This is a genomic window from Lysinibacillus sp. DFXJR4 (assembly GCF_057196045.1).
In genome coordinates this window covers 1-57671 of the sequence record NZ_JBXUNW010000014.1, presented here as the reverse complement: position 1 = coordinate 57671, position 57671 = coordinate 1, and the positions used below count along the sequence as shown (strand labels likewise).

49 protein-coding genes, 1 rRNA gene, 2 pseudogenes and 3 riboswitches (1 of these 55 running past the window's edge) are annotated in these 57671 nt (G+C 37.7%); of the genes and pseudogenes, 5 read left to right on the top strand and 47 right to left on the bottom strand.

All coding sequences use genetic code 11. From position 1 onward, the window contains the following. Positions 1 to 327 carry the 5' end (the start) of a PrkA family serine protein kinase gene (locus tag AC2CGN_RS20120; RefSeq protein ID WP_429984018.1) on the bottom strand. It extends 1569 nt beyond the left edge of the window, so the window shows 327 of its 1896 coding nt (coding positions 1–327); its start codon is at positions 325 to 327; its stop codon lies beyond the left edge, outside the window. A 241-nt stretch (positions 328 to 568) separates the two neighbouring features. On the opposite strand from AC2CGN_RS20120, the gene AC2CGN_RS20115 reads away from it, so the two are divergent. The 3 genes from AC2CGN_RS20115 (at position 569) to AC2CGN_RS20105 (ending at position 3730) form a co-directional block, all read left to right on the top strand. Then, positions 569 to 1570, top strand: a complete 1002-nt coding sequence (locus AC2CGN_RS20115; RefSeq protein ID WP_484515845.1) for a M23 family metallopeptidase — start codon at positions 569 to 571, stop codon at positions 1568 to 1570. Between the two features lie 270 nt (positions 1571 to 1840). After that, the gene (locus AC2CGN_RS20110) at positions 1841 to 3535 is read left to right on the top strand and encodes a methyl-accepting chemotaxis protein (RefSeq protein ID WP_484515843.1); all 1695 of its coding nucleotides are present in this window, start codon (positions 1841 to 1843) and stop codon (positions 3533 to 3535) included. Between the two features lie 36 nt (positions 3536 to 3571). Beyond that, on the top strand, positions 3572 to 3730 hold the full coding sequence (locus AC2CGN_RS20105) for a hypothetical protein (protein ID WP_484515841.1): 159 nt from the start codon (positions 3572 to 3574) through the stop codon (positions 3728 to 3730). Between the two features lie 341 nt (positions 3731 to 4071). Here the strand turns inward: AC2CGN_RS20105 and AC2CGN_RS20100 are convergent, their stop codons facing one another. From AC2CGN_RS20100 to AC2CGN_RS20075, 6 genes are all read right to left on the bottom strand, one after another. After that, positions 4072 to 4758, bottom strand: a complete 687-nt coding sequence (locus AC2CGN_RS20100; RefSeq protein WP_429983106.1) for a hypothetical protein — start codon at positions 4756 to 4758, stop codon at positions 4072 to 4074. 199 nt (positions 4759 to 4957) lie between these two features. Beyond that, positions 4958 to 6445 carry a sodium:solute symporter family protein gene (locus AC2CGN_RS20095; protein WP_286924768.1) on the bottom strand — a complete coding sequence of 496 codons (1488 nt, stop codon included), beginning with the start codon at positions 6443 to 6445 and terminating at the stop codon, positions 4958 to 4960. A 25-nt stretch (positions 6446 to 6470) separates the two neighbouring features. Beyond that, positions 6471 to 7223: an SDR family NAD(P)-dependent oxidoreductase gene (locus tag AC2CGN_RS20090; protein WP_283869673.1), complete on the bottom strand. Its 753-nt coding sequence runs from the start codon at positions 7221 to 7223 to the stop codon at positions 6471 to 6473. After that, positions 7213 to 8964 (bottom strand): methyl-accepting chemotaxis protein, encoded by a 1752-nt coding sequence (locus AC2CGN_RS20085; protein ID WP_286924766.1) that lies wholly within the window; start codon positions 8962 to 8964, stop codon positions 7213 to 7215. Before AC2CGN_RS20085 ends, AC2CGN_RS20090 begins: the two co-directional genes overlap by 11 nt. 104 nt (positions 8965 to 9068) lie before the next feature. Further along, positions 9069 to 9154, bottom strand: a riboswitch (cyclic di-GMP riboswitch). Between the two features lie 213 nt (positions 9155 to 9367). Next, positions 9368 to 9562: a hypothetical protein gene (locus tag AC2CGN_RS20080; RefSeq protein WP_286924765.1), complete on the bottom strand. Its 195-nt coding sequence runs from the start codon at positions 9560 to 9562 to the stop codon at positions 9368 to 9370. A gap of 215 nt (positions 9563 to 9777) precedes the next feature. Continuing rightward, positions 9778 to 10272 (bottom strand): YehS family protein, encoded by a 495-nt coding sequence (locus tag AC2CGN_RS20075; protein WP_429983111.1) that lies wholly within the window; start codon positions 10270 to 10272, stop codon positions 9778 to 9780. A gap of 186 nt (positions 10273 to 10458) precedes the next feature. On the opposite strand from AC2CGN_RS20075, the gene AC2CGN_RS20070 reads away from it, so the two are divergent. Beyond that, positions 10459 to 10656, top strand: a complete 198-nt coding sequence (locus tag AC2CGN_RS20070; RefSeq protein WP_054772111.1) for an alpha/beta-type small acid-soluble spore protein — start codon at positions 10459 to 10461, stop codon at positions 10654 to 10656. 168 nt (positions 10657 to 10824) lie between these two features. Here AC2CGN_RS20070 and AC2CGN_RS20065 read toward each other — a convergent pair whose 3' ends face one another. From AC2CGN_RS20065 to AC2CGN_RS19945, 25 genes and pseudogenes are all read right to left on the bottom strand, one after another. Then, positions 10825 to 12183: a S1C family serine protease gene (locus tag AC2CGN_RS20065; RefSeq protein ID WP_484515837.1), complete on the bottom strand. Its 1359-nt coding sequence runs from the start codon at positions 12181 to 12183 to the stop codon at positions 10825 to 10827. 223 nt (positions 12184 to 12406) lie between these two features. Continuing rightward, positions 12407 to 13504: a methyl-accepting chemotaxis protein gene (locus AC2CGN_RS20060; RefSeq protein ID WP_429983113.1), complete on the bottom strand. Its 1098-nt coding sequence runs from the start codon at positions 13502 to 13504 to the stop codon at positions 12407 to 12409. A gap of 41 nt (positions 13505 to 13545) precedes the next feature. Then, positions 13546 to 14259 carry a hypothetical protein gene (locus AC2CGN_RS20055; protein WP_429983114.1) on the bottom strand — a complete coding sequence of 238 codons (714 nt, stop codon included), beginning with the start codon at positions 14257 to 14259 and terminating at the stop codon, positions 13546 to 13548. 43 nt (positions 14260 to 14302) lie between these two features. After that, the gene (locus AC2CGN_RS20050; RefSeq protein WP_286924761.1) at positions 14303 to 14677 is read right to left on the bottom strand and encodes a hypothetical protein; all 375 of its coding nucleotides are present in this window, start codon (positions 14675 to 14677) and stop codon (positions 14303 to 14305) included. A gap of 165 nt (positions 14678 to 14842) precedes the next feature. Further along, positions 14843 to 14929: riboswitch (cyclic di-GMP riboswitch) on the bottom strand. A 139-nt stretch (positions 14930 to 15068) separates the two neighbouring features. Further along, on the bottom strand, positions 15069 to 16031 hold the full coding sequence (locus AC2CGN_RS20045) for a tRNA dihydrouridine synthase (protein WP_429983115.1): 963 nt from the start codon (positions 16029 to 16031) through the stop codon (positions 15069 to 15071). 312 nt (positions 16032 to 16343) lie between these two features. Continuing rightward, positions 16344 to 18296, bottom strand: a complete 1953-nt coding sequence (gene ltaS / locus AC2CGN_RS20040; protein ID WP_484515834.1) for a lipoteichoic acid synthase — start codon at positions 18294 to 18296, stop codon at positions 16344 to 16346. Positions 18297 to 18671: 375 nt separating this feature from the next. Continuing rightward, the gene (locus AC2CGN_RS20035; protein WP_429983117.1) at positions 18672 to 18968 is read right to left on the bottom strand and encodes a hypothetical protein; all 297 of its coding nucleotides are present in this window, start codon (positions 18966 to 18968) and stop codon (positions 18672 to 18674) included. A gap of 117 nt (positions 18969 to 19085) precedes the next feature. Further along, positions 19086 to 20450, bottom strand: a complete 1365-nt coding sequence (gene rlmD, locus AC2CGN_RS20030; protein ID WP_484515832.1) for a 23S rRNA (uracil(1939)-C(5))-methyltransferase RlmD — start codon at positions 20448 to 20450, stop codon at positions 19086 to 19088. A gap of 418 nt (positions 20451 to 20868) precedes the next feature. Next, positions 20869 to 20991, bottom strand: coding sequence for a cytochrome bd oxidase small subunit CydS family protein (cydS, locus tag AC2CGN_RS20025; RefSeq protein ID WP_286924756.1), 123 nt, complete (start codon positions 20989 to 20991; stop codon positions 20869 to 20871). Positions 20992 to 21003: 12 nt separating this feature from the next. Beyond that, complete coding sequence (locus AC2CGN_RS20020) at positions 21004 to 22029, bottom strand: cytochrome d ubiquinol oxidase subunit II (protein ID WP_484515829.1); 1026 nt, start codon at positions 22027 to 22029, stop codon at positions 21004 to 21006. Next, complete coding sequence (locus AC2CGN_RS20015; RefSeq protein WP_369593846.1) at positions 22026 to 23372, bottom strand: cytochrome ubiquinol oxidase subunit I; 1347 nt, start codon at positions 23370 to 23372, stop codon at positions 22026 to 22028. The genes AC2CGN_RS20020 and AC2CGN_RS20015 overlap by 4 nt, the downstream gene beginning before the upstream one ends. Before the next feature lie 607 nt (positions 23373 to 23979). Then, complete coding sequence (locus AC2CGN_RS20010) at positions 23980 to 24903, bottom strand: diacylglycerol kinase (protein ID WP_283869688.1); 924 nt, start codon at positions 24901 to 24903, stop codon at positions 23980 to 23982. Positions 24904 to 24997: 94 nt separating this feature from the next. Further along, entirely contained in the window at positions 24998 to 25558 is a 561-nt protein-coding gene (locus AC2CGN_RS20005) for a thioredoxin family protein (protein WP_484515827.1), read from the bottom strand. Positions 25559 to 25987: 429 nt separating this feature from the next. Beyond that, positions 25988 to 27415 carry an Asp-tRNA(Asn)/Glu-tRNA(Gln) amidotransferase subunit GatB gene (gene gatB / locus AC2CGN_RS20000; RefSeq protein WP_286924751.1) on the bottom strand — a complete coding sequence of 476 codons (1428 nt, stop codon included), beginning with the start codon at positions 27413 to 27415 and terminating at the stop codon, positions 25988 to 25990. Position 27416: 1 nt separating this feature from the next. Next, the gene (gene gatA, locus AC2CGN_RS19995) at positions 27417 to 28880 is read right to left on the bottom strand and encodes an Asp-tRNA(Asn)/Glu-tRNA(Gln) amidotransferase subunit GatA (RefSeq protein WP_484515825.1); all 1464 of its coding nucleotides are present in this window, start codon (positions 28878 to 28880) and stop codon (positions 27417 to 27419) included. A 24-nt stretch (positions 28881 to 28904) separates the two neighbouring features. Further along, entirely contained in the window at positions 28905 to 29192 is a 288-nt protein-coding gene (gatC, locus tag AC2CGN_RS19990) for an Asp-tRNA(Asn)/Glu-tRNA(Gln) amidotransferase subunit GatC (protein WP_054772107.1), read from the bottom strand. 262 nt (positions 29193 to 29454) lie between these two features. Next, on the bottom strand, positions 29455 to 30588 hold the full coding sequence (locus AC2CGN_RS19985; RefSeq protein ID WP_286924749.1) for a CamS family sex pheromone protein: 1134 nt from the start codon (positions 30586 to 30588) through the stop codon (positions 29455 to 29457). A 137-nt stretch (positions 30589 to 30725) separates the two neighbouring features. Beyond that, positions 30726 to 32729: an NAD-dependent DNA ligase LigA gene (gene ligA / locus AC2CGN_RS19980; protein ID WP_429989515.1), complete on the bottom strand. Its 2004-nt coding sequence runs from the start codon at positions 32727 to 32729 to the stop codon at positions 30726 to 30728. A gap of 14 nt (positions 32730 to 32743) precedes the next feature. Next, positions 32744 to 34306 (bottom strand): annotated as a pseudogene (locus AC2CGN_RS19975) (3'-5' exonuclease); the annotation flags it as partial. A gap of 100 nt (positions 34307 to 34406) precedes the next feature. Further along, positions 34407 to 36323, bottom strand: a complete 1917-nt coding sequence (gene ltrA, locus AC2CGN_RS19970) for a group II intron reverse transcriptase/maturase (protein WP_484515822.1) — start codon at positions 36321 to 36323, stop codon at positions 34407 to 34409. Positions 36324 to 36989: 666 nt separating this feature from the next. Beyond that, positions 36990 to 37682 (bottom strand): annotated as a pseudogene (locus tag AC2CGN_RS19965) (UvrD-helicase domain-containing protein); the annotation flags it as partial. Between the two features lie 32 nt (positions 37683 to 37714). Beyond that, the gene (gene pcrB, locus AC2CGN_RS19960; RefSeq protein ID WP_286925687.1) at positions 37715 to 38404 is read right to left on the bottom strand and encodes a heptaprenylglyceryl phosphate synthase; all 690 of its coding nucleotides are present in this window, start codon (positions 38402 to 38404) and stop codon (positions 37715 to 37717) included. 110 nt (positions 38405 to 38514) lie between these two features. Beyond that, on the bottom strand, positions 38515 to 38835 hold the full coding sequence (locus tag AC2CGN_RS19955) for a YerC/YecD family TrpR-related protein (protein ID WP_004225717.1): 321 nt from the start codon (positions 38833 to 38835) through the stop codon (positions 38515 to 38517). Positions 38836 to 38850: 15 nt separating this feature from the next. Continuing rightward, positions 38851 to 39903 carry a DUF3048 domain-containing protein gene (locus AC2CGN_RS19950; protein ID WP_286925704.1) on the bottom strand — a complete coding sequence of 351 codons (1053 nt, stop codon included), beginning with the start codon at positions 39901 to 39903 and terminating at the stop codon, positions 38851 to 38853. A gap of 80 nt (positions 39904 to 39983) precedes the next feature. Further along, positions 39984 to 41705 (bottom strand): adenine deaminase C-terminal domain-containing protein, encoded by a 1722-nt coding sequence (locus AC2CGN_RS19945; RefSeq protein ID WP_484515820.1) that lies wholly within the window; start codon positions 41703 to 41705, stop codon positions 39984 to 39986. A 201-nt stretch (positions 41706 to 41906) separates the two neighbouring features. On the opposite strand from AC2CGN_RS19945, the gene AC2CGN_RS19940 reads away from it, so the two are divergent. Further along, positions 41907 to 42365, top strand: a complete 459-nt coding sequence (locus AC2CGN_RS19940; RefSeq protein ID WP_429983127.1) for a hypothetical protein — start codon at positions 41907 to 41909, stop codon at positions 42363 to 42365. Positions 42366 to 42457: 92 nt separating this feature from the next. Here the strand turns inward: AC2CGN_RS19940 and purD are convergent, their stop codons facing one another. The 15 genes from purD to rrf form a co-directional block, all read right to left on the bottom strand. Further along, positions 42458 to 43714, bottom strand: coding sequence for a phosphoribosylamine--glycine ligase (purD, locus tag AC2CGN_RS19935; RefSeq protein WP_429983128.1), 1257 nt, complete (start codon positions 43712 to 43714; stop codon positions 42458 to 42460). A gap of 75 nt (positions 43715 to 43789) precedes the next feature. Further along, positions 43790 to 45316, bottom strand: coding sequence for a bifunctional phosphoribosylaminoimidazolecarboxamide formyltransferase/IMP cyclohydrolase (purH, locus tag AC2CGN_RS19930; protein WP_484515818.1), 1527 nt, complete (start codon positions 45314 to 45316; stop codon positions 43790 to 43792). Between the two features lie 423 nt (positions 45317 to 45739). Further along, complete coding sequence (gene purN / locus AC2CGN_RS19925) at positions 45740 to 46309, bottom strand: phosphoribosylglycinamide formyltransferase (protein WP_484515816.1); 570 nt, start codon at positions 46307 to 46309, stop codon at positions 45740 to 45742. Continuing rightward, the gene (purM, locus tag AC2CGN_RS19920; RefSeq protein ID WP_286925694.1) at positions 46309 to 47364 is read right to left on the bottom strand and encodes a phosphoribosylformylglycinamidine cyclo-ligase; all 1056 of its coding nucleotides are present in this window, start codon (positions 47362 to 47364) and stop codon (positions 46309 to 46311) included. Before purM ends, purN begins: the two co-directional genes overlap by 1 nt. Positions 47365 to 47386: 22 nt before the next feature. Further along, entirely contained in the window at positions 47387 to 48811 is a 1425-nt protein-coding gene (gene purF / locus AC2CGN_RS19915) for an amidophosphoribosyltransferase (protein WP_286925695.1), read from the bottom strand. Then, positions 48787 to 51021 carry a phosphoribosylformylglycinamidine synthase subunit PurL gene (purL, locus tag AC2CGN_RS19910; protein ID WP_429983130.1) on the bottom strand — a complete coding sequence of 745 codons (2235 nt, stop codon included), beginning with the start codon at positions 51019 to 51021 and terminating at the stop codon, positions 48787 to 48789. The genes purF and purL overlap by 25 nt, the downstream gene beginning before the upstream one ends. Next, a complete protein-coding gene (gene purQ, locus AC2CGN_RS19905; protein WP_484515814.1) occupies positions 51008 to 51691 on the bottom strand; it encodes a phosphoribosylformylglycinamidine synthase subunit PurQ in 684 nt (227 codons plus the stop codon). Before purQ ends, purL begins: the two co-directional genes overlap by 14 nt. A gap of 2 nt (positions 51692 to 51693) precedes the next feature. Further along, a complete protein-coding gene (gene purS / locus AC2CGN_RS19900) occupies positions 51694 to 51942 on the bottom strand; it encodes a phosphoribosylformylglycinamidine synthase subunit PurS (protein ID WP_286925698.1) in 249 nt (82 codons plus the stop codon). A gap of 2 nt (positions 51943 to 51944) precedes the next feature. Further along, positions 51945 to 52655 (bottom strand): phosphoribosylaminoimidazolesuccinocarboxamide synthase, encoded by a 711-nt coding sequence (gene purC / locus AC2CGN_RS19895; RefSeq protein WP_484515812.1) that lies wholly within the window; start codon positions 52653 to 52655, stop codon positions 51945 to 51947. Positions 52656 to 52783: 128 nt separating this feature from the next. Beyond that, the gene (gene purB / locus AC2CGN_RS19890; protein WP_484515810.1) at positions 52784 to 54079 is read right to left on the bottom strand and encodes an adenylosuccinate lyase; all 1296 of its coding nucleotides are present in this window, start codon (positions 54077 to 54079) and stop codon (positions 52784 to 52786) included. A gap of 13 nt (positions 54080 to 54092) precedes the next feature. After that, positions 54093 to 55217: a 5-(carboxyamino)imidazole ribonucleotide synthase gene (purK, locus tag AC2CGN_RS19885; protein ID WP_484515808.1), complete on the bottom strand. Its 1125-nt coding sequence runs from the start codon at positions 55215 to 55217 to the stop codon at positions 54093 to 54095. Then, positions 55214 to 55702, bottom strand: coding sequence for a 5-(carboxyamino)imidazole ribonucleotide mutase (gene purE / locus AC2CGN_RS19880; protein ID WP_286925702.1), 489 nt, complete (start codon positions 55700 to 55702; stop codon positions 55214 to 55216). The genes purK and purE overlap by 4 nt, the downstream gene beginning before the upstream one ends. A gap of 467 nt (positions 55703 to 56169) precedes the next feature. Beyond that, positions 56170 to 56268: riboswitch (purine riboswitch) on the bottom strand. Between the two features lie 94 nt (positions 56269 to 56362). Next, on the bottom strand, positions 56363 to 56557 hold the full coding sequence (locus AC2CGN_RS19875; protein ID WP_283869709.1) for an NETI motif-containing protein: 195 nt from the start codon (positions 56555 to 56557) through the stop codon (positions 56363 to 56365). 162 nt (positions 56558 to 56719) lie between these two features. After that, positions 56720 to 56989 (bottom strand): hypothetical protein, encoded by a 270-nt coding sequence (locus AC2CGN_RS19870; RefSeq protein WP_429983133.1) that lies wholly within the window; start codon positions 56987 to 56989, stop codon positions 56720 to 56722. Positions 56990 to 57292: 303 nt separating this feature from the next. Further along, positions 57293 to 57408 (bottom strand): 5S ribosomal RNA (rrf, locus tag AC2CGN_RS19865). Positions 57409 to 57671: the final 263 nt, after the last annotated feature.

Sequence of the window (57671 nt, the reverse complement as noted above, 5' to 3'; positions counted from 1 at the left end):
TGATTTCCCTCCACTTACGGGTCCCATTAATAACAAAATGCGCTTCCTCACATCTAATCTTCGTGCTGCTGGGTGGAAATATTCCTCCACCAGTCTTTCAATTGCTGTTTCAAGCCCAAAAATTTCTTGCCCAAAAAATTTGTACATTTTTTGCCCATCGCGTTCCTCTACACCAGCACTTTTTATCATATTGTAGACGCGTGAATGGGCTGTTTGTGCAACTTCAGGTCTTTCCTTAATGATGCTTAAATAATCTGCAAATGTCCCTTCCCACTTCAGCCGATTTTCTTCTTCGCGATAGCTTTTCACTTTATCTAAAATGTTGATAGCCTTCCCTCCATTCAGGGCTTGATTTATAACATAGTATGAAGTAAATGACATTATGATACCCAATACTTTTTCTTTGCCAAAGTTTCTTCTTATTGTTCTATTTACCCATGAAAATATTGGCTGCACGATATTAGTTTATTTTAGTAACGGACTACAGCAATCCACTTCTTTTCCCACAAAAAGTACTGAATGAAGAAAAAAAATTCGGTTATTCTAACGTTAGAAAGGAGGTCCATTATTGAATCGCCATTTTATTTTTCTTTTATCATGGATATTATTATGGAGTTATACTAGCCCCACCATTGCTTTGGCAAATGATAAACCCTCAGAAGAAGAAATTTTACAGCAACGCATGACCTATTTTGTACAATTTGATGAATTGCTCATTCCATGGCATTTTTTAGCAGCCATTGACCAATATGAGCGCAATCTGCAATCCGTTCGTAAGGATATACCAAAAAGAGATGGTATTATCGCCATTCAATTTTCCGATGAATATTGGTCAGGCCCTTTAAATCCTATAAAAGAAGATACCTCTCCAGAAACGATAAGCTATTTTGGAGGAATGGGTCTCGATGGTAATGGTGACGGTGTTGCCAATCCAACAGACGATGCTGATGTCATATTTTCCATGGCTAGTTTTTTAAGCAAATTTGGAACAACTGATGAGGATTTTAAATTAGCTTTATGGGATTATTATGGAAGTGAGGAAGCTGTTAATCAAATCTTCACCATTTCCACTATGTATAGACATTTTAAAACAACCGAACTTGATGCTCATACCTTCCCAATCCCTACAAATTACGATTACAGTTATCGAGGTACATGGGGAGCTAACAGAGGCTGGGGTGGACGACGCATCCATGAAGGAACAGATATTTTCGCTAGTTATGGAACTCCTGTAGTTTCTACTTCATATGGTGTAGTGGAAATAAAAGGCTGGAACCAATTTGGTGGCTGGCGAATAGGCATCCGCGATAATCATAATTCATATCACTATTATGCCCATCTTGGTAGCTATCATAAGGATATTGAAGTAGGTGACATTGTCGAGCCTGGCACTGTTCTTGGTTATGTAGGAAGCTCTGGCTATGGCAAGGAAGGTACATCGGGTAAATTCCCTCCCCATCTGCATTATGGTATCTATAAATTCAATGGTCGCACAGAATGGGCATTCGATCCATATCCTTCATTATTACAATGGGAACGACTAGCCAAAAAGGCAAAGGCAAAACAATAATTGAGTAGCACTTGATGTTTTTACAGCAAGTGCTTTTTTTATTTAGGTAGAAATACTTAACGAGCAGTGAATTTTTTCAGGAATATTTTAGGAGCATATACATTTCACTACTCACGAAATTTTCCTCTATTTATTATTGTACTAAAAAACTATTTTAAATTTTCCCACTAAAAGGACTTATTTATACACTGATTTAGTTATAAAATAATATTTGTACTATAACAATTTGCATGTGATGCGGATTATTAAACACGAAAAAGGATGGGAAAGATGAAAGGGATATTTCAGTTTAAAACACTTAAAGCAAGGATTTTAGGTGCATTTCTTCTATTGTTAGTTTTTGTTTTTTGCTTCATAACCTATACTTATCTTTCTAATACTCAGATGGAGAAGCAGGCAAAGGGTCTAGTGAACGAAGATTTAATTGTTATGACAGCAAGTAAAAATTTAGCCATGTCTATGAGTGTTCGATTATCATCGGCTTTAAGCTATGTTGTATCAGGCGATGAAAAATACATAGAGACGTTCAATCAATACCGGCAAATTGCAGAGGAAAGCAATAGTATTGTAGAAAAATTTGAAAATACACCGGAGCGTGAAAAACTAGTAGTAATGGCACGGGAATGGAGTAATCGTGTAAATACTCAAGTATTTGATGTCTATAAAAGAGGTGATAAAGAATTAGCATTACAAAATTTAACAGCCATTAATGATCTTGTAACGGAAGTTCGCATCGGTTATGAGGAATTAGCCAATAATCGTTCAGAATCTATTACCAACGTAGGGAATGAAGTTGTCTCTACAAGTTCCAGTAATAAAACTATTGGCACAATAGCTAGTATTGTCTTGACGGTTGCTGGCATTGTTATTGCCATTATAACTGCAAGTAAGATTTCAAAGCCCATTACGATTGTTTCAGAGCGTATGGGAGAATTAGCAAATGGTAATCTCCGCCATAAGCCGCTATTTATAGATCAACAGGATGAAATAGGTCAATTAATGCTGGCCGCAAATGAAATGAATCAAAAATTAAAGCAAACAATTAGCTCGATTCATACTGTTTCAGAAACTGTAGCAGCAAGTAGCGAGGAGCTTGCTCAATCTGCCAATGAGGTTCAAACGGGAACAGAGCAAATAACCGTAACAATGCAGGAGCTTGCCTCTGGTACTGAAACACAGGCATCTACTGCAAGTGATTTAGCGGAAACAATGACATCATTCCAACACCGTATTCATGATACGACAAAAGAGGGCATTGAATTGAACAAGCATTCAGGCCATGTTCAAAGCTTAACTTCGACAGGTAAAAATTTAATGATTCAATCTACACATCAAATGAACGCGATAAATGAAATTGTTTTAAATTCAGTAAGAAAAGTCGAAAGTTTAAACGAGCAATCGGCGGAAATTTCCAAGCTAGTTTCGGTTATTGATGATATCTCAAATCAAACAAACCTGCTTGCTTTAAATGCTGCCATTGAAGCAGCTCGCGCAGGAGAACATGGAAAGGGCTTCGCAGTAGTAGCCGACGAGGTGCGTAAGCTGGCTGAACAAGTCCAATTCTCCGTGACAGATATTTCAACAATCGTTAATCGCATCCAAGGAGAGACTGGCAATGTAACAGCAGCACTCCAATCAGGCTATGAGGAAGTAAAAAAAGGTTCAACCCAATTAAATCAGACAAATGAAACCTTTGAACAGATATCAGGTGCAGTTGAGGATATGATTCTCAATATTAACGCCATATCGGAAAATTTAAATAAGCTAGCTCAAAACTCTGAATCCGTCAATACCTCTGTCGATGAAATGGCCTCGATTTCCCAAGAATCTGCGGCAGGTGTGGAGCAAACAACAGCAACCATAGAGGAAACCGCAAGTACTATGGATGAAATTTCAAGAAGCGCAAGCCAGCTCGCCGGTTTGTCCGAAGAGCTAAACAGTCAGTTGCAACAATTTAAAATCTAAAAATCCAGCGCTTCTCGATAACTGTTTTGGGACTGCTTGGTTGTTTCTTGCCCTGACCGAGCAGTTTGGGGGACACCTGAGCAAGTTCTTGCCATACCCGAGCAGTTTGGGGAATCACCTGAGCAAGTTCTTGCACTGCCCGAGCAGTTTTGGGAACCACCTGAGCAAGTTCTTGCGCTGCCCGAGCAGTTTTGAGAGCTACCTGAGCAAGTTCTTCCCATACCCGAGCAGTTCCTGAGGACACCTGAGCAAGTTCTTATCATACCCGAGCAGTTTTGGGAACCACCTGAGCAAGTTTTTCCCCTACCCGAGCAGTTTTGAGGGCCACCTGAGCAAGTTCTTACCATACCCGAGCAGTTTGGGCAATCACCTGAGCAAGTTCTTGCCATACCCGAGCAGTTTTGGGGGACACCTGAGCAAGTTCTTGCCCTACCCGAGCAATTCCTTTGCCCCTCAATTAACTTGTTGCTAAATCAAATTTTTATGAAAAAAAGCTATTCCGATTTATGTTAATGAATCGAGATAGCTTCTAAATTTTATTGCCAATGGCGAATGGGTACTCTTTCAAGTTCATAACGCTTGATAATCACACTTATCTTCTGATACCATTTTTCACATAGCTCTAAGGACTCTAGGTACTCGTCCTCCTCCCTAGAAATGGGCTCCTCTTCATCTAAAAAAACAAATTCTAAAATAGGGTCTGATAAATTATCAGCTACAATTTTCAAAGCTAATTGAGAGACAGTATTATACGCAGGATCATCTTCATCAATCTCCTCTACTTCAACATCCTGCTCATCCTCTAATAAAGAACCACTGATTAAATGATTACTTGTTCTTGCAATAAATATTTCATCCTCCACTATTGCTACTTCATATATTTTATCAAAGTGGATGACCTTTTTTATCAATTCCTCCTCTAAATCTTCCCTACTTGCAAAATAAAGTGTATTCGTTGGTTCGTCTAACAATAAAGCACTTAAGCTATCCTCTGAAAGGATACACTGTGTATGGGGAATTGCCAGCAGCTCTCGCTCACTTGCCTCTCTCATATCTTCTAACCATTTTAAATAACTATTACGCTCTTTCAAGTAGTGTATACTTCCGACAATTATTAGAACTATGCCTATAAGAAAATACAGCCTATTAAATAGAATTGATTCAACTGCATTTGCTAGTAATAAATAGATAATTCCTAGAAAAAAGACAAAAAAGGTTTTCACCTATATCCCACCCTCAAGAAGAAAATGATAGAACAATTACAACCATATATAGTAGAAATTCTATTCTACTCATCACCTTTTCATTCTTAAATATCAAGGGTATTTTAAGATAGAAGTAATAAAAATAGCGAACCTAAAAAGATGATGGCTGCGCAATACAGACATCATCTTCTTATAAAGTTGCCTAAAATTTTTTAAATTACTTCATTAACTCTTCCTTGCTTCCGACATCATCTAGGCTCTTATCTTGTTCTATCCTGTGCATTTCAAGTACATGCTGTGTAGGAGGAATAAGTAAGCTCACTACAACAATGGTGATGCCTGTAATCACAACACCTGAGAAAACAGGAGCCTGCCATAACTCATTCAATAAGCCTAAGAAACCTTCAGATTGGATATTGAGGCTCGGGACATGTGTCAATGATGTAACGATATAGTATACCAGCCCTACTGAAATACTTGCCCAAACTGCTGGCGTACTTACTCGCTTCCAGAATGGTCCTAAAACTATTGGCCAGAAAATTGTTACGAATATAATGTCCCACGCTAAATACGCTAAATCAATTACTTTTTGGAAGCTCAATGCGAGCACTAAGCCTAGTAAAGCACTTGCAAGAATAATAGCACGGGAAAATCTTAATAGCTTTTTAGGATCGGGGTTACGGTTAATAAAATCTAAATAAATATTTTTTGTTACAATTCCAGAAGTGGCAACATAGCATGCAGCTACCGTTGACATCCCCATAGCAGCCATTGCCGTTAGGAAAATTGCTGCTAATAATGGAGGGAAATACCCTTGTGCAAATGTAAGCATTAATGTTTCTGGATTTGAACTATCAGGATAAATGGTCTTGAATGCCTCTCCTAACATTCCTGGAATCCAACTAATTGCAATAATAATGGACCCTGCAATAATCATACTACGCTGTGCTACTTTCGGGCTTTTGGCAGCAGCTACCCTTTGCCCTAAATCCACTGCTGGAATGTCGCCAAGTGCTAGCACAAGATAAAGGGTCCAAAACTCTGCCCCAGCCTTTTCGAATAATGTACTGATATTCCACCATTCAGGATTGAATGTAACATCTGGATAATAGAACAAAATGAAAATCGTTATTCCTAAGATCCCTGCTACTGCAAGAGCACCCTGTACAATTTCCGTATAGGCAACTGCCCATAGCCCACCAATCACTGAATAAAGAGCCGTTAGGGATACAAATAGTAATGCAGCAGGCACAAAATCAATTTGTAAAAGCTGCTGAATAATATATGTTCCACCCACAGTTAGTGCAGCCGCATTAAAGACCCCAAAGGCTATTGCCATCACGACTCCTGTATATGCACCTAGCTTCTTACTTCCATATCGTAGTCCATAGTAATCAGCTAATGTCCAACCCTTCAATCTTCGTAGTGGCTTTGTCCAGATAAGTGCCCCAAGAATCATACAGGTGCCTAAGCCGCCCATTGTTGCTGAGCCTTCAAAACCTCCACTTGTATAGCCTGAACCAACAGCAGCAAAAAAGAAGGGTGCTGCTAATAAGGCGGCAACTAAGCTTCCTGTTACAACAGATAGCGGCATGCTCCATCCAGCAACAATTAAATCCTCGGCAGTATTTACACGCTTATAGCCTTTATAGCCAATATAATAAATAAAAATTAAGTATAAGCTAAAGATGATTATATTTAACATAAGTATGGCTCCTTAGTTTTTCGCTTTATCCGTTCATAACAACCCCACCATTAGGCGTTAAAAGCTGTCCTGTATAGAAATTAGCATTTTCTGAGGCTAAAAATAATACACTCTTTGCAATTTCCTCCGGTTGTGCTAATCGTTTTAAAGGATATTTAGCAGACTCCTCCTCTACGTAGTTGTCACCAAATTCCTTAAGAATATCAGTAAATGTGCCACTAGGAGCTACTGCATTGACTAAAATAGAAGGAGCTAATTCTCTTGCTAAAGCTTTTGTAAAGGCGTTAATTCCACCTTTTGCAGCCGAATAATGCGTAAACTCTTCACAGCCTAAACTACCAATATCAGAAGAGATATTAATAATTTTTCCACTGTTTTGTTCCTTCATTCTTTTTGCTGCTTCACGACAATTATAGAAGCAGCCATATAAATGTACCTTAATCATTTTATCCCATTGCTCGTCAGTCAAATCTGTAATGCTTGAAGCCTGAGCAAATCCGGCGTTATTGACAAGAATATCAATTGCGCCTAAATGTGTATCCATATATTGATACATGTCTTGCACTTGCTGGGAATTCGATACATCCGCATTGAATTTAATTGCCTGAACACCAAACTTTTCTGCTTGTGCACGAACCTCTTCTGCTTCCTTGTCATCCCCAATATAGTTTATTAAGAGATTAGCACCGTGTTCCGCAAAGCCTAATGCGATAGCTTTGCCGATGCCTTTACTTGAACCAGTTACAAGAACATTTTTTCCTTTAAAATTAATTTCCATAATGATCATTCTCCAATTTGAATTTCGAAACGAGTGCCTGTAATTCTTCTGCTGTTTTTCCTAATGAAGAAGATGCCTCTTTTACTTCCTGCATTGCTGTCAATTGATCTTGTGTTGCTGTTGAAACATTTGATGAGAATTCCGAAGACTGCTCTGCTGATTGTTTAATGTTATTTACAGATGCAGCGACTTCCTCAGATGAAGCAGATATTTGCTGAGATGCAGCCGAAATTTCACGAATTTGGCTTGCAACCTCCTCAGACGAAGTGAGAATTTCCTTAAAGATTTCTCCTACCTCATTGGTAAATTCCATCCCAGCCTTTACATCCTCTTTACCCTTCTCCATAACCGTAATAGAAGCGTTTGAATCAGCTTGAATTGTACTAATCAAATTGTAAATTTCAGTAGCAGATTGTGATGATTGCTCAGCTAAACTTCTTACCTCATCAGCCACCACCGCAAAGCCTTTTCCGTGCTCTCCAGCTCTTGCTGCCTCAATAGCGGCATTCAATGCTAATAAATTTGTTTGATCGGCGATAGCTGTAATAAGGCTAACAATATCGCTAATTTTTTTCGTATTAGAATGTAATCCATTGATGGTTGTTCCAATTTGTTCCACAGAGCCATTAATTAGCTCCATCTGTGTAATTACTTGCTGAACAACTTGATTCCCACGTTCGGAAGCTTGGGATGCAGCAATAGATGATTCAGCTGCTGTATTAGCAGAGTCTGCAATTTGCTGAATGCCTGTCGCTGTTTCTTCCATTGCAGCCGCTGTTTCTTCTGTCATCACCATAGAAGCCTCAGCATTTTGTGTAATTTGTCTCATATCCTGAGCAATATTTGTAGAACTGTTATATGTCTCCCCTGCATGCACAGTAAGCTGATTAGCTGCAGAAGATACATTGTTTGATGTATTTCTTATGTTTAAAATGATATGTTGCAAATTGGACACCATCTTATGTATAGATTCAGATAAATTTCCAATTTCATCCTTCGTAATTTCTAAATCAACATTCATCAATTCACCATTTGCCACCTGATTGGCTACATTTACTACCTTCTTTAATGGCTTTAGTAAACGATCAATAATTATGTAAACTAAAATTAATAAAATGACAATACCAATAACAGCAATCACAATCTGTTTAGTAACACTTTTTTTAATAATGGTGTTAATGTAATCCGCAGAATAATCAATACCCAATAATGCTATTAGCTGCCCGTTATCATCCTTAATAGGACTAAAAACCGTTCTCCATGAACCATACGGATCCTGGAAAATATCAGTTACCTCTGTACTGTTATTTTTAATAGCCAATTTAGCTGTTTCTACATGCTCATCTGCTAAATCCTTAAAAATTTCACCTGCTTCATACACATCATTTAAATTGGTCGTATAACCTATAGGATTGACGCCACCCTCATCCTTGACATCCCATATGTAGCTCCAGCTCATAATTCCTTGTTCCTCTTGGATCTTATCGAGCTGCTTTTGAACTTTTGTAAATTTAGCGTTGGTTTCCCCTTTTTCGGTCAATAAAGCTTTAATTTCATCACTATCAAGATTCATGGCTGTTAATAACCCAACACTTTTTAACTCTTGCTCTAAATCTACAGTCATTCGATTGTTTAATTCTCTAATACTTTGTGTAGTAATCACTGTTATTAGAAGTAAAACAATAATGCTAACTGTTAGTAAAAGTTTGTTTTTTAATGAAGCATTTTTTAAGAACTTCATTACTACTTCCCCCTTATCGAATTTTTTATAAAAAATAACCTATTTCAAAAAAGAAATAGGCAACAAAGAATATAACTAGCATTATATGTACTTAACTAGCAATCTTTTGCAACCCAGCCATCATAGCATTTATTGCCTTAGACCTGTAGCTTTGCGTCCCTACTTTTCAGTAGATTTGCCTATCTTTTTCCTCCTCAAATTAACACAATGGGTAAAAGTAGTCAACGGAACCATTTTAAATTACGCATTTCTTAATACTTTTTTACCATCAATTAACAAACAATAGAATGATTAGAATGACATACGAACACATAAAAAGAGCAGCTACAAGTATTTAAAATTGTAGCTACTCCTATATTTTTATATTCACTTACCCCTAAGTGTTTATTCCTATTAAAGTAAACTATACGTTGTGTGTCATAAGTAAGACTGTTGGTATAAAAGATAAAACAAACATACATAAATACCATACTGATGTACGACGTAATGAAAAACGAACCTGTTTTTTCTCTGCATAAAAGATGTCTAAAATAATTGCAACAATGAGTGGCGTACTAACACATGCAATAGCAACTAATAAGATGTCAAAATAAACCATAAAAGCACCCCTCTGTTCGTAAACATTTATTTTCCCCGTTTGTGACAACTTTGTGTCATCTAAAGTGTACACAATTCCGTCACATTTTGTCAACTAAATTTTAAAAAGAAAATCGTGATTTTCATAGTATATTCGCAACATTTTAGAGCTATTTACGTAAGATTATCTATTAAAAGAGCAACTACAAAATAATAGCTGCTCTTTTAAATATCCATTTATTCTCTATATTTATTTGTCAATCCTCTTAAAAAATTTCTCACGAATCGATCGCCACATTCCTTATAGTTGCGATGACTTGGATTTCTTAAAATGGCACCTAATTCACCTTTCGAAACATTAACACCGCCATCATATAAAATATCCAACATATCCTCACTTGTTAATGCTAAAGCAATTTTTACTTTCTTTAATAGCATATTATTAGGACTTTCTTTTCCTGAAATCAGTTGTGTTCCCTCAGCTTGTCCAGGCTTAGATGGCTGTGGTCCTCGCTTAAATGTGATGAGCCCATTTAAGAAAGCCTCAAGCATTTTATTATTACATTTGATGTATTCTTCTGGTGCTTCTTCCTCATCATTAACTTTAATAAGCATGTTCAAAACTTCATCTTTTGTAAAATCCATGCCGCCTAGCTTAAAAATTTTAACCATATCTGTATTTTTGATATCTAATGCATATCTTAAACGAATTAAAATATCATTATTCGTCATTTAAAAACCTCCATTTACTTAGAAAAAACATTAATTAAGTTTCACTTTATTATAGCAGAGACATTCACATTTTTAGCTACCTTTCCACAAAGTTACTTTACAATAGTAATTAGAATATGCATTTTTCTAAGTTAAATGTATGAATCGCTCACTCTCGACCATTCTAATCACAAGGAGGTGAGCAAAATGGCTATTCGTAGTTCCAATAAACTTCAAGTACCTGGTGTACAAGAAGCTGTTGATCAATTAAAGTATGAAATTGCACAAGAATTTAATGTACAGTTAGGGCCTGAAGCCTCTTCTCGCGCAAACGGCTCAGTCGGAGGCGAAATAACAAAACGCCTCGTGGAAATGGCTGAAAAACGTTCAAAAGGTTTATTATAATCACATAAAAAAGAACGAATCCCTTTTGATTGGAATTCGTTCTTTCGTATTTTATTATCAATTAATTTTTTCTTCGCCTTAAGTTTTCTTGAATAAGTTCATTATAGTTTACTCTTCTTGAGGGTAACATCTATTATTGGATTTTATGAAATAGCAATGGATTAATCGTTAACTCGGTAATTCAATAAAATTTTGAGCAAATTGATAGATTAAATGAGCAGGTACAGCTAAGTTAAGATTCTGACCATCATTAAAGCCTGCTGTAATCAACCCTACTAGTCTTCCTTGCATATCCAGTAAAGCACCACCTGAACTTCCGTTTGAAATGGCCGCCGTAAATTGAATCATAGACATACCTCGAATATCCCGAAACCCAGAAACAATACCATCAGAAACGGAATTAAATAATCCTAGAGGACTGCCAATAGCAACGATCTTCTGTCCTCGAACTAATGGACCTTCAACTTTAACAGGTAAAGGCTTGCTTACTCTATCTACCTTCAGAATGGCTAAATCATGCACATCATGATATTTTACAAACTGATGTGTTATATATTCGTTCTTATCGTTCTCATATAGTACAGAATAATATTCCCCACCACTCACAACATGCAGGTTTGTTAAAATATACCCATCTTGATGAAGAACGACACCAGAACCAAAGCACAACACCTCATGATCCTCTCCAAACGTTTTAATCATTACAACAGATGTGGCTAAAGAAGCTAATTGCTCATAGCTACACTCTTCCACCGTTTTATTCTGAACCGGAAGTGTTATTGTTTGTTGAGATGGTATACTCTTTTTAGGTTGAGGCTTTGGTATTACCACTTCCTTTTCATAGAAGCCGCAACACTTATATAAAGTAGATGATGCTGCTATGATTGGAAGCAAATTTGGAATGTCTTCTTTAGGATTCATGTAACAGATATCACAACCAAGTGTCGATAAGAAATATAAGAATAATAGTTCATGCTGTGTAATGCTACCAACAAAAACAATTTTCTGCACTGTTTGGTTATCTTCAGAAAAAATTTGAGGCAAATAGTAATCCATCCAGTATAAAAATTTTACTGCAAAATTTTTTAATAAAGTTTCATTGGCGTTTGGCTGATTTTCTTTATACATTTGGATGATTTCTTTAAAGCTAATTTTTTTTGTCCATTCAAGATGATCCTTCTGTAATTTACCACATAAAGGTGTCTCGTAAAGTAACGCAGGGTTATTAACCACGACTTGCCAATTCCCCCAAAGCTCTGAAAATCTATCTACATCTTTTTTATTGGTGATGACCTCAAGCTTATGTAATCGTAAATAAAGCACACTTTCCTTTTTAGCATAAAAATACTCATCCATTTTTAAAATATCTTCCCTATAAAGATCGACAGATTCAGGTATACCAATATATCGAAGAAAGACAACTTCCTTTGTAAGGGAGCTATTGTATTGAATGTTTTCCATAAACTCCTGAAGAGGATTGCCTGGTTTTTTATATTTAATTTTTAAAGGTCTGGTTGTCACAATCATATCCTTCCATCTCCTACAGTACGTATATTTATTTAGCACTTATATACAATTCGTTTATATTCCTCTAAATCCTTTATTCAATTACATGAAAAAGAACGAATTCCTCCCAGAATTCGTTCTTGCTTAACTTCCCTTTGCCCTGTTTTCTTGTGGAAGTGACATATCTCCATTTATTGATTAAAACATTCAAGGATAACTTCCTCTTTCGTATTTTTGCGGCACCTTAAACAGCTCTAGCTTCTTCCGTTTCAACACCACGATTTAAAGAAAAAAGGATTTTTTCTGCATCCTTTTTTAATTTTACAAGTTGCTCTGCTTCTTGAACTAGTTTTTCCATTGTATTTAACTCTTCATCGCTAATTCCAACTAACTCTTCAAACATTTCAACAGACTCTCGCGAAATAAAAGAAATATCCTTCATAGCTGCCACAATTTGAAGTGAGCTTGAAGATAATTCTTCTGTACTTGCTGATGAATTCGCATTATTTTCAGCAATAATTTTTGTTGTATCTACAATTTTTTCGAACATTTCTCCTATTTCAAGAATTTTTGTATTTGTTTGTTCAAATTCTTCTGTTCCTTGCTTCATCGAGATTACGACTTTGTTCGTCTCATCTTGAATATTTTTGACAATATTTGAAACTTCATCAGCTGACTGACGCGATTGTTCTGCTAATTTACGAACTTCATCAGCAACTACAGCAAAACCTTTACCATGTTCACCTGCACGTGCTGCTTCGATAGCTGCATTCAATGCTAATAGATTGATTTGCTCGGAAATTCCTGTAATTACTTTTACAATGTTTCCAATCTCGTATGATTTTTCTCCAAGTGTATTGATTGCATCAAATGTCGTATTAATCGTTTGATTAAATTGCTCCATTTTCACCAGTGAATCTTTTAACTTAACGTTACCCTCTTGCGTTAATTCTAACGTCGTATTCGATTGTTCTGAAATTTGGTTTGATCTTATAGACAGTTCTTCAATAGCTACTGTAATGTCTTCGATAGAAGTAGAGCTCTCTTCGGTAGCGACTAGTTGCTTTTTTAATCCTTTACCGACTTCGTCAATAGCGGCCCTTACAGTATCAGCCTTTTCAGTTGCGTATTCCCCATGTTCAAAAAGATTTTCACCTTTTTCATTGATCTTTTTTGCGAATTTAAAAAATTGTTCACCTATTTGACCTGTTGATAATTCGTTTAGTCCATTTTGTCCCTCATTATTTAACTGGGCATGACGTTTAAGTGAAAAATAGAGGTAAGCAAAATACAAAGATGTACATATTAAAACTACAATAATCCCTAGCATAATGGCTTCCATGAAAATATCTCCTATTCTACTAACGTATTAGTGATAAAATTTTATAGTTCTTTTACAATGATGTAAATTCCATCTGCTACAGTTGATGGAATACTGCTTAGATGTTCGTTGCTTTCATATTTATGAACAATAAAGTTTCCTTCTATGTCTACATATTTTGTCAGGTCATGATACTTCTCCATTAAACGCAATGACTTTGGATTTGTCGCTTCAGCTAATACTAATCTTAAGCCTTCTTCTTTTGCTCTTTTTACTAATATATCGCCTAAGCCTTGTACAATATCATGACGATTATGTTCAGCAATTACACCTAATAAAAATAAATGTAGTACCTCTCCATCTTCCATATCTTTTCCATAACGTTTTTTATAATCTTTTAAGAAACGTTCATCAATATCCTCTAAAACATGCATGACTATGTTCATATTAGAGAACGTGCCTTCAAAAATATCCTCTTCCATAATTTCAAGGACATTCGTATCCCCAACTAGTGCGCCTACGACTTTTTGCTCTTTATCTAGTGCAATAGCACAATATCCTTGATGAACATTTGCTTCAATATATTCCTTTGTAAATTGATAGAAATCTTCGTATGGGAGTTGTAAGGCGTACCCGATAATCGGCTCTTGCACCCATTTACCGGCAACTTCTACTCCAATAAATGTTTTTGCTAAACATTCTGCTGCCTGTTCAATTAAATCTGTTTGGTCCTTTGTAAGGATTTCATATGTATATAATTCTTGAACTGTTTGCATCCTAAATTCCTCTTTTCAAAATATGACTATAGCTAATAAAAGACTAACGACTTGGTAATTGTGAAACATTGTCAACCACTGTCCCTGGGAAGTTAACTCTCTCTAAAGCATTTCGTACTTGGACATATCCTATTTTAGAGGCTGGGCTAACAATAAATAATTCTTTGAAACCTAGTGATGCGTAAAACATTAGTGTTTCTCCTAGCTCTGTTGAAACCTTTGAAGGAAGCGGTGATTGATAAGTTGCATCAAAAACTAATGTATATGTATTTTTCTGAACTCTAGCCACTGTCTCCTCCAAATCCTTAACATATTGCTCTACAAGAGCGGCTTTAATAAACCCTATTATTTGAACGTGTACTTCTTTTTTTGCCTCATAAATTGCCATTTTATATTTTTCATTATCAACGACTATCATCTCAAATCTCCTTTTTATTCTTTATTTGATATTGTTAGTATTATTTTATAAATATAAACATTTCATTACATCTATCACTACGATTGATTGTCGTCTGTTCTTTTATTTTTTCAACAAAAAAACTATCCTTGAACAGAATTAGGATAGCCAAAAAACACTTATTATTTTGGCAACCCGACTATCATTATCCAAGGGGATTTTAGACTCGTAGCTTTGCGTCCTTACCTTTCGATAAGTTTGCCTTTTTCTATTTTATAAAAATAATACTAACATCACATTGATATATTACAATTACATTATAAATGACTTGTCAATTTTTGTCGACATTTAGTAATTTACTCCTAATAACATCAGGAATTAGAAGTATTTTAAATTTATGTTATAGTATTCATCAATATTTTTTTTCAAAGCTATCAAGCAATGCACGCACTTCATCTGTTGATTTCGTATTCATCAATTGGTTTCTTAATTCGCCAGCCCCACGGAATCCTTTGACATAGATTTTGAAAAAGCGATGAAGCCCTGTGATGGAACGTGGCAGTACTTCCGCATATTGATCTTGAAGATCGAGCTGCAATCTCAAAAGATCTAGGTATTCTTTACTGCTATGCTCTTTCGGCTCTTTTTCAAAAGCAAAGGGATTTTTAAAAATACCTCGTCCAATCATAACGCCATCAATCCCATATGCTTTCGCCAGCTCCAGCCCTGTTTGACGATCAGGAATATCTCCATTGATGGTAAGTAGCGTATTTGGTGCAATACGGTCACGTAATTTTTTGATTTCAGGAATAAGCTCCCAATGCGCATCTACTTGGCTCATTTCCTTTCTTGTTCGTAAATGAATAGAAAGATTGGCAATATCCTGTTTTAAAATATGCGTTAGCCACTCTTCCCACTCATCTACATCCTTATAGCCAAGTCGTGTTTTCACACTAACAGGCAACCCGCCCGTTTTTGCTGCTTGAATAAGTTCTGCTGCAATGTCTGGACGTAAAATCAGGCCACTGCCTTTCCCTCTTGTAGCCACATTCGGTACAGGGCAGCCCATATTAATATCAATGCCTTTAAATCCAAGCTCTGCCATGCCAATACTCATTTGACGGAAATATTCGGGATTATCTCCCCAAATATGAGCCACCATCGGCTGTTCATCTTCTGTAAAAATCAAACGGCCCCGCACACTTTTCATGCCTTCTGGATGACAATAACTATCCGAGTTTGTAAACTCCGTGAAAAATACATCTGGACGACCAGCCGCACTTACTACGTGACGAAAAACAACATCTGTCACATCTTCCATTGGTGCAAGTACGAAAAATGGTCGTGGTAAATCACGCCAAAAATTATCTATCATTTCAAATCCAAATCCTCTCACTATAATACATCTCGATTAAAAAATAAAAAGTATCTTTTACACTTATATCATGCTTAATAACTTATTATCAAACACAAGTACTTTTGGACATTTATTATTTGTAAAAAATATTATGAAAATCGCAAAAAAGCAGATGGTATAGATTTTTCTATATCCACTGCTTTTCTATTACGCCAACTCCAACCCGACACTGTTTCACAAAGTATCCAATGCCTTTTAATTCTTATCCAAAGATAACATATAAAAAGGCAATTCAAGATAACACACATTTTCTTGAACTGCCCATAACTATTAATTCGATTCTACATTCTCATCTTTGGAGTAATTATACTGAGAAGGATCAACTGGTGTATAACCCTTCGGTGTATAGAATCTCAATAAATCACCATTCACAACTTTATCAGACAAATGCAACTTATGATCTACTTCATTTTTGATCGTTTTCGCAGACTCTAATTGACTATCATCTAGTAATGATCCTGTTTTATTATCATAAAACTTTTCATTAATTGAATCAATCGTTGGACTGACAAAATCACCATTTCTAAATGGCACAATTTCATCATGCTCTTCTGATAATAAATCTGAACCAAATTGAACAAATCTTTGCGTATCAATTCCTAGTAAATGTAATACCGTCGGAAGAAGGTCTGTTTGGCCTCCATAAGTATGGTCAGTTCCTCCTTGCATTCCTGGAACATGTATAAATAATGGTACGCGTTGTAAATTAGCACTTTCAAATGGTGTAATTTCTTTGCCAATCACTTGTTCCATCGCTGTATTATGATTATCAGAAATACCATAATGGTCACCATAAAGAACAATCATCGTATTATCATATAAGCCTAATTCTTTTAATTGATTGAAAACCTGTTCGATTGCTTCATCAGCATAACGAGCAGTTTGGAAATAGTTATCAACACTAGGATCTCCAGTATTAGCTTTATCAATCGTTACTAAATTTTGATCCATTTTATATGGATAATGATTCCCTACCGTAATTAATTTTGTATAAAAAGGTTGTGGTAAGGAACTTAAAAGACTTTGAGATTGTTCAAAGAAAGGTTTATCTAATACACCATACTCAGCCATATCACCTGAAGAATCTGTATTATAATAATTAGCATCAAAGAATTTGTCGTATCCAAATGATTTATAAATCACATTTCGGTTCCAGAAGCTTCCGTTATTACCGTGGAATACAGCAGATGTATAACCATAATCTTTTAAAATACTAGGAGCTGCCTGGTACGTATTTTGTGCTTTTGTAATATAAGCAGAACCTTGAGGTAATCCAAATAAAGAATTTTCCAGCATAAATTCTGCATCGGACGTTTTACCTTGACCTGTTTGATGGAAGAAATTATCAAAATACATTGTATTCTTATCTTTAGTTAATGAATTTAAAAATGGCGTAACTTCTTCACCGTTTAATTTATAATTGATAAGGAAATTTTGGAATGATTCTAAATGTAAATAGATAACGTTCATTCCTTTTGCTGCACCAAAATATTTTGCATTAGGTTTGGCATAGTTTGATTTTGTATAGTTAATTACTTCTGTAATATCACTACTATCCGCCAAAGCTCTTTGTGAAGATGCTTTCATCGTTTCGACTGAATCATAAATCGTATAGTTATACATTCCTAGATATTTCACAATATAGTTTCTATCAAAACCTCGAGATAATAATTGCGGACGATCAGCTTCAGCTAGTCCTAAATTTAGGACGGATATAGCCAATGCAAATGCAATGATTGCCGTTGCTTTTTTATATCCTAAACGATTAGACTCTTTTTGTATTTTTCTTGAAAATCGTAGATAAAACATGACAAATACATCCACAAAGAACAAAATATCATAAGGTTTTAATAGTGAGAGAACACTACCACCTAAATCTCCAAAGTTCTGAGTTTGGGAAAGTGTAGGTAATGTAATGAAATCACTAAAAAATCGATAATAAACAATATTGGCATATAAAAGTATAGACATCAAAGTGTAAATTATAACAAGTGATGTATATTTTCGTTTTCCTCTAAATAAAAATGAAAATCCAAGAAATAGCATTGCTGAACCTAGTGGATTTATTAATAAAAGGAATTGTTGAAAGACTCCCTCTAAGCCTAGATCAAATTGTGATAGTTGACTAATATATGTTTTAAACCATAGCATTAAAACAGCTAATAAATATATTCCTAAAAAGTTGTGTAATAGATCATCTTTTTTACTTACTAGATTTTTCATTTTTGCACCTACCTTTTACTTATTTAAATTAAAATCTAAAATAAGTATTGCATTTTGAAAATATGTTACTTCGCAATAGTTTTTTAGCGACTAATGTATCGTACTCCCCATTTAAATTTCTGTCAAGTTGTTAACTATCATAAAGACAATTAGTATAATTATTGCTAATTAACATAAATATTTACATAGAAAAAATACCATGAAAATGTTATGTTACTAACATTTTTATGGTTTTTTAATCCAAAAATTTTTAGGTACTGGTGGGTAAAATTGACTCTGCTAATTACTATATCTTTTACTTTTACTTTTACTTACAAAACCTCGATAAGCGACTCTTTGAAGAATTATTTCATTATGTAGCTAAGTTTGATTACCTCAAATCTTTCTTTTTTCTTCTTTTCTCCTTTTTGATTCTTTTACATAATTAATATAGTTCCCTATTCCTTCTATTGCTGAAACTGCAATGATGGCCCATTCTAGTGCATTAACATCTCTTAGTGATTCCTTTCCATAGAATAATGTAACGCTAGCAATAAACCCATAGAGGATGGCTTTAGAAAAATACTCCCAAATAGGAGAATAATTTTCTATATTAATTTTTTCGTATATTTTGTCTATTACAATTACCATTCCTAGAATGATAACTACGGTTATAATAAATTCCGTCTTCATAGTCCGCCTCCATAAAAAATTTTACTTCATTATAATTTCTTCGAAAATACCTTTAATCCATTTATGTACCGAAAAAGAACGAATTTCCTACTAGAAATTCGTTCTTTTATCATTTCATTAAACTAACTTTAACCACGCTACGGCTTCGCAATGTGTCGAATGCGGGAACATGTCAACTGGTTGAATTTCCTGTGTTTGATAGCCGCCATCCTCCAGAATACGTAGGTCACGTGCAAGTGTGGCTGGATTACATGATACATAGACAACCCGCTTCGGACGTTGCTCTAAAATGGTATTTAAAAGTGCTTCATCACAGCCTTTACGTGGTGGGTCTACAACAAGGACATCGGCTTCTTTGCCTTCCTTATACCAACGTGGAATTACTTCTTCAGCTGGACCTGCCTCAAAATACGTATTTGTAAAGTCGTTCAGTGCTGCGTTGCGCTTTGCGTCTTCAATAGCTTGTGGGACAATTTCTACGCCCATGACTGCCTTTGCTTTTTGAGCAAGGAATAAAGAAATAGTACCGATTCCACAGTAGGCATCAATTACTCGTTCGTTACCCTGTAGATCAGCGTAGTCTAGTGCTTGCTTGTAAAGAACTTCAGTCTGTTCAGGGTTTACTTGATAGAATGAACGAGCTGAAATTTCAAAGCGTACATCACCAATTGTATCAATAATAACGTTCTTGCCCCATAGATTTACGGTCTCATCACCGAAAATGACATTTGTTTTGTTACTGTTGATGTTTTGCATAATTGATGTGACATTCGGTAAAAGCTTTTGTATTATCGCAACGGCTGCCTCTTTTTGAGGGAACTTTTTCTTTTTCGTAACGAGTACAACCATGACTTCCCCAGTTGCACGAGCTGTACGAATGATTACGTGACGTAGCATCCCCTCATGTGATAGCTCATTGTATGGTAGGATACCCATTGCGGCTAACTCCTTTTTCAAGCCAGCAAGAATAGCATCCGCTTCACCTGTTTGAATTAAACAACGTTCCATATCGACAATGTTATGCGTCTTCGTTTTATAAAAACCTGCTATTGCTTGTCCTGCTTCATTTATGGAAAAAGGGATTTGCGCTTTATTACGGTAATGCCAGGGCTCTTTCATACCTTTAACTGGAAGAACAGGCGCATTAATTTTACCAATACGTTGCATAACGTTCCGTACCATATTTTCCTTCCATTTTCGCTGCCCCTCATAAGATAAATGCTGTAATTGGCAACCGCCACATTGCTGGAAATACTCACAAGGTGCATCCACACGATCAGGAGACGGCTTGATAATTTCTACAACTTTGGCAAAGCCGTAATTTTTTAAGGTTTTCAACACATGGATTTGAGCTGTTTCGTTAGGAAGTGCGCCCTGTATAAATAGCGGGTAGCCCTCAACCTTTGCCACGCCATTGCCGTCATGTGTTAAATCTTCTATATAAACTGTTAGTCGATCATTTTTTTTCACGGGTGCTGACATTCATACATCCTCCATTTCAATCTTCTTATTGTAGCATGTGTTGGCGCATGAAAAAAGAACAAGGCTTGTTATTGTAAAAACTATCTTATGAGCAGAGTAAATCAGATTGGCGTAATTTATCTGGGTAGATATATCTGTGAGATGAGCGGAACTACTCTTTGCCTGTGCAGTTTCTTCTGTTACCTGAGCGGTTCTTCTCTTGACCCGAGCGAATTTTTCTCCTACCTGAGCGACTCTTCTCTTGGCCTGAGCAGTTTTTTCTCCTACCTGAGCGATTCTCCCCTTAACCCGAGCAGATCTCCCTTCACCCTGAGCGGTTCTCCTATTTGCCCGAGCAGTTTTTTCTCTAACATGAGCAATTCTTCTTTCCTTTAACTGAACAGATCTAATCAGCCCTACTCTGCAGAAAAAAGAGCCGCTATTCGCGACTCTCTTCCTGTTCTTTTGCTATATGACGATCTTTGGGTGCCCACCAAAACGCAGCGATAATTCCTAGAATTACTACAATAAATGGCGCATAAAACATAAGAAACTTTTCCATTATTCTTTCCTCCTATGCATGATTGTCTTCTTTTCCTGTCACATAATTTTTGTTGAATAAGAATAACTTTAGCAATAAAAATAGTGATGGAATAAGCAGACATAATCCCAAAATAAATGCAATCACGAGTGCAATCGCCATTTGAGTGCTGGTGAAGCTATCATAAATTGTTAAATATGGGTACAGTAAATATGGATATTGTGCGATACCATAGGCAAAGAATGCTACTGCGAATTGGGCAATCAATAGTCCTACAGCCAGACCATAATTTTTTCGCATCGCTATTAATAGTACCGTAATAATAAATAGTACTGCTGAAATGGCAAAGAGCCACCATAAATCAACCATATGATTATAGCTCTCTGGGTTGATGGCTTTCATTTCATACATAATGCCAAGCGCACTAACCATTAAAGGTGCGGCCCAGATAAGCGCATATTTTCGCATTAGATTTGCGGCTTCCTTATCCTTTGCTTTATGGGCATACCATGTTAAAAATACAGCTGAAATATAAAGTACAGCAGCTATGCTCAAAACGACAATACTCCAGGCAAAAGCACTTGTGTAGAGCGTCCAATAATTTAAGACGGGCTGCCCATTTACAATGTCAACATATCCCCCACCAGCAATCGCAAATACTACGGATAGAGAGGCTGGGATAAGTAAGCCTGCTACACCATATGTCAGTGTGTATCCAATATGTCCCCGCGAGCCGTATGATTCAAACGCATAGTAGGAGCCTCGTATTGCAAGGAGCACAAGTGAAATACTAACTGGCACAAGTAAAATCGTTCCATAATAAAAGGCTGTTTGTGGGAAAAATCCTACAATCCCAACAAAGAAAAATACTAAAAAGACATTCGTCACTTCCCAAACAGGTGATAAATAACGCTTAATAATATTTGTTAAAATATGATTTTTCCCAATGAGTAGACTATAGGCATTAAAGAAGCCTGCTCCAAAATCAATCGAAGCTACAATGACATAGCCGAATAGGAAAATCCATAGTACTGATATACCTAAAATCTCTAATGTCATAGGAAATCACCGCCTTTTTCAGAATGGCGATCTTCAATTTCACGTTCAATTGGATTCTTTTTGAACATACGAACCAAAACCACAATACTCCCTATTGCCAATACAGCATATACACCAGTAAATAATAGCATCATTAAATCTACATGATCACTTGTAGTTGCTCCCTCTGGTGTTCGCATTAAACCATATAAAATCCAAGGTTGTCGTCCAACTTCTGCGAGCCACCAGCCAGCTTCAATAGCAATGATAGAAAGTGGTCCTCCTGCGACAATAACCCATCTAAACCAACGTGTGTGGATAAATTGCCAGCCACGTGCTTTCCCCAGTACGTAGAGCAGTGAAACAAGCACCATGAACATGCCGATAAACACCATAATATTAAAGAGATAGTGAATATACAGAGGGGGACGGTCTTCCTCTGCAAATTGGTCTAAGCCAATGACCTCTGCAGTTGGATTATTATAAGCCAAAATACTAAGGGCATATGGAACCTTTATGGCATATTTCACTTCCTCACCATCTAACACACCAAAAAGTATAAGGGAAGCTTTATCTTCTGTTTCAAAATGCCATTCAGCTGCTGCTAATTTTTCTGGCTGATATTCTGCTAAGTACTTTCCTGAAAAATCTCCGATAATTGCGGCTGCAATAGAGAAAATCAGGCCAATCTTCATCAGTAATAATAATGATTTTTTATGGTACACATGCTTAGAACCTCGAAGCATACGGTATCCTGCAATTGCTGCTAAGACAAATGCTGATGTCATATAGGCTGTCACAAGAACATGAGCTACCTTTGTTGGCATTGCTGGATTAAACATTGCTAAAAATGGTTGGATATTCACTAGCTGCCCATCTACAATATCAAAGCCCTGTGGTGCGTTCATAAATGCGTTGACAATCGTAATAAACACAGCGGACATAGATGCACCAACAGCTACAGGAATTAGTAGCAACATGTGCTTTTTCTGACTATCAAAGCGATCCCATGTGTACAAATAAATTCCCAAGAAGATGGCTTCAAAGAAAAATGCAAACGTTTCCATAAAGAGTGGTAGCGCAATTGTTTGGCCAGCAAGCTGCATAAAGTTTGGCCATAATAAAGATAACTGTAAGCCAATTGCAGTCCCTGTTACTACACCGACTGCCACAGTAATAACAAAACCACGTGCCCAGCGTCTTGCCATTAAAATATAATGCTCGTCGTTCTTTTTGTACCCAGTCCATTGAGCAATCATAATCATTAACGGGACACCCACACCAATCGTTGCATAAATAATATGGAACGATAATGTTAGCTCTGTTAATGCTCTACTCCAAAAGACTGCTGATTCATTAATCATCTCATTGCCCCCCTAACTTCCAAATATTCTTCCTAGAATGGAAAGTAGCATGATAATTGCAACACCGAAGCTTAGCCAAATGAGCTTTCTTTCCTGTGACTTATACAAAGGCAACACTTCCTTTCCCTTAGCTATACCCCCATTTTCCACTATTACAACGAAAAAAACCTTTAAAACGGACCGAAATTTCAGCCTATTATAAAGGTTTCAAATTTTGTTCAAGTAATATACGCACATTTGCCAAACATTTTTCTTAATTCATTCACAATCAATGATCACCATGAATTTTAACCCATTTATGGGAATTAACACTAAATTATTGAGCGGTTTTTCAGAACCATAATTAGATGAAAAATTGAAACTTAAGTAATTTAAATCCGTTAATGAATAGCATGGTTTTTTGAACGTTTTCCTTTGACTATCGGGCAGGATCATCTCTTTTTAAGCTTGCTCTCACTATTAAACGGTCCAGTACTCTTGTTAAGCTCTTTCTTTCACCATTGAGCGAAGAATATCCAAATTGAGCCTCCAATTAATCAATCACACTTAAAATCAAAAGAAAAGCTTTCTTGCACTGGATTAAGCACAAGAAAGCTCCTTGGTTTATTTATTCAATTAAAATACGATCTTCCTCACGAATATCTGCAAGTGGTACAAAAATTTCAATATGGCGTTTTAGATTTTCAAACGTGGCAGGTGCATCTCCACCATATTCGCCATCTAGGTTTAGATGTATTTCATCTTCTGTTGTCACTTTTACCACACTAGCTTTTTTATAAATTACTCGATCATCATTTAAATGCTCGCCTCTTAAAGCCATTGCGGCTAGCTGAATAAATTCAGGGAGGCTTACTTTTTTCAATACTAATAACGTAAAGTATCCATCATTGATGCTTGCGTCTGGTGCAAGCTTTTCAAAGCCACCCACTGAATTTGTTAAACCACATAAAAACATCATTGCATCGCCATCGAAAACCTCACCATCATATTCAATACGCATGTGAGAAGCCTTGAGGGATGGAATCATTTCTACTGCTTTTAAGTAATAAGCTAGCTGCCCGAGCATTGTTTTCATTTTGCTTGGTACTTCGTAGGTTAACTCGGTAATGCGACCACCAGCAGCAATATTGATGAAATAGCGTTCCCCATTTAATAAACCTACATCCACTGGCAACGTATCACCCTTTATAATAATATCGACAGCATCTTCAATATTTCGGGGTATATGCACTGCACGGGCAAAGTCATTTGTTGTGCCCATCGGAATTAAACCAACTTTTGGACGTTTTTCGAATGGGCTCACACCTGAAACAACTTCATTTAATGTGCCATCCCCACCAACTGCAATAATGATATCAAAGCCACGTTCTACTGCATTTTTTGCCGCAATGGTTGCATCGCCTTCACAAGTTGTTGCATGACAAGATGTCTCATAGCCTGCTACCTCTAGTTTTTCCAATACTTCTGGTAGATGCTTTTTAAATACCTCTCGTCCAGATGTAGGATTATAAATGATTCTTGCTCGTTTCATAACATACCTTCCTGCTTCATAAGATTCTATTTCATTCAACGAATTATTCGCCGAAATGTTGCACCGTATAAATAGCAGATGCCTCTTAATTTGACTACTTCAAAACTGATGTCACTTGTTTTTTAAAATCTTCATAAACAAATGTCCAATAGGATTGATTCGTTATATTTTCCTCACGAATTTCTGCATATAATGCCTTTTGAGCATCTTCAAATGTAGGATCTTCTTTATCGGGTAGCCCTGCTCGTTTGCTCACTACTAGTTCCTGTAATTGTGGTGCACGAGGTCCCCATTTGCCGATAACCTGTTCAGCATCATCTAATAAAAGATAAATTGGAATAGCGCGACCACCATTTGTTAAATAGCGATCAATTAAATCTGTATCCTCATCACGTAGTACAGCACGCATATCTAGGCCTGCCGCTTCTGCAATTCGGCGAATAATCGGATTGTTTAGCATAGCATCACCACACCAATCCTCTGTAATTGTTAAAATTTTAGGATGCTTGTCTTTTAGCAGCTCGACAAAGCCATCATTTGTTGGCACTTCAAAGCCATCATAAATGCGAAAGCTCTCCTCTTTTAGCGTTGTCATGTTATCCATATATTGCTGAATTGATATTGCTTCATTAAAATATTGTTGCTCTGTTTTCATCGTTGGTATCCCCCTAATGTTTTTATTTTCTATTCTATATTTTGCTATGAATACTCTTTTTAGACAACTGTAAAGCTTTATCAATTTCACACCTGTAGGGGTGGGAGTCTTTTACTGAATAAAGATAAAAATAATGAACTTCTTTATTTATAACCTATAATTTATAGATAAGCTATTATATTATAGAACATCGTACATAAGCGGTAGATAAAAGATGAGGTATAAATTTCTGTTGTGATGATTGAAAAACGGGACGATATTTATTTACCACAAGATCTACGAAGTGGCAACACTTGCAACGATTATCGAAAATTTAACTTAATGCTCGGCAATTGTATCGCTCTTCACTTGATCTGGATGAAAATTAAGTGTAAGCCAAACTATAAAAAGGAAAGATGGTACTAAGGCTTAGCCTAGCACCATCTTTTTTTAACGCTTTGCAATTTCTTGTTGTAATAATTTATTGACCATTGGAGGGTTTGCTTGGCCTTTTGTAGCCTTCATAATTTGACCTACTAAGAAGCCGATAGCACGATCCTTACCATTTTTAAAGTCTTCGATTGATTGTGCATTATTGTCAAGAACCTCTGTAACAATCGCAAGTAATGCACCTTCATCAGAAATTTGAACTAAACCTTTTGCCTTGACGATATCTTGTGCGGAGCCTCCATTTTCAACTAATTCGGCAAACACTTTTTTACCGATTTTAGAAGAAATTGTACCATCAGTGATTAATTTCACCATTTCAGCAAGATTTTCTGGCGTTAAAGCAGTGTCTTTAAGATCCTTTTGCTCTGCATTTAAGTAAGCAGAAACATCACCCATTAACCAGTTGGCAGAAAGCTTAGCATCTGCACCGTTAGCTACCATTGCCTCGAAGAAGTCTGAGATTTCTTTTGAAATAACAAGAACTCCTGCATCATATGGTGTTAAGCCTAATTCTTCAACGTAACGTTTTTTACGTGCATCTGGAAGCTCTGGAATTTCTGATTTTACACGCTCTAGCCATGCGTCATCAATAGAAAGACGAACTAAGTCAGGCTCAGGGAAATAACGATAATCGTCTGTTCCTTCTTTTACACGCATAAGGATTGTTTTACCTGTTTTTTCATCGAAGCGGCGCGTTTCTTGCTCGATAACACCACCAGAAAGAAGAACATCTGCTTGGCGTAACTCCTCATGCTCTAAACCACGACGAACAAAGTTGAAGGAGTTAAGGTTTTTAAGCTCTGTCTTCGTTCCAAATTCCTCTTGACCATATGGACGTATTGAAATGTTAGCGTCACAACGTAGTGAACCTTCTTCCATTTTACAGTCTGATACATCTGTATATTGGATAATGGATTTTAATTTTTCTAGATATGCATAGGCTTCATTTGGTGTACGAATGTCTGGCTCAGATACGATTTCTACCAGTGGTGTACCTTGACGGTTAAAGTCAACTAATGAGTGGTCACCAGCATGTGAAAGCTTCCCAGCATCCTCTTCCATATGAAGTCGCGTAATACCGATACGTTTTGTATAGCCGTCTACTTCAATATCAATCCAGCCGTTTTTACCGATTGGTTTATCGAATTGTGAGATTTGATAAGCTTTCGGATTGTCTGGATAGAAGTAATTTTTACGGTCAAATTTCGTTTCTTGCTCGATTTCCATGTTCAATGCAAGAGCTGCACGCATTGCGAAATCTACCACATTTTTATTAAGAACTGGTAGGACACCAGGATATCCTAAGTCAATAACTGTTGTATTTGTATTTGGTTCAGCACCGAAATGAGCTGGTGCTGGAGAGAAGATTTTTGAGTTTGTTTTTAACTCAACGTGTACTTCTAAACCAATGACTGTTTCAAAGTTCATGTTATTTTCCCTCCCACATTTGAGGAACTTGTTTATGGAACTCCGTTGCTTGTTCAAAAGCATGAGCTACACGGTAAATAGTTGCTTCATCGAAGTATTTACCAATAATTTGTAAACCTAGTGGTAGGCCATTTTCAAAGCCACAAGGAATTGAAATGGCAGGTACGCCCGCTAAGTTCATTGGGATTGTTAAAATATCGTTTGCATACATTGTCATAGGATCATCTACGTTTTCACCAATTTTGAATGCCGGTGTTGGAGATGTAGGCCCAATGATTACGTCAAAGTCTTCAAATACTTTGTCGTAGTCTGCTTTAATTAATGTACGTGCTTGTTGTGCTTTTTTGTAATAAGCGTCATACGTACCAGCACTTAATGAGTAAGTTCCAAGCATAATACGACGTTTTACTTCATCCCCAAAGCCTTGAGCACGTGTTTCTTTATAAAGGTCCATTAAATTTGTAACGTTTTCTGCGCGGAAACCATAGCGGATACCGTCAAATCGAGAAAGGTTCGAGGACGCTTCAGAAGAAGATAAGATATAGTAAGCCGCCAGTGCATATTTAGAGTGAGGAAGTGAGACTTCTTCTACTGTAGCACCTAAGCCTTTTAATACTTCTAACGCATCTAGAACTGACTGACGTGCTGCTTCACCAACACCTTCACCAAGAAATTCTTTTGGTATAGCGATGCGTAAGCCTTTGACATCACCAGTTAGTGCTGCTGCATAGTTTGGTACTTCTACGTTTGCAGACGTTGAATCATTAGGATCTAAACCTGCAATTGCCTCAAGTAAAAGAGCATTGTCTTCAACATTACGTGTAATTGGTCCGATTTGATCTAAAGAAGATGCAAATGCTACTAGTCCAAAACGCGATACACGACCATATGTAGGCTTCATCCCCACCACACCGCAATAAGCTGCTGGTTGACGGATAGAACCACCCGTATCAGAACCAAGCGAGAATGGTACTTCCCCTGCTGCTACTGCTGCGGCAGATGCACCTGAAGAACCACCTGGTACGTGGTTTAAGTTCCAAGGATTTTTTGTTGTTTTATAGTATGAGTTTTCATTGGAAGACCCCATTGCGAACTCATCCATATTTAGTTTACCGATCGTTACCATTCCGGCATCACGTAGCTTTTTTACTACAGTTGCATCATATATTGGCATAAAGCCTTCTAGAATTTTAGAAGCACATGTTGTTTCTAAGCCTTCTGTTACGATGTTGTCTTTCACACCGATAGGAAGGCCAAAAAGTGGTCCACGCTCTTCAAATGGTACTTTGTCCATTTCAGCTGCTTGTGCAGTTGCTTTTTCTTCATTCAAAGCAAGGAAGGCTTGTACATCGCCATCAAGCTTGGCAATTCGTTCATATGCTTCTTTTGTTAAATCAGCGATAGTTAAGTTACCCGCTTTAATGTCAGCTTGTAGCTCCTTTGCTGAACGTTCAAATAACGTCATGAGGAATCCTCCTATTTTTTAGTATTACATGATAGCTGGTACTTTTACTTGACCATCTTCTTGTTCTTTTACGTTTAACATCATTACTTCGCGGTCTAAGCCTTTTGTTGCCACATCTTCACGCATTACGTTTACTAGTGGTAGCACGTGAGTTGTTGGTTCAACATTCGTTGTATCTAGCTCGTTTAATTGCTCTGCGAAGTCTGTAATTTTACCAAGCTGTTCAGCAAATTTTTCTGCTTCCTCTTCTGATATAGCAAGACGTGCTAAATTTGCAACGTGCTTAACTTCCTCTTTTGTTAATTTTGCCATTTTCCACACCTCCGAATACACATTCAAATCATTGTTTTTCTTGATAACAATAGGGTTGAATAAAGTTAACCATACAAATAATCATAACATTTTTCCTATTAAAAATCACAACTTTCACCAAAAATATAGAAACTTTCACTACTATGACAGAGTGTTGTCTCTTATAGGTGTAACCATTTCTTCATTATTTCTATCCCTTCACTTTATAGCTTTTCTTTGGATGAATACATAAAAATATAGCCAGCGCAGAGCTGACTATATTTTATTCATAGATATGCACATAAGGTTCTTTATCATTCGATTTCTTAATAATTAACGCCTCTGGGCCGTTTATCGAAGTAATGCTTACCTCAACATTGGTATTTCCGAAATAATTCATGAGAACACCAGTTAGATATTGGGTAAAACCAATAATTTCTGCTTGACCGAAGAATTGAATGGGTACTTCAATTTTTAGCTTTTGAATTTCTTTATTTTGGTAGAAGCCTGTTCCTATCACACTCGTATAGTTAGAAAAATATTGATCGATATCCAGTTTAAATTTCTTAAAGTTATTGCTATCCTCTCGATAAACATCCTTCGATTCATCGGTTGGGAATAGGACATATTCTTCATCAATCGCTTGCCAATCAGCTACATCATTTTGTCCAGCTTTTGCAACGCCATAGCTAAAATATGTCCCTGGAATAATATCATTATTAGCTTTCTGTTTAAATAAGCCTACTACAATCGGGACATCTTTCAATTCTTCACGATCTCTTAAACGAGAAACAATTTCAGAAGCCATTTTCTTCCCTTGTTCAACAAGTGCTGATTCTGGTATTGGTTCCTCATAATACTCCCCATATTTTACTTTTTGATAATAATAAATAGAGTTTAATGAAAGTCCTATCGAAATTCCACCTAATTTCACTTTATTATCTTTTGTTTTAGTTAAATAATTCTGCTCAACTATATGCGATAAATAAATGGGTGCCTTTTTTGCACGTTCCTCTGCTGGCATAGATTCCGTTGCTGGAGGATTTAAACCATCCTTTTCTTGAGAACTACGCTTCAGCCAATTAGTCACAGTGCTTTTAGCTAAATATTGACCCTCCTGGAAGAAAAAATTTTCTGTGTCAAACTCATTCTGAGAAAGGCGCATCAGGCCTGTTTCTACTTCCTTCATATCATATTTTGTATAAATATTAGAAACTACCAAACCTCTACTAGCACTTTCTTTGTAGGGTGTTAGCAGCTTGTAATAGGATTCATCTATCTTGAAGCTTGGAATAATTGTTGTTTCCGCTTTTTCCTTTTGTGTCTCCTGTGTAAGCTCTGTGTCCTTCTTAGTAGGTACACAGCCGACTAGCATTGTAGCAGCGATCATTGCTGGAATGAGTCGAAATGACTTCATTATTTTAATACTCCTTTACTGAAATTCAATTTTGATGAATCTGTACTTATGTGAACAGAAAGCTGGCATATGCAATTAAAATGCCTTAGCTTTCTGTCAAAGCTGTTAAGACAATACATCAAGTTACATCTAAATTGTTAAACGAGGTTGAGTTGTTCAATCAGGCTGTCCTCATTCCAAACCTCAATACCTAACTGCTCAGCTTTTGTTAGTTTAGAACCAGCATCAGCCCCTGCGATGACAAGATCTGTTTTTTTGCTGACACTCCCTGTAACAATTCCACCTAACTCTTCTATTTTCGCCTTTGCTTCGTTACGTGTCAATTGCTCAAGTTTACCAGTTAAGACAATTGTTTTACCTGCAAAAGGATTATCTCCTACAGTTACCTCTACCCTTTTACCTTTATACATCATATTGACGCCTGCTTCCGCTAGACGACCAATTACTGCACGTGCATCCTCATTTGAAAAATACTCGACAAGAGAAGAAGCCATTTTATCGCCAATTTCATAAATTTCAACTAGCTGCTCCTCTGTTGCTGCCATCACTGCCTCCATCGTTCCATATGTTTCGGACACTATTTTTGCAGCTTTTTCACCAACATGTCGTATCCCAAGTCCAATCAATAAGCGCTCCATTGAATTTTCCTTTGAGGCTTGAATAGCATGCACCAAATTTGTTGCTGATTTTTCACCCATTCGTTCAAGCTCAACAAGTTGTTCAACGGTTAAATGATATAAATCTGATACATCATGAATTAAATCCGCACGCAATAATTGCTCAACAACTTTGTCACCCAGACCATCAATGTTCATTGCATTTCGTGATACAAAGTATTTAATGCTTTCAGCAATTTGTGCAAAACATGCAGGATTTACACAGCGCAATGCTACTTCACCCTCGATACGAATCAGCTCACTATCACAGACCGGACAATTTTTAGGCATCTCGTAAGGCACTGAATTTTCAGGTCGTTGCTCCAGTAGCACTCCTACAACTTGTGGAATAATGTCACCAGCTTTTCGGATGATGACTGTATCCCCTATACGAATATCCTTTTCGCGGATTAAATCTTCATTGTGCAATGATGCACGCTGAACTGTCGTACCCGCTACTTGAACAGGCGTTAAAATGGCAGTCGGCGTTACAACACCTGTACGTCCAACTGTTAAATCAATATCGAGTAAGGTTGTCACTACTTCCTCAGCAGGGAATTTATAAGCGATTGCCCAGCGAGGACTTTTTGCTGTATATCCTAGTTCATCCTGCTGAGCATAACGGTCCACCTTAATAACGATGCCGTCAATTTCATAAGCTAAATTCGAACGGTTTTCTGTCCATTTATCGATAAAGGCTAATACTTCCTCAATCGTTGAACAGCGTTGACGTTCCTTATTGGAAGGGAAACCTAGCCCCTCTAAATAATCAAGCATCTCTGCATGACCATCGATGCCATATACTTCACCATCTCCGCCAATAGCATAAATGAATGTTGATAGCTGACGACTTGCAGCAATTTTAGGATCTAACTGACGTAAAGAGCCAGCAGCTGCATTTCGAGGATTAGCAAACAGCTCCTCACCATTATCAGCACGCTGAGCGTTTAATGCTTCAAAGGATTTCTTTGGCATATAAGCCTCACCACGCACCTCTATTGTGATTGGCTCCTTTAAACGCAAAGGTATCGCGCGAATCGTTTTTAAGTTCGTTGTAATATCTTCTCCTACAACGCCATCTCCTCTTGTTGCTCCTTGTACAAAAACACCATTTTCATATTTCAAGGAAATGGCAAGACCATCGATTTTCAGCTCGCAAACATAGGAAAAGTGATCACCAATTGCTTGGCGCACTTTTCGGTCAAACTCTCGTAAATCTGCTTCATTAAAAGCATTAGAAAGGCTTAGCATAGGAAAATCATGCGTTACCTTTTTAAAGCCCTCTACTACTGCGCCACCAACTCGTTGGGTCGGTGAATCTGGATAAATTAATGAGGGATTTGCTTCCTCTAGCGCAATAAGCTCATGTAATAATTGATCATAGACACTATCTGCTACGATAGGTTGATCCAACACATAGTATGCATGACCATATTCATGCAGTAATTTATTTAATTCTGCAATGCGTTGTTCAATTTCGTTCATTTTAGTTCCTCCGCTTACGCTTTTTCAATAGGTGCAAATTGTGCAAGTAATCGCTTAATGCCAATTGGCTGTGGAAAAGCGATATCTAGCTCGGTACTATCACCCTCACCTTTTACACTGACAACCATACCTGTTCCCCATTTTTTATGGACGGCTTTATCTCCAGCCTTCCAGCCAAATTGGTCTCCGCCTGTTGCTTGTAAACGGGCGGTCGCAGGTTTCGTTCTTTGAATGTCTCCAAGTGTTCGCCTTTGATAATTACCTGCTGAACGGTTACTAGCTGTAAACGGAACTTCAGGGTTAGAGCCACCCTTGGAAATAGATTCAATAATATCCTCTGAAATTTCACGTAAAAAACGAGAGGCATTGTTATAACTAGAACGACCAAAAATCGTTCGGCTTTGTGCACATGTCAAATACAAGCGCTCCTCTGCACGCGTGATGCCAACATATGCTAAACGCCGCTCTTCTTCCATTTCATCCATATCATCAAGTGAACGAGAATGTGGGAAAATATTCTCTTCCATTCCAATGATAAAGACAACAGGGAATTCCAAACCCTTTGCGGCATGCATTGTCATTAAAATGATATTGCCTTTGGATGTATCATCTTTATCTAATGCATCAATATCTGCTATAAGCGCTAAATCTGTTAGGAAGGCTATTAAGCTCTTATCATCACTACGCTCTTCAAATGCTTTTGTGACTGATAAAAATTCTTCAATATTTTCTAAACGGCTTTCTGCTTCAATGGTTTTTTCATTTTGTAACATAGCTCGATAACCAGATTTTTCGATCACCTGCTCTACCATTTCTGTAACCGATAAATATTCTTGCATCTCTGTAAAGCCTTTAATCATCGCATAGAATTGCTCTGCTGAATTTGCAGCCTTGCCTGATAGCCCCATAAACACAAGGTCATTCATAGCATCAAAAATTGAACGATCTTGTTCAATTGCGTAGCGCGCCATTTTTTCAAAGGAGGTAGCACCGATACTACGCTTTGGTTCATTAATAATACGTGCGAGCGATAAATCATCATCATTATTGGCAATCAGACGTAAATAAGCCAACAAATCCTTAATCTCTTTACGATCATAGAACTTTGTACCACCAACAATTTGATAAGCTATATTGGATTTAACAAGAACTTCCTCCATAACACGCGATTGAGCATTTGTACGATATAAAATCGCAAAGTCATCGAATGAGCGATTATCTTTTTTCATAAGCTGTTGGATTGTTTGTATAACGAACTGTGCTTCCTCTTGCTCGTTATACGCTTTGTACAAGACGATTTTTTCACCATCTGCATTTTCTGTACGCAGTTCTTTTGGGTAACGTGTTGTATTATTTTGAATGACGTCATTTGCTGCTTTTAGGATGCGTTTTGTTGAACGATAATTTTGTTCAAGCATAATGACCTTGGCATTTGGATAATCCTTTTCAAAGGACAGGATATTACCAATGTCTGCCCCACGCCAACGATAAATTGATTGATCTGAATCCCCTACAACACAAATGTTTTTAAATTTTTTAGCCAATAACTGCACAAGTAAGTACTGGGATTTATTGGATATGGATAGGTAAGCATTTGAAGTAATCTCCTGCTTTTCCCCCCATTCACACCGTACGTGAGGGTTTCCCCTCATACGGCGTTCCATCAATTATGAATCTTTACACTAATACTTTATTTCCAGCTTTCACACGAAGTTTATTTACTTTGTCCAAACTTTGTTTTGTTAACTCTAACATTTGAAGGTATTTATTAATGATGTCTTCTGTTGTGGCATGAATCAGTTTATGGGCTTCTTTCGTTATAAAAACTAAGTTGTCATACTTATCGTTACCACCTTTTGCCTTCGGAACGATGTGATGTAATTCCATATTTTTCAGAATGAGTGCTTCTCCTGTGATATAGCAAACCCCTTTTTGAGCAATGTATTTAGAAATACGATTGTCGTTGTATTCAATACTACGATTGATTACAGGATTTTTCATGAGATACTTCACAACTTCTTCTGATACTGATTTTTGCTTTTTATGAATCAGACTTCTACCTTCAACTGTATAATTGTTGATTTCTTGCGTAAAGTTTGTTGGATTTTTGTGTTTGATTCCATCGATAGGGAATATCGCTACTTTTGCAACGAATGTCTTTTTCTTGCCAAGATAATCTTTGAAATGTTTCTTGTAGTACGTACTTGGCTCACCTTTATCCGATGAAACTTTCTTCAAGCTGTTATATAAGGTTCGTTTGACTGAAAATGCAATTTCACTAAAATCTTTCGTTACCATCGTTGCTTGCTGATAGAAGTTATGAAGTCCTAGAATTGTTGCATTGAGTTTGGACACTTCTGAAGCATTAGATTTCTTTTTAATTCGTTTGATGTTTTCTTTGATTTTGCTAATTGCGTTTTTCTTCGCCTTATTTGTCATGAATGATTTTACGGTATGCTTCTTTTTATTTCTAGCCACTTTCATTTTAAAGCCTAGAAATTCCGAGAAGTTTTTCCTTAAATTAATGACCTTTGATTTTTCTTTACTAATGTCGAGATGTAATCTTTCTTTTAACCATTTTTTCACACCTTCGAAAATCTTGAAGGCACTTTTATGGTCTCTACAAAAGATTTTAAAATCATCTGCATATCGCACAATGAACATTTCTTTCAAGCTTGTGGCTCTTTTTAAGGTACTATATTTCACTGACCTATCAAATCTAACCTTGCCACCAATAATTCTTTTACGCTCATAGTTTTTCTGTGTTTCAAACGTTTCCCACTGATTGCTTATCCACCAATCTAATTCGTTTAGCACAATATTAGATAGTAGCGGTGATAAAATACCACCTTGAGGAGTCCCTTTATTAGGTGTTCCTGCTCCTACAATTTCTGCTTTCAGTAGTTTACTTATGATTGAGAGAACCTTTTTATCCTGGATACCCATTGACCACATTTGTTTAAGAAGTTTGCCATGATTGACATTATCGAAGAAGCCTTTGATGTCAATATCAACCACATAGTGCAGTTTGTTGATATTTGCTAATGTTACTGCTCTAGAATATGCATGTAAAGTTCCTCTGTTCGGTCGAAAACCGTAACTGTGATTATGAAATTTCGCTTCGCATATTGGTTCTAGAATTTGTTTGAAACATTGTTGAATGATTCGATCTTCGATTGTCGGGATGCCGAGTGGTCGAATTCCCCCATTAGCTTTTGGTATTTCTTTTCTTCTTATTTTGTGTGGTATGAAGTTTTCAAGTCTTTTTCTGACATAATCAATTAATGCGTTCGGGTCTTTTTCTCCGATAGTAATGATTGTCGATTCATTAATACCTTTGGTGAGAGAACCCTTGTTTTTCTTGATGTTTCGATATGCCAGTAAAATATTTTCTCTTCTAATAATCAATTCATACAGATTTTTAAAGCGTTTGTTCATTTGACTTGCTTTGTAAAGGTCATCTAAGGTTTGTTGCATATCGTAATATTCATTGTTTCGTAAGGACTGTCGTTTTAAAACTTTCTTGTTTGCTGTTTCAGTCAATACTCTCACCACTTTATTACTTCTTTTGGCGATTGCATTTCTTTTAGTCATACGAGAACCTGATAGTATAAAGTAATGTTTTAGTTATTCATAAATTGACTAATGGCTATCCCTCCACCGCTTATTATCACGGCTTCACTGGTACTGTGCCATCACTTTCACTGTGCTTAAAATGAGGTTATACTATAGACGCTTTCCCTCATACCGCTTCAACGAGTGCAATCTCTCCACGTAGCCAGCTTACCACGTTCCAAGAAATCATATCTGTACATTTAATACCTTTAGGTCATTCCTCTAACCCTGTTAGCTGGATAGTGCCTGTAACACTATAAGGTGTTTCATAAAGACAAATTTTACTCCACCTCACTAACCCAACAATAAGTTGGTGTACCCTTTCGAATACCTATACCTCTAGAGCCGTACATTCGGAATTTCGTCAGTAGGAAGTTTTGTTTCCTACATTCTAACCATGAGTATTTTTATAGAACCCCAGCCTATCTACCACACAAAGTGCCTCCACTCCGCTTTCCTGTAATTAGGGTGATATTCAACTGACTTCACCGAGCTTATAACACCATCATGATTGCACATGACAATGCTATTCGGAGGATTAGGTCGAGCCTTTCAGAGCGTTACTTCATCATTCGACTCATCCGATTTCTTAGTTCTCCTAGCAAATATGCTAGTGGCTAATCTTTTCAATTAGCAACGTGTCGCACTATCTTGATACTCATCAACATGAATATATTGGAATTTATTCTGATAGTATTCAAGTACCTCTGGGACTCTCTTGAATAATGTAATAGTGGTCATTATTAAGTCATCGAAATCTAGGGATTGGTTGCGGCGTAGTCTTTTTTCATAGCCCTCGTAAACTCGTGCAACCGTTTTTTCGTAGGGATTATGTTCATTGATTTGAGCGACATAATCATCTGCCGCAATACATTCGTTTTTTGCTGCACTAATTGCATTTAAAATAGCGCGAGGTTCAAAGCGCTTCGAATCAATGTTTTCTTCCTTCATCACATTTTTAATGACTGATAGTTGATCTGTGGAATCTAAAATTGAAAAATTACGTGATATTCCAAGCTGATCAATATTACGTCGTAAAATACGTACACACATCGAGTGGAATGTGGATACCCACATACTATCGCCTGTCCCATTACCAAGAATGCCATCAATACGCTCTCGCATTTCTCGTGCCGCTTTATTGGTAAAAGTGATAGCTAAAATTTTTGATGGGTACACTTCTTTTTCAATGATTAAATACGCAATACGATGTGTTAGTACACGCGTTTTCCCCGATCCTGCACCCGCCATAATTAGAAGCGGCCCTTCAGTCGTTTTGACCGCATTCTCCTGTTCAGGGTTCATACCTGCTAATAAGTTTTTTGTTAACTGCTCCATTTCGCACCACCTTACAAACGTTTGTTCTTAAATTATATCGTATTTTTAACAGCCTTAACAGTTGCAAGTGCAGCTTTTAAATCATCATAAATAATATTACCAACTACAACTGTATCCGCATATTTTGCCATTTCGGCTGCTTGCTTTGCGGAAGTAACACCACCACCATAAAACAATCGTGTATTTTTAAGCTCCTGCTTTACAGCACTAACAACACTAATATCACCATATGTTCCGCTATACTCTATATAAAATACTGGTAGCTTAAAAAAGTTTTCAGCCAGACGTGCATAAGCAACAATGTCATCTAACGATAAATCCGTTTTCGCATTTGTCACTTCTGCAGCCTTACAGTGTGGATTTAATATACAATAGCCCTCAGCAACTAGCTCGTCCCACACCATGATATCCCCATATTCCTTTATCGCTTCGTGGTGTAAGTTTTTAATCCATTTAGGATCATCACTATTTAACACTGTCGGAATAAAGTAATAGTCATAGCCTGGTGTTACCGAATCAATTGTAGAAATTTCAAGCGCTATCGGTACTTCAAAGCGTCTTACACGGACCAGTAAATCTAAAACACCATCCAATGTTATATCATCTGTACCGCCAACTAAAATGACATCTGTTCCTGATTCGCAAATTTTTTCTAATGCTTCATCTGAAATTTCCTTAGCTGGATCGAGCTTAAACACATGTCTCCATTCTAAATATTCCATTTATTTTACCACCTATCATTTTCTATCTATTCGTTAACAAGTATAGCTTATGACTGACGACAAAAAAATGAAAAAAACTGGGCAGAAACTCTACCCAGCCTCTTTACCTACTATTCTTTTGGTGCTTGAAATGGTTTTTCATCAGGATACAAACGACCTAGCATTTCATCATATGTATCGTTTCCATAATCAAAGCAACGTCGCACTCGAGAAATTGTTGCTGTACTAGCACCTGTTTCCTTTTTGATGGATTCGTAGGTTTTCTTTAAACGTAATAAATGCGCAACTTCAAAGCGTTGTGCTAGTGATTGAATTTCACTAATCGTACATAAATCATCAAAAAACTTATAGCATTCTTCAATGTCTTTCAGCTCTAACACTGCTTTAAATAATTGATCTGTTTGATGCCCTCGAATTTTTTCGATTTGCATGCAATTTTCCTCCCTTTAAGGCTGCGTTTTCACCATTGTCTGTAACCCTGGTGAAGCTGGTACGAAATGAACCCATGACTTTCCTGGTACTAATTTAACAAGCTCCCCAGATTCTTCAACAGCCATCGGTAATCCATCAATATTAGCCCATTTAACTTCTCTCATATAGCCGTTTTGGAATACGTAAGCATTTCCACCAGAAGTTAAATCAATTTCTTGGCGTCCAACATTATCAATAGTTCGATGATTCATTTCAAAAAATAAAACATTTGCCAATGATAATGCTTCGCCTGTTAACATATCCTTTGTGTCAACGCCAGCCGATTGTCGTCCATAATGATTATTTTGATGATCATACACATACGAATTATGGAAATACTCACTATTTCCGTAGTAAATGTCAACTTTACTTGTTTCAATGCCTATTTTACCACGTTCATCGGGTTCATAAAAAGCCTGACGCACTTTTTCACTGTAAATCATTGAAGCGCCTATCTTTTCAGCACCTTTTAATAAATTCTCTGATGTTATATAAGAATTATGTGGTGCAACACGATCCTTTGAACGTTTAAAAAGAGTACCATCATAATTCATGCCATTTATATTATCGATTACATTATTTTCAAGCATTGATTTAGCTTCCGGGCTATAACCATGAGCTACATAAAATGCATCAAAGCCTTTAGCAATATCGACAAAATAGGATCTGGCACTACGAACAGGTCCAAAATTTTCTGGTAACTCACTTTGGTAGACTGCTAAAAAACGAGTAACATCACCCTCTGCCAGCATTTCATAAATAATATCTGCCGCCGCTAATCCGGATTGAGGGCGTGCTGCTGGATGATTATTAATCGTCACGATGATTGGACGTTGTGTAATCTCCTCTTTTACAGCCTCACCTGTTAAAGGAGCAAGAAATGCTTCCTCTTTTACAGGCTCTTCAATAACTGGTTCCTCTTTAGTTTTGTCTGTTTGGTCCTTTACTTCCGAGGAATCCTTTGAACATCCTCCTATTAACAAGGCACTAAATGCCATAGTAATAAATAGTTTTTTTGATTTTAACACATGCATTACTTTCTCTCCTTTAAACAATCACACAAACTGTAATTGGGCTATGGTTACGCTATAGTGAAATCAAATCACAACTAGCGCATAACTGCTGGTAATAATAACTTATTCTTCATAACATCAAAAATCCCTTTTGGTGTTATACGGATATAAGGTAAATGTGTAGATTGTAAAAATAACAAAGTATAGATTGCATCACCTAGACGATAACCACGCTCAGCTAATGCTTGTTTTAAAGCTAGTTCTTTATTTGTTAATTCTTCTACATCTCCATCAAAAAGTAGACCACCTATTGTTAAAGGAATAGAAGCAATAACTTCTCCCTTTTCTACAAGGACAATGCCTCCATGCATCGCTTTCATTTCCTCAAAGGCTTTTATCATATCCTCTTTATTTTTTCCAATAAGTAAAATATCACCTGTATTGGAGTAAGAAGAGGCAAAGCCTTGAACACTAGTCGCAAAGCCTTTGATCATCGTATTTACGTGCCAATTGCCGTCTCTATTAATAAGCATTAAATAACATTCATCATGATCAGCAAGCTGCCCTTCCCTAGTAACTAAGGAATTATATGGCTTCGTAATAACATCGTTCACAAGCTCAATTCCAAATGGCATTGAAAACTGGAAGTCATGGGAATTTAATGAAAATCCTAAATTAAACGCTGGAAGAGCTGAATAATCTATAGCAGCAAGTTTATGCACACGCTGTCCATCACGTTTTAACCAGACACCTTTGGATAATACGCTTTCAGGAACTGGATGCCATTCATCTTGTAATATATTCAAGGAAGCAAATCGTCCTGTCGCGATAAAACCATGTAAGCTAGACATATTGTAATAGCGTGCAACATTATAAGTAGCCATTTGATAGGCATCTATTGGTGAGACACCTGCATCTAAAGCTGCTTGAATACATTTATCCATCACACCATCCTGATGGAAGGAAGGCGTTGAACCGTCTGTTGTCATCATTAAATGATCAAAAATAGGAAGCCCTTTTTCTACAATTCCTTTTAAGAGATGTGGTAAATCTGGGCGAATCGAAGAATGACGTAGTGTCACAGCATATCCCTGCATAATACGTCTTTCCACTTCCTCCACTGTCATTGCCTCATGATCACCATCTGCCCCAAGTAGTTTCATACGGGCTAAAGTTCTTTCTGAAGCTCCTGGAAAATGGCCTTCTATTTTTTTGCCGTAGCCTTTAGCCATTTGCATACGATAAAGCATTTGGTCATCCCCATGCAACAATCTTGGCCAGCCTGTTAACTCTCCTCCAAGTAAAACATCATCCCGCTCTAACCATTCTAAGATTGATGTATTAGAGAAAATTTCTTCCTCCTGCTCCATCTCAGTTTGTGAATCAAAGCGTGTCCACCAGTAAAAAGAAAACGGAAGCTTTTTCAAATCATTCAATATTGAAAACGCTTTCTTATTTTCTAAAGATAAAACAAAACTTAAATTATCAGAAATAAAAGCTGTTGTGCCTAGATGTCCACAAAAATCAGCAAAAGATTGTGGATGATAGAGCTGGAATGGATGGACATGAGGTTCAATATAGCCTGGTACAATTGTTTTATTCGTACAATCAACCACCTCTGTCCCCTCTATAAAAGGAGGCATTCTGTCGCCAGCATAGACAATTCGATCTCCTAAAATCCAAATGTTCCCTACTACCCATTGTTTGAGCATACTATGTAAATAACGTGCATTTTTTAACACAATATCCGGTGCCTTTTTACCATCAATTACCGCTAATTGTTGGCGTAATTTTGTAATTTTCCATACTGGATCCATTCTATCCGCTCCTTCCTAAATTACGTAAAATTTCATTGTGTAAATCTAATGTGATATCACATACTACTATTGCATAAGCGCATTTTTTCATTAAAATGCAGCAATTATGCAATCATCTTGTTTCAATCGTAACACAGCACTTTCATAAAGCAAAGTGCACCCCGCTTTATTTTTTCCACAATGACTAAAGGAGGAAATAGTATGATGCAACAAGCTAATTTAAGTGAAAAAAATGCCTTCTGTCGCTTTGCCATGGGTACAAGTATGACGGCATTTGGTATCGCTAGGGCTTCAAGAAATCCTAACTGTACGGGCGGTCGATTAATGATTGCATTAGGTGCTTTAAAAATGGCTGAGGGTATCTTTAAGTATTGCCCGACAAAAGCTTTACTGAGTTCCAATATGCAAAATGCCGTGAATAGCTCTATGCAAAGTATGCTCGGTGGACAAAATTCTATGTCATCTAATCAATCTATGACATCTAATCAATCCATGTCATCTGAGCAAATCGGCAAGCTCATGAAGGATTTCTCCTCTGCCATATCTGGTAATTCGTCAGGATCAAGCGCAACTGCTTCAAAGCAATCTGACGCCAGCACTTCAAATCAAAATTCCTCAGACAGTAAAAATTCTACAACTAAAGCACAAAATCCTTCTTAGTCAAAGGAGCCGTCTCAACTATATGAGACGGCTCTTACCCTTATAAATCATACGTTTAATAATAAGAAGAAGTTTCAAAGCATGATAAAATTTTATTTAAATGTTCGCCAACCGATATCTTTACGATAGAAGAAATTGTTCCAATTTTCAGTTGCAATACCTGCATATACCTTTTCTTGCGCTTCTTTTAGGGTAGATGCTTTTGCTCCAACTAATAAAACTCTCCCACCATTACCAACAAATTTATCATCTACAAGCTTTGACCCTGCATGGAATACGGCATGTGAAGCTGATAGATTCTCTAAACTAGGTAATGCATGCCCTTTTTCTACATCCCCTGGATATCCTTCTGCAGCAATTACAACACCGAGCATTGCATCCTCTGACCATTGTAAATCAAAGGGTTTTTCATCCATTAAAGCCATCATAAAATCACCAAAATCAGAAACCATACGTGGTAAAACGACTTGTGTTTCTGGATCTCCAAAGCGTGCATTAAACTCAATCACCTTTGGACCATTTTTTGTTAATATTAACCCTGCATATAAAATTCCAGTAAAAGATACACCGTCTGATTCCATCCCTTGAACAGTGGGCTCAACTATTGTTTTATAAGCTACGTCCACTATCTCTTGTGAAATTTGGGGTACTGGTGAATAAGCACCCATTCCACCTGTATTAGGACCTTTATCGCCATCATATGCTCGCTTATGATCCTGAGCAATAACCATCGGATAAATCTGACCTTTATGGACGAATGACATAAATGAGAATTCTTCACCATCTAAGAATTCCTCGATAACAACTCGAGAGGATGATTCGCCAAAACGTTGATTCCCAATCATATCCTGAACAGCTTCAATGGCTTCCTCCTCTGTCATGGCAACAACCACACCTTTACCAGCGGCTAAGCCATCCGCTTTTATCACAATTGGTGCGCCTTGTTCTTTAATGTATGTGATAGCCTTATTTGCTTCTGTAAATGTTCCGTGAGTCGCTGTTGGGATATTGTATTTATTCATAATATCCTTTGCATATGATTTACTGCTTTCGATTTGTGCTGCTTCTTTTGTTGGACCAAATACACGTAAACCACGAGCAATAAAGAAATCTACAATCCCTTCAGCAAGTGGTTGCTCAGGGCCAACAAAAGTCAAATCTACTGCATTTTCTTTTGCAAATTGTGCCAAGCCTGCAAAATCCATCGTATCAATAGCAACAACCTCTGCATCGCCTCGCATACCATCATTGCCAGGCGCAACATATACCTTACGCACAGATGGGGAATTACTAAATTGTTTAGCGATAGCATGCTCACGGCCACCGCTTCCGATTACTAATACATTCATCTTGGAAAATCCTCCTATTTGTAAGTAAAACCGAGATGAACCAACATCTCGGTCTTAGAATTAAATATATTTTGATTAATGTTTAAAGTGGCGTACACCAGTAAATACCATTGTAATACCATACTCATTTGCTTTATCAATAGAATCCTGATCTTTAATGGAGCCGCCTGGTTGAATAATTGCCGTAATACCAGCTGCCGCAGCTGCTTCCACTGTATCACTCATTGGGAAGAATGCATCAGATGCTAATGCAGCACCTTTTGCTTTTTCGCCAGCTTGCTCAAAGGCAATTTTAGCTGCACCAACACGATTCATCTGACCTGCACCAACACCAAGCGTCATTTGTGAATCTGTTACGACAATTGCATTTGATTTAACATGTTTGACAACTGACCAGCCTAGCTGTAATGCTTCCCATTCTTGTGCTGTTGGTTCACGATCCGTTACTACTTTGATGTCTGCATTAGCAAAGCCGTAACGATCCGGCTCTTGAACAAGAAGTCCACCTTCTACAGATACTACATTAAAATTATCTTGTTTTACTTGCTCAAAAGGAATTGTTAACAAACGAATATTTTTCTTTTGCGTTAAAATATCAAGGGCTTCTTGAGTAAAGGCTGGTGCAATAATAATTTCTAAGAAAATATGACTCAATTTTTCAGCCGTTGCTGCATCCACTTCCATGTTTAATGCGATAATACCACCAAATATAGATACAGGGTCTGCTTCGTATGCTTTATCAAATGCTTCCTCTAATGTTACACCTGTACCAACACCACAAGGGTTCATATGTTTTACTGCAACTGCGGCAGGCATTTCAAACTCTTTTACAATTTGCAAACCTGCATTGCCATCTTGAATATTATTGTAAGATAATTCTTTGCCGTGTAATTGAGTTGCATAGGCTAATGAGAAATCAGAGCCAAGACGTTTTTGATAGAATGCTCCTTTTTGATGTGGATTTTCACCATAACGCAAGTTTTGTTTTAATTCATATGTCATTGTTAAACTTTCTGGAAACTCTTCTTCAGTTAAATAGTTTGATATATAGGAATCATAGGCAGCTGTGTGACGAAAAACCTTTGCAGCTAGCTTACGACGTGTTTCAATTGTTGTTGTACCGTCTGCTTTTAGTTCCTCTAATACATTAGCATAGTCATTGCTATCGACAATTACTGTGACATATTGATGGTTTTTTGCTGCAGAACGTAACATTGTTGGACCACCGATATCAATATTCTCGATAGCATCATCCCATGTTACATTAGGCTTTGAAATTGTTTCAACGAACGGGTATAGATTGACACATACAATTTCAATTGGCTCAATTCCATGCTCATTCATTTGTGCTTGATGAGAAGCATCGTCGAACTTTCCTAATAGACCACCGTGAATCATTGGGTTTAATGTTTTTACACGACCATCTAAAATTTCAGGGAATTTAGTTACTTCATCAACTGCCGTTACGGCAACATGATTGTCCTGTAACATTTTTTTTGTACCACCAGTTGATAAAATTTCATAACCTAATGCTACTAGTTCTTTTGCAAATTCTAAAATACCATCTTTATTGGAAACACTGATTAATGCACGTTTTGTCACAACAATATCCTCCTAATTTTTAGGATCATCACCAAAACGTGTGGTTGATTTCCGTTCCGGCTGGGCGCTTTGTAGCTGTCGCTACAGATAAAACATTTGCCGCTGACGCTTCGCTTTCGAGCAGAGCTTCCTAGGGACGTCCGATGAGCCGCTTGGGCCAACATGATGTTGGTCACGAAGGCGTTATCACAGGACGTGATGCTTTTAGCCTTCGTTCCTCTATATCGCTGATCCCCAAAGAGTCGCCCAGCCTCCACTCCAATCAACTTTTTTTACATAGTAAACGTTTTAACAAAAGTCATCCACAACTTTTGGTGATGAACCAATTTTTATCGTGCTTGCTACGAAAATATGTCTTGCTTATTATTGATAGAGTAAAGTTAGGCTGTATTGTTCCAGAAGACCTAACTCCCCACCACTGAATTACTTTAATAATTGCTGTAAAGCTTTCGTATATAGTACATGCTCTTGCTTATGAATAGCCACTTCTGTTGCCTCACGATCACCATCAATAACGGCAACTGCTGCTTGTGCGATAATAGGGCCTGTGTCCATACCTTCGTCTACAAAATGCACAGTTACACCTGTTATCTTGACTCCATGTTCCATCGCTTGCCCAATCGCGTCCTTACCTGGGAAAGCTGGTAATAATGACGGATGGATATTCACGATACGCTGTGGAAATGCTGAAAGTAATACTTCACTAATTAGTCGCATATAACCGGCAAGCACAATCCATTCCACATTACATTCCTGTAAAGCATTGATAATAGCTGTCTCGTAATCTGCTTTTGAAGCAAACTCTTTTGGATTTAAAGCTAGTACTGGAATACTAAAATTCTCGGCACGTGTTACTACAAATGCGCCAGGCTTGTCTGTTACAACAAGCTCCACCTTTGCATGTAGCTCACCACGTTCAATCGCCTCTTGAATGGCCTGAAAATTGCTACCACTGCCTGAGGCAAAAATGGCAATCTTGGTTGGTGCAGTCATTACACTAAACTCCCATCATGTAAGCCATTAAATACAACACCCTCGCCGCTCACAACACGACCGATTTTGTATGCTTTTTCACCATTTGCTTCCACAGTAGCAATTACTTTATCCACTTCATCTGCTGGTACCGCTAGTACAAAGCCAATGCCCATGTTAAAGACATTATATAGATCCTTATCCTCAAGCTGGCCTTTATCTTTCAAAAACTCAAAAATACGTAATACTGGCCATGAACCTAAGTCAATTTCAGTTGCTAATCCCTTTGGCATCATGCGAGGAAGATTTTCATAAAAGCCACCGCCTGTTACATGTGCACAGCCATGAACGTCTGCTGCTTTTAAAGCTGCAAGTACTGGTTTAGCATATAATTTTGTTGGCACTAACAAAGCTTCTCCAATAGGGCCAAGATCCTCGTAGCCTGCCACAATCGCATCTACTGCATAATCATTATCAGCAAAAACAATTTTTCGTACTAATGAATAACCGTTTGAATGCACTCCACTTGAAGCAATACCAACAAGCACATCACCCTCTACGATTTTTTCACCTGTTACGATAGCTGATTTTTCACATGCACCTACTGCAAAACCTGCTAAATCATACTCATCCTCTTCATAAAGACCTGGCATTTCTGCTGTCTCGCCACCGATTAATGCTGCACCAGATTGTACACAGCCATCTGCAACGCCTTTGACAATTTGTTCAATTTTCGCTGGTTCAGCTTTACCAAGGGCAACATAATCTAAAAAATACAATGGTTCAGCACCCTGTGCCACAATATCATTCACACACATAGCCACGCAGTCTACACCAATCGTATCGTGCTTATCCACCATAAAAGCTAGTTTAAGCTTTGTCCCAACACCATCTGTACCTGAAATAAGAACAGGCTCCTTAAGATTTAGTTCTGACAAGTCAAACATACCGCCAAAGCCACCGAACGTTCCCATCACACCTAGACGGTTTGTGCGTTCAACGTGAGACTTCATTCGTTTTACGGCTTCATAGCCTGCTTCAATATTTACACCTGCTTGTTCATATGCTTTTGACACGCAGAGATCCTCCTTATCATCCTTAACGTAATAGTTCTTTTTCATGTGGTAAGATCGTATCTGGGAAAATTTCTGTAGGATATTTGCCTGTAAAGCAAGCAAGGCATAGTCCACGATTTTCGTCTTCATATGGTCGTGCAATCGTTTCAACCATACCCTCAACAGAAAGGAATGTTAGTGTATCTGCTCCGATTGCTTCACGGATTTCATCTACATTATGACTAGATGCAATTAATTCTTCATGTGTCGACGTATCAATGCCATAATAACAAGGATCTGTCATCGGTGGTGAAGAAATCACGACATGTACCTCTGCTGCACCTGCATCCTTCAACATTTTGACGATACGGCGGGAAGTTGTACCTCGTACGATAGAATCATCTACCATCACAACTCGTTTCCCTTTCACAACTTGAACGACTGGAGATAGTTTCATTTTTACTCCGCGCTCACGTAATTCCTGAGTGGGTTGAATAAACGTTCGGCCGACATAACGATTTTTAATTAAACCTAACTCATAAGGAATACCACTTTCCTCAGCAAAACCGATTGCTGCAGAAATACTTGAGTCTGGTACACCCGTTACAACATCAGCCTCAATATGTGCACATTCACGAGCAAGCTGTTTCCCCATACGTTTTCGTGCCATATGGACATTAATTCCATCAATGTCTGAGTCAGGACGAGCTAAATAAACATATTCCATTGCACACATGGCACGTTTATCCATCTCTGCAAAACGATCTGACTTTACACCTTCATCGTTGATAATTAATAATTCACCAGGCTCAACAGAACGAACAAATTCTGCGCCGATTAAATCAAATGCACAAGTTTCAGAAGCTACCACCCAGCCATCTCCTAGCTTTCCAAGAGAAAGTGGACGTAAACCATGTGGATCACGTGCAACAAGCATTTCATCCTTTGTCATGATTAAGAAAGAATACGCACCCTTTAATAAAGAGAGGGCATTTTTCACCTTCGCACGGAATGGTGAATGCGAGCTTTTCTTAATAAGATGCGCCAGCACTTCCGTATCAGAGCTAGAATGGAAAATACTCCCCTGTCGCTCTAAATACTGTTTTAAATGTGTCGCATTGACTAAGTTACCGTTATGGGCAATTGAAAGGCTACCAGTTGAGGAGTGGAATAATAATGGCTGTACGTTTTCAATACCGCCACCACCAGCAGTCGTATAACGAACATGCGCAATAGCCGCTTTGCCGTTCACTGCCTTTAATTTATCTTCGTTGAATACATCATTCACTAGTCCTTCGCCTTTCACCGCGCGAAGATGCTGACCGTCTGAAACAACGATTCCAGCACCTTCTTGTCCACGGTGTTGAAGAGCATGAAGCCCGTAATAGCTAAGGTGTGCTGGATTTGGGTTACCCCAAATACCGAACACCCCACATTCTTCGTTTAAGCCTCTGAGTTCAGCAAGCATGGGATTGCTCCTTTCCAATTAGAACGGAATTCCTCCACTGTACCTTCTACAAGCACACCTTTGTCCCCGTTGATTTTAACAAGTGCATCGTTTGTTACGACACCAATTTTCTGTGCGTCTTTGATGATTTCCACAAATGCGGCTGCATTTTCTTCTTTCACTGTGACAACAAAACGAGATTGACTCTCACTGAATAATGCCGTTGTAGCAGAACCCGTCAATGTTACGTCAACACCTAGCCCCTTTGCACCAAATGTTGTTTCAGCTATAGCAACAGCAAGACCACCCTCTGCTACGTCATGAGCAGATTGGACAAGTCCAGCTTTAATAGCCTTCAGTAATGCTTGCTGACGAGCAGCCTCAACCTCTAAATTGATAGCTGGTGCTTTACCTGAGATAACTCCATTGTTTAATAACTTTTGAAGCTCTGATCCACCAAACTCAGTATTTGTCTCACCAATCACAAATACTACATCCCCAGCAGCTTTTACTTCTTGTGTTGTGACATGAGCTAAGTCTTCAATCAATCCAACCATACCGATTGTTGGTGTTGGATAGACTGCTTCACCTGAACGTTCATTATAAAGAGATACGTTACCACCAATTACTGGGGCATTTAATGCCGTACAAGCAGCAGAAATACCATCAGCAGATTTTTCAATTTGCCAGAAGATTTCTGGCTTCTCTGGATTACCAAAGTTTAAGCAGTCAGTAATCGCAAGTGGCGTACCACCAGTTGCAACGATATTACGAGCTGCTTCAGCTACGGCGATAGCACCGCCCACCTCTGGATCTAAGTATATATAGCGAGAGTTACAATCCGTTGTCATCGCTAATCCTTTATTTGTACCACGTACACGAATAACAGCAGCGTCAGAACCTGGTGTTACAACTGTTGATGTACGAACTTGGTAATCGAATTGATCGTAAACCCACTCTTTTGAAGCAATTGTAGGTGCTTGTAAAAGTTTGTTTAAAGTTTCTTTGTAATCTGTTACCGTTGGCTCAGTGTTCTCGATCGCTTGGAATTCGGCATAGTAAGCAGGCTCTGCAGATGGCTTATGATAAACTGGTGCATCTTCTGCAAGTGCATCAGCAGGTACTTCAGCTACGACTTCACCGTTGTGTAATAGACGAAGCATTTTATCATCTGTTACTCGACCAATTGCTACAGCATCTAAATCATATTTATCGAAAATCGCTTTAATTTCATCTTCGCGACCTTTTTTCACAACAAGTAGCATACGTTCTTGTGACTCTGATAACATCATTTCATATGCTGTCATACCTGTCTCACGTTGCGGCACTAAGTCTAAGTTCATTTCTACACCAGAACCAGCCTTTGAAGCCATTTCTGCTGAAGAAGATGTAAGACCAGCTGCACCCATATCTTGAATACCAACTAGAGCGTCAGATTTAACAACCTCTAAACATGCTTCAAGTAAAAGCTTCTCCATAAATGGGTCCCCTACTTGTACTGCTGGACGTTGGTTTTCTGATTCCTCAGTTAATTCTTCAGAGGCAAATGTTGCACCATGAATTCCGTCACGACCTGTTTTCGCACCAACGTACATCACTGTATTACCGACACCCGCTGCAATACCACGTTGAATATCCTTATGGTCAATTAAACCGACACACATTGCATTAACAAGTGGATTGCCTTCATAGCAAGGATCAAATTGAATTTCGCCACCTACTGTTGGGATTCCGATACAGTTACCATATCCTGCGATCCCAGCAACTACTTCTTCAAATAGATATTTACCACGTGCTGATTTTAATTCCCCAAAGCGTAATGAGTTTAACATAGCAATAGGACGTGCACCCATTGAGAAAACATCACGAATAATACCACCCACACCCGTTGCAGCTCCTTGATAAGGCTCTATTGCAGATGGGTGGTTATGTGACTCCATTTTGAACACTACTGCTTGTTCATCACCAATATCAACAATCCCTGCACCCTCACCTGGTCCTTGTAAAACTTGAGGTCCTTTTGTAGGGAATTTACGTAGGACTGGCTTTGAATTTTTGTAAGAGCAGTGCTCAGACCACATTACTGAGAAAAGACCTGTCTCTGTCCAGTTAGGTAGACGTCCTAAAATACCTTCTACCATTGCAAATTCTTCGTCTGACATCCCCATACCAGCGTATAGCTTTTCATCTTTAATTTGCTGTGCTGTTGGCTCAAACTTAGTTGTTGACATGATTTTCCCTCCACTGCTTCACAATTGATTTAAATACTGCTAGACCGTCTGCTCCGCCCACCAGTGCATCAACAGCACGCTCTGGGTGTGGCATCATCCCTAATACATTGCCGCGCTCGTTTATAATCCCTGCGATATCTTCTAAAGAACCGTTTGGATTTTCACCTGAGTAAGTGAACACGATTTGATTGTTATTCTTTAATTTTTGTAAAGTTTCCTCATCACAGTAGTAGTTACCCTCACCATGTGCGATTGGAATATTGATAATTTGACCCGGTTCATATTGATTTGTGAATAATGTATTGTTGTTATTAACCTTAAGCTGTACTGTACGACCCATAAATTTCAAGTTTTTATTGCGCAGTAAAGCTCCTGGCAATAAACCAGCTTCCGTAAGGATTTGGAAACCATTACATACACCAAGTACAGGTTTACCAGCATCTGCTGCCTTTTTAACTTCTGTCATAATGTTAGATTGATTAGCCATTGCACCACAGCGAAGATAATCTCCATATGAGAACCCCCCTGGTACTAATACACCATCAAAGCCACTTAGATCTGTTGCTGTATGCCATACATATTCTACTTCTTCACCTAGCTCATCTTTAATCGCATGATACATATCGATATCACAGTTGGACCCAGGGAATACGAGTACTGCGAATTTCATGATTAGTTAGCCTCCTCGACTTCATAACGGTAGTCTTCGATTACAACGTTTGTTAAAACCTTTGCACACATTTCTTTTACTAGAGTATCAATGTCACGTTCTGTATCTTTAATTGATAGTTCAAGATATTTACCAATACGTAAATCTTCTACTTCAGTGTACCCCATTTTTACTAAAGAACCTTGTACAGCAGAGCCTTGTGGATCAAGAATGCTCTCGCGTAATGTTACGTAAATTTTAACTTTTTTCATTGTTATTTGCCTCCGAGTCTAGAAAGTATAATAGTATAAACTTCAGTTAAATTACCAAGGTCTCGACGAAAGACATCTTTGTCTAACTTTTGATTCGTTGTTGCATCCCAAAGTCTGCATGTATCTGGTGAAATCTCATCCGCTAATAGCACGTTTCCATCATGGTCACGTCCAAACTCCAATTTAAAGTCGATTAGCGTAACATTAACCTCCGCAAAGATTGGCTGCAAAACTTTATTAACAGCTAAAGCACCTTCATAAATAGCTGTCACTTCTTCAGGCGTTGCAAGATCAAGTACGTCAATATGCTCCGTTGTAATGAACGGATCACCCAGCTCATCATCCTTATAATAATACTCAACGATTGGACGTTTTAATGGTGTTCCTTCCTCTAAGCCGAGACGTTTCGCTAAGCTACCTGCTGCTAAATTACGAACTACAACCTCTATTGGAATAATATCTACTTTTTTCACAAGCTGTTGTGTATCAGATAATTGTTTTACGAAATGTGACACAATTCCGTTTGCTTGTAATTTTTTGAATATTAATGAAGTAATACGATTATTTAAAACACCTTTTCCTTCAATCTCTTCCTTTTTCTCACCATTAAATGCTGTGGCACTATCCTTGTACTCAACAAGCAGCACGTTTGGCTCCTCTGTTGTATACAATTTTTTTGCTTTACCTTCATACAAAAGTTGACCTTTAGTCATATCGTTTTCCCCCTGGATATTATGAAATACGTGCGGATTATCCCAGAATTGAACCGCATATTTTACGATTCAATTCTGATATATCCGCTAGTGGCTCTAACATTCATTTTAAGCAGGCTAAATAAATATTAGTTAAGTCCTAGTCGTTCAAAAATCATATCAACATGCTGTAAATGATAGTTGTAGTCGAAGCACTCATCTAGCTCTTCCTTCGTTAAATACGATGTAATTTTTTCACTTGCATCGACTAACGTATGGAATTGAACCTGCTCGTCCCACGCCTGCATCGCTAAAGGCTGTACTGTATCATACGCTTCCTCACGCACTAATCCTTTATCAATAAGGGCTAATAGGATACGTTGAGAATAAATTAAACCAAAAGTGCGACCCATATTACGTTTCATGTTTTCAGGGAATACGGTTAAGTTTTTCACAATATTACCGAAGCGATTCAACATATAGTTAAGAGTAATTGTTGCATCCGGTAAAATAACGCGCTCTGCAGATGAATGTGAAATATCACGTTCATGCCATAAAGCTACATTTTCATAAGCTGTTACCATATAGCCACGCATTAAACGAGACATACCAACCATGTTTTCAGAACCGATTGGATTACGTTTATGTGGCATTGCTGATGACCCTTTCTGCCCTTTTGCAAAGGCCTCTTCCACTTCGCGTGTTTCAGATTTCTGTAAGCCGCGAATTTCTGTAGCAAATTTTTCAATGGAAGTTGCAATTAACGCTAAAGCGCCTAGATACTGTGCATGTCGGTCACGCTGTAATGTTTGTGTTGAAATAGGTGATGCTGTTAGTCCTAATTTATCGCAAACATACTGTTCAACACGAGGGTCGATGTTGGCGTAAGTTCCAACGGCTCCAGACATTTTTCCTGTTTCAATCACTTTCGCTGCTGCTTCAAAGCGTTCAAGGTTACGCTTCATTTCTTCATACCATAAACCAAGTTTCAAACCGAAAGTTGTTGGCTCAGCATGAACACCATGTGTACGCCCCATCATGACCGTATACTTATGCTCTTTTGCTTTTGCTGCAATAATATCAATGAAATTCACGATGTCTTTGTGTAAAATATCATTTGCCTGTTTAATCAAATAGGAAAGAGCTGTGTCAACTACGTCTGTAGAAGTTAAACCATAGTGCACCCATTTTCGCTCTTCGCCCAGTGTTTCAGAGACAGCACGTGTGAATGCCACAACATCATGACGTGTTTCTTGCTCAATCTCTAATATACGATTAACATCAAATGAAGCCTTTTCACGTATTTTAGCTACATCTTCTTTTGGAATGTCGCCTAATTCTGCCCAAGCTTCGCATGCTAAAATTTCAACCTCTAGCCAAGCTTGATATTTATTTTGTTCTGTCCAAATTGCACCCATTTCGGGTCTTGTGTAACGTTCAATCATCGCGTATCTCCTTCTATTCTGACCAAATGCCAGAACTCTCGATTTGTTGTAGTGTTTTCTCTAAGTCTTTTGTCATAATCGTTACGTGGCCCATCTTACGGTTCACTTTAGCTTCAGCTTTCCCATAAAGATGTATTGACCATTCAGGATATTTAGCAATTGAGTTACTAAGTGGCATGACATGCTGCCCTAAAACATTGACCATAATAGATGGTGCCCATAGCTGTGGTTTACGCAGCGGCCAACCACATACAGCACGAATATGCTGATGGAACTGTGAAACATTACATGCTTCTATTGAATAGTGACCTGAATTATGGGGTCTAGGTGCTAATTCATTAATCATAATGCCGCCTTCTTCTAATACAAACATCTCTACTGCAAGGGTTCCGACTAACTGCAAGTAATCGGCAATTTTCAAAGCTTCTCGTTCCGCAGCCTGAGCTGTTTCTTCTTTTATACGGGCAGGCACAATAGTTTCATGTAAAATATGATGAACATGAATATTTTCTCCAACTGGCTGACAGTATGATTCACCATTACCATTTCTTTGGACTATTACTGATACTTCTTTTACAAATGGTACAAATCCCTCAGCTATACATTGAGAATGAGAAAAAAGCTCCCTCGCTAATGGCAGGTCTTGTGTTGATTTTAAAAGCTGCTGTCCTTTGCCATCATAACCACCTCTTGCTGTTTTGACTATACAAGGATAACCAATCGTATTAATATTGGCTACTAATTCCTCATAAGTATTTGCAACAATATAAGGTGCTACTGGACAACCAGCTTTCACTATCGCTTCCTTCTCGGTTACTCGGTTTTGTGTAATGCGTACTAATTCTGCACCCTGAGGTACATAAGCCATTTGTGTTAAGCGTTTTAGTCCATCATAATCGATATTTTCAAACTCAAAAGTGATCACATCACTTACTTCTGCAAGCTCCTCTAAAGCAGCCTCATCGTCATATGGTGCCACAATACGGATATCTGCAACCTGTCCACATGGTGAGTCCATTGTTGGTTCAAGAACGGCAATTTTAAAGCCAACTTCTTTTGCAGCAAGTGCCATCATACGGCCAAGCTGCCCACCTCCAATAATACCAATCGTTTGCCCTGGATAAATAATCTTTGTCACACCAAGTCACCTGTGCTTTCCAATACTTGTTGCTTTGTTGCTTCTCTTCTAGCATCTAGTTTAGTAGCAAGCTCTGTATCTGTTGTCGACAAAATTTGCGCTGCAAGCAAACCTGCATTTGTCGCTCCTGCTTTACCTATTGCAACTGTGGCTACAGGCACACCTCCAGGCATTTGAACAATTGATAATAGAGAATCAAGACCATTAAGAGCACGAGATTGTACAGGTACGCCAATTACGGGTAATGTTGTTTTTGCTGCCACCATTCCTGGTAAATGTGCAGCCCCACCTGCACCCGCAATAATCACCTGAATACCTCGCTCACGTGCTGATTCAGCATACTCAAACATTAAATCTGGAGTACGATGTGCAGATACAACCTTTTTCTCGTACGGTACTTGTAATTCATCTAAAATATCACATGCATGTTTCATTGTTTCCCAGTCACTTGAACTCCCCATAATGACACCGATTTTCGGATTCATGAATTGTCGCTCCTTTTAAACGATAGAAAAATGATCAAAATATATTGTGTAAGCCTCTATACTTCAAATAGCTACTGCAATTCTTTTCTTTATCAATAATGCCTCGGCATTATTGCGTCCGGAATCGGCTTTGTGCTTAGACCTGCGTGAGGGCCGACACGATGTCGGTCATTTCGGTAAAGCCACAGGACGTGGCGTTTTTTACCGATGCAGGTCAGTTAGCCGTTATCGCATGGATGCGATGATTTTAGGCTAACATCCTTTATTAACTCCTTTTCGATTTCCGTGACATCCGCCAGAGGCTTTAACTTATTTCAGCGGATGTTTGGATACACGCTGAAATAAGTTAAACAAAGAAAATCCCCAAATAAACTACTCTACCCTACACGTGAAAGCAGTTTACTTGAGGACTTATTAAGAAAAGAATATGCAAAAGTACATTTCTGTACATATACCTTCCGTAACATGCCAAAAGCGCTTTCCCGCATAGTCCAGCATTTACGGTGCCGGGTAGAGACACTAGAGCCAATCCTCTAGCATATATGTGGGACCTTATTTGTTTTTCCTTCTCACATTTTAACAAGTGATTTCACTATCGTCAATGTAAAAATGCGAACATTTTATTTTAGTCATTTGAAAACGTTCGGATTTTAGTCAAATCTACTCAGAATCTTGATAGACCATTGCTTTAAATTGTATTTTTTGACGTAAATACGTTGGTTCCCCGTTAACTAAGTGAAAAATCGGTTCTTCTTTTCTACCAACTGCTATAAAACCATCTTGACGCATTCTAGCCAAACAATCTTCAATTGACTCATTTTCTTCTACCTCATACCAAATTTGTCTTTTTCCCAAACTCTTCTTCCTTTCAAATTCCTATCCTTTTAACTTTCTTAGTTTGAATTCCATTATACCTAAAGATTATTCAATAAGTACTTATTTATAATTAATTTTAAGTAATATTTAACGTTTTGATTTATTAAAAATACCTGCAGATTAAAATTCTGCAGACTATGATTAAGGTTTTTGGAAACTGAATATTCCTATTAAATATATACCTAGAAAAAGGATCAGCAAAAAAGCATTGAGCATAATAAGTACCTTACGAATATCACCTTTAATGCCAAAAATCGCACTGAGTATTCCTAGTCCACCTAATACAAATGGTGTAAAAATGTTTAAGGAATTATAAAATTTCCCATACCATTTTGTAGGATCATAGCCAAACATAAAGAATGTTACTATTAATAACAAGATAGAGATTGCTGTAAAAATATAACGCCTCATAGTTCATGCCTCCATATCATTGGATATTTAGCTAGTAAGGCTCTTACTTTTCATCTTCCTTTGACAATATTTTTTTCAATATCTCGCGTAGAGAAAGAACGATTTAAAAGGTCATTTAAGGATTCCATTTATGATATTCTACCTATCTGTTCATTAGTGCTATAAGTCATATTAGTTTTTCTATTTCTCTCTTGTATAATGCTAACCGTAACTATAACTCCTACTCCTTTTAAATAATTATAGCATTGCAGAATTTACACATAAATAAAAAAAGTCGAGGAATAAATCCTCGACTTTTTAAATGCCTAGCGACATCCTACTCTCACAGGGGGAAGCCCCCAACTACCATCGGCGCTAAAGAGCTTAACTTCCGTGTTCGGTATGGGAACGGGTGTGACCTCTTTGCCATCATCACTAGACTATTGTCGGCTTTCAATATACGTCGCATTTCTTCGTCAGCTTCTTTCGTTCAGTCAGTCACGTACTTGAGTACGCTCCTTCCCTCTCTCCATCGCTTCCTCGAACTACTCGTATCTTGAAACCCTTAATGAAAGTGGTTATTCTTTCAAAACTGGATAAACGGTGCATTGAATGTTTCAAACTTTTTGGTTAAGTCCTCGATCGATTAGTATTCGTCAGCTCCATGTGTCACCACACTTCCACCTCGAACCTATCTACCTCA

What these genes read in the sequence shown, in the direction of transcription:
- gatA (WP_484515825.1), bottom strand. Translation starts at nt 28,880, where the DNA reads ATGACGTTATTTGAACGTTCAGCAAAGGAGCTACAAGCTGACATTAAA.
- purN (WP_484515816.1), bottom strand. Translation starts at nt 46,309, where the DNA reads ATGACTGCACCAACCAAGATTGCCATTTTTGCCTCAGGCAGTGGTAGC.
- AC2CGN_RS20080 (WP_286924765.1), bottom strand. Translation starts at nt 9,562, where the DNA reads ATGGTTTATTTTGACATCTTATTAGTTGCTATTGCATGTGTTAGTACG.
- AC2CGN_RS20045 (WP_429983115.1), bottom strand. Translation starts at nt 16,031, where the DNA reads ATGATAGATAATTTTTGGCGTGATTTACCACGACCATTTTTCGTACTT.
- AC2CGN_RS20085 (WP_286924766.1), bottom strand. Translation starts at nt 8,964, where the DNA reads ATGAAGTTCTTAAAAAATGCTTCATTAAAAAACAAACTTTTACTAACA.
- AC2CGN_RS20020 (WP_484515829.1), bottom strand. Translation starts at nt 22,029, where the DNA reads ATGACATTAGAGATTTTAGGTATATCAGTACTATGGATTTTCCTATTC.
- purS (WP_286925698.1), bottom strand. Translation starts at nt 51,942, where the DNA reads ATGAAAAAAGTTAAAATTTACGTAACATTACGCGAGAGCATTCTTGAT.
- AC2CGN_RS19945 (WP_484515820.1), bottom strand. Translation starts at nt 41,705, where the DNA reads ATGGATCCAGTATGGAAAATTACAAAATTACGCCAACAATTAGCGGTA.
- AC2CGN_RS20090 (WP_283869673.1), bottom strand. Translation starts at nt 7,223, where the DNA reads ATGGAAATTAATTTTAAAGGAAAAAATGTTCTTGTAACTGGTTCAAGT.
- purL (WP_429983130.1), bottom strand. Translation starts at nt 51,021, where the DNA reads ATGTCAACAACTAAGTTTGAGCCAACAGCACAGCAAATTAAAGATGAA.
- AC2CGN_RS19955 (WP_004225717.1), bottom strand. Translation starts at nt 38,835, where the DNA reads ATGCAAATCGAAAAAATTCGAGGGCATCAAACAGATCAATTATTTAAA.
- purF (WP_286925695.1), bottom strand. Translation starts at nt 48,811, where the DNA reads ATGCTTGCTGAACTCAGAGGCTTAAACGAAGAATGTGGGGTGTTCGGT.
- AC2CGN_RS20055 (WP_429983114.1), bottom strand. Translation starts at nt 14,259, where the DNA reads ATGCAAACAGTTCAAGAATTATATACATATGAAATCCTTACAAAGGAC.
- AC2CGN_RS20075 (WP_429983111.1), bottom strand. Translation starts at nt 10,272, where the DNA reads ATGACGAATAATGATATTTTAATTCGTTTAAGATATGCATTAGATATC.
- AC2CGN_RS20010 (WP_283869688.1), bottom strand. Translation starts at nt 24,903, where the DNA reads ATGAAACGAGCAAGAATCATTTATAATCCTACATCTGGACGAGAGGTA.
- AC2CGN_RS20095 (WP_286924768.1), bottom strand. Translation starts at nt 6,445, where the DNA reads ATGTTAAATATAATCATCTTTAGCTTATACTTAATTTTTATTTATTAT.
- gatB (WP_286924751.1), bottom strand. Translation starts at nt 27,415, where the DNA reads ATGAACTTTGAAACAGTCATTGGTTTAGAAGTACACGTTGAGTTAAAA.
- AC2CGN_RS20050 (WP_286924761.1), bottom strand. Translation starts at nt 14,677, where the DNA reads ATGATAGTCGTTGATAATGAAAAATATAAAATGGCAATTTATGAGGCA.
- AC2CGN_RS20005 (WP_484515827.1), bottom strand. Translation starts at nt 25,558, where the DNA reads ATGAAAACAGAGCAACAATATTTTAATGAAGCAATATCAATTCAGCAA.
- gatC (WP_054772107.1), bottom strand. Translation starts at nt 29,192, where the DNA reads ATGGCAAAATTAACAAAAGAGGAAGTTAAGCACGTTGCAAATTTAGCA.
- AC2CGN_RS20015 (WP_369593846.1), bottom strand. Translation starts at nt 23,372, where the DNA reads ATGATTAATGAATCAGCAGTCTTTTGGAGTAGAGCATTAACAGAGCTA.
- ltaS (WP_484515834.1), bottom strand. Translation starts at nt 18,296, where the DNA reads ATGAAAAATCTAGTAAGTAAAAAAGATGATCTATTACACAACTTTTTA.
- purE (WP_286925702.1), bottom strand. Translation starts at nt 55,702, where the DNA reads ATGAATCCGAAAATCGGTGTCATTATGGGGAGTTCAAGTGACTGGGAA.
- ltrA (WP_484515822.1), bottom strand. Translation starts at nt 36,323, where the DNA reads ATGACTAAAAGAAATGCAATCGCCAAAAGAAGTAATAAAGTGGTGAGA.
- purD (WP_429983128.1), bottom strand. Translation starts at nt 43,714, where the DNA reads ATGAATGTATTAGTAATCGGAAGCGGTGGCCGTGAGCATGCTATCGCT.
- AC2CGN_RS19870 (WP_429983133.1), bottom strand. Translation starts at nt 56,989, where the DNA reads ATGAGGCGTTATATTTTTACAGCAATCTCTATCTTGTTATTAATAGTA.
- purQ (WP_484515814.1), bottom strand. Translation starts at nt 51,691, where the DNA reads ATGAAATTCGCAGTACTCGTATTCCCTGGGTCCAACTGTGATATCGAT.
- pcrB (WP_286925687.1), bottom strand. Translation starts at nt 38,404, where the DNA reads ATGGAATATTTAGAATGGAGACATGTGTTTAAGCTCGATCCAGCTAAG.
- AC2CGN_RS20110 (WP_484515843.1), top strand. Translation starts at nt 1,841, where the DNA reads ATGAAAGGGATATTTCAGTTTAAAACACTTAAAGCAAGGATTTTAGGT.
- AC2CGN_RS20060 (WP_429983113.1), bottom strand. Translation starts at nt 13,504, where the DNA reads ATGGAAGCCATTATGCTAGGGATTATTGTAGTTTTAATATGTACATCT.
- purC (WP_484515812.1), bottom strand. Translation starts at nt 52,655, where the DNA reads ATGACTAAAGGTCAACTTTTGTATGAAGGTAAAGCAAAAAAATTGTAT.
- cydS (WP_286924756.1), bottom strand. Translation starts at nt 20,991, where the DNA reads ATGGAAAAGTTTCTTATGTTTTATGCGCCATTTATTGTAGTAATTCTA.
- AC2CGN_RS20035 (WP_429983117.1), bottom strand. Translation starts at nt 18,968, where the DNA reads ATGAAGACGGAATTTATTATAACCGTAGTTATCATTCTAGGAATGGTA.
- AC2CGN_RS20065 (WP_484515837.1), bottom strand. Translation starts at nt 12,183, where the DNA reads ATGATTGTGACAACCAGACCTTTAAAAATTAAATATAAAAAACCAGGC.
- AC2CGN_RS20070 (WP_054772111.1), top strand. Translation starts at nt 10,459, where the DNA reads ATGGCTATTCGTAGTTCCAATAAACTTCAAGTACCTGGTGTACAAGAA.
- purB (WP_484515810.1), bottom strand. Translation starts at nt 54,079, where the DNA reads ATGATTGAACGTTACACAAGACCCGAAATGGGTGCAATTTGGACAGAA.
- rlmD (WP_484515832.1), bottom strand. Translation starts at nt 20,450, where the DNA reads ATGTCAGCACCCGTGAAAAAAAATGATCGACTAACAGTTTATATAGAA.
- ligA (WP_429989515.1), bottom strand. Translation starts at nt 32,729, where the DNA reads ATGAACGAAATTGAACAACGCATTGCAGAATTAAATAAATTACTGCAT.
- AC2CGN_RS19985 (WP_286924749.1), bottom strand. Translation starts at nt 30,588, where the DNA reads ATGAAGTCATTTCGACTCATTCCAGCAATGATCGCTGCTACAATGCTA.
- AC2CGN_RS19940 (WP_429983127.1), top strand. Translation starts at nt 41,907, where the DNA reads ATGATGCAACAAGCTAATTTAAGTGAAAAAAATGCCTTCTGTCGCTTT.